General features: G+C 45.0%; 32 protein-coding genes and 12 pseudogenes. 33 read left to right on the forward strand and 11 right to left on the reverse strand.

Translation table 11 applies throughout. The features are described from left to right. Nucleotides 1–332: 332 nt before the first annotated feature. A pseudogene (locus tag SU60_RS02175) lies at nt 333–1,564 on the forward strand (tyrosine-type recombinase/integrase). Nucleotides 1,565–1,648: 84 nt separating this feature from the next. Beyond that, nucleotides 1,649–1,840, forward strand: coding sequence for a helix-turn-helix transcriptional regulator (locus SU60_RS02180; RefSeq protein WP_025586925.1), 192 nt, complete (start codon nt 1,649–1,651; stop codon nt 1,838–1,840). 115 nt (nt 1,841–1,955) lie between these two features. Here the strand turns inward: SU60_RS02180 and SU60_RS02185 are convergent, their stop codons facing one another. Beyond that, a complete protein-coding gene (locus tag SU60_RS02185; protein ID WP_041154127.1) occupies nt 1,956–2,228 on the reverse strand; it encodes a hypothetical protein in 273 nt (90 codons plus the stop codon). Between the two features lie 2 nt (nt 2,229–2,230). Further along, nucleotides 2,231–3,205 (reverse strand): ParM/StbA family protein, encoded by a 975-nt coding sequence (locus tag SU60_RS02190; RefSeq protein WP_001963822.1) that lies wholly within the window; start codon nt 3,203–3,205, stop codon nt 2,231–2,233. Between the two features lie 464 nt (nt 3,206–3,669). On the opposite strand from SU60_RS02190, the gene mobI reads away from it, so the two are divergent. Continuing rightward, a complete protein-coding gene (gene mobI / locus SU60_RS02195) occupies nt 3,670–4,113 on the forward strand; it encodes a conjugative transfer protein MobI(A/C) (RefSeq protein WP_000348525.1) in 444 nt (147 codons plus the stop codon). A gap of 10 nt (nt 4,114–4,123) precedes the next feature. Here mobI and umuC read toward each other — a convergent pair whose 3' ends face one another. Beyond that, on the reverse strand, nt 4,124–5,431 hold the full coding sequence (umuC, locus tag SU60_RS02200; RefSeq protein ID WP_280806686.1) for a translesion error-prone DNA polymerase V subunit UmuC: 1,308 nt from the start codon (nt 5,429–5,431) through the stop codon (nt 4,124–4,126). Beyond that, the gene (gene umuD / locus SU60_RS02205) at nt 5,400–5,849 is read right to left on the reverse strand and encodes a translesion error-prone DNA polymerase V autoproteolytic subunit (protein ID WP_041154129.1); all 450 of its coding nucleotides are present in this window, start codon (nt 5,847–5,849) and stop codon (nt 5,400–5,402) included. Before umuD ends, umuC begins: the two co-directional genes overlap by 32 nt. 638 nt (nt 5,850–6,487) lie before the next feature. On the opposite strand from umuD, the gene SU60_RS02210 reads away from it, so the two are divergent. Beyond that, complete coding sequence (locus SU60_RS02210; protein WP_041154130.1) at nt 6,488–7,393, forward strand: 3'-5' exonuclease; 906 nt, start codon at nt 6,488–6,490, stop codon at nt 7,391–7,393. 234 nt (nt 7,394–7,627) lie between these two features. Continuing rightward, nucleotides 7,628–9,019 (forward strand): RNA-guided endonuclease InsQ/TnpB family protein, encoded by a 1,392-nt coding sequence (locus SU60_RS02215; protein WP_245228338.1) that lies wholly within the window; start codon nt 7,628–7,630, stop codon nt 9,017–9,019. Here SU60_RS02215 and SU60_RS22550 read toward each other — a convergent pair. Next, a complete protein-coding gene (locus SU60_RS22550; RefSeq protein ID WP_280806687.1) occupies nt 9,016–9,147 on the reverse strand; it encodes a hypothetical protein in 132 nt (43 codons plus the stop codon). The two genes, SU60_RS02215 and SU60_RS22550, sit on opposite strands and share 4 nt — an antisense overlap. Here SU60_RS22550 and SU60_RS21135 point away from each other — a divergent pair. The 15 genes and pseudogenes from SU60_RS21135 to SU60_RS02285 all read left to right on the forward strand — a co-directional run bounded on the left by SU60_RS21135 (nt 9,094) and on the right by SU60_RS02285 (nt 32,048). Further along, nucleotides 9,094–9,338: pseudogene (locus SU60_RS21135) on the forward strand (hypothetical protein). The gene SU60_RS22550 and the pseudogene SU60_RS21135 sit on opposite strands and share 54 nt — an antisense overlap. Nucleotides 9,339–9,669: 331 nt before the next feature. After that, nucleotides 9,670–10,589: pseudogene (locus SU60_RS02220) on the forward strand (WYL domain-containing protein). A gap of 17 nt (nt 10,590–10,606) precedes the next feature. After that, nucleotides 10,607–11,407, forward strand: coding sequence for a BrxA family protein (locus tag SU60_RS02225; RefSeq protein WP_041154132.1), 801 nt, complete (start codon nt 10,607–10,609; stop codon nt 11,405–11,407). Next, nucleotides 11,391–11,939, forward strand: coding sequence for a hypothetical protein (locus SU60_RS02230; protein ID WP_041154133.1), 549 nt, complete (start codon nt 11,391–11,393; stop codon nt 11,937–11,939). The genes SU60_RS02225 and SU60_RS02230 overlap by 17 nt, the downstream gene beginning before the upstream one ends. Before the next feature lie 12 nt (nt 11,940–11,951). Next, the gene (gene brxC / locus SU60_RS02235; protein WP_041154134.1) at nt 11,952–15,635 is read left to right on the forward strand and encodes a BREX system P-loop protein BrxC; all 3,684 of its coding nucleotides are present in this window, start codon (nt 11,952–11,954) and stop codon (nt 15,633–15,635) included. A 4-nt stretch (nt 15,636–15,639) separates the two neighbouring features. After that, a complete protein-coding gene (pglX, locus tag SU60_RS02240; protein WP_041154135.1) occupies nt 15,640–19,407 on the forward strand; it encodes a BREX-1 system adenine-specific DNA-methyltransferase PglX in 3,768 nt (1,255 codons plus the stop codon). Nucleotides 19,408–19,419: 12 nt separating this feature from the next. Next, nucleotides 19,420–21,722 (forward strand): annotated as a pseudogene (locus SU60_RS02245) (PglZ domain-containing protein). Between the two features lie 38 nt (nt 21,723–21,760). After that, nucleotides 21,761–23,811: pseudogene (brxL, locus tag SU60_RS02250) on the forward strand (protease Lon-related BREX system protein BrxL). A gap of 26 nt (nt 23,812–23,837) precedes the next feature. Next, a complete protein-coding gene (locus SU60_RS02255; protein WP_041154136.1) occupies nt 23,838–24,608 on the forward strand; it encodes a hypothetical protein in 771 nt (256 codons plus the stop codon). Nucleotides 24,609–24,641: 33 nt separating this feature from the next. Further along, entirely contained in the window at nt 24,642–25,457 is an 816-nt protein-coding gene (locus SU60_RS02260) for an abortive infection family protein (protein ID WP_041154137.1), read from the forward strand. Nucleotides 25,458–25,578: 121 nt separating this feature from the next. Next, on the forward strand, nt 25,579–27,729 hold the full coding sequence (gene mobH / locus SU60_RS02265; RefSeq protein WP_041154138.1) for a MobH family relaxase: 2,151 nt from the start codon (nt 25,579–25,581) through the stop codon (nt 27,727–27,729). A 48-nt stretch (nt 27,730–27,777) separates the two neighbouring features. Beyond that, nucleotides 27,778–29,597, forward strand: a pseudogene (traD, locus tag SU60_RS02270) (conjugative transfer system coupling protein TraD). 9 nt (nt 29,598–29,606) lie between these two features. Next, a complete protein-coding gene (locus SU60_RS02275; RefSeq protein WP_041154139.1) occupies nt 29,607–30,167 on the forward strand; it encodes a hypothetical protein in 561 nt (186 codons plus the stop codon). Next, nucleotides 30,154–30,789, forward strand: a complete 636-nt coding sequence (locus tag SU60_RS02280) for an IncC plasmid conjugative DNA transfer DtrJ family protein (protein ID WP_011788471.1) — start codon at nt 30,154–30,156, stop codon at nt 30,787–30,789. Before SU60_RS02275 ends, SU60_RS02280 begins: the two co-directional genes overlap by 14 nt. A 153-nt stretch (nt 30,790–30,942) precedes the next feature. Further along, a pseudogene (locus SU60_RS02285) lies at nt 30,943–32,048 on the forward strand (Fic family protein). A gap of 201 nt (nt 32,049–32,249) precedes the next feature. On the opposite strand, the gene SU60_RS02290 reads toward SU60_RS02285, so the two are convergent. Continuing rightward, on the reverse strand, nt 32,250–32,540 hold the full coding sequence (locus SU60_RS02290) for a HigA family addiction module antitoxin (RefSeq protein ID WP_041154140.1): 291 nt from the start codon (nt 32,538–32,540) through the stop codon (nt 32,250–32,252). Between the two features lie 232 nt (nt 32,541–32,772). Between SU60_RS02290 and traL the strand changes: the two are divergent. The 6 genes and pseudogenes from traL (at nt 32,773) to traA (ending at nt 36,876) form a co-directional block, all read left to right on the forward strand. After that, nucleotides 32,773–33,053, forward strand: a pseudogene (traL, locus tag SU60_RS21145) (type IV conjugative transfer system protein TraL). Beyond that, nucleotides 33,050–33,676 carry a TraE/TraK family type IV conjugative transfer system protein gene (locus tag SU60_RS02295; RefSeq protein ID WP_041154141.1) on the forward strand — a complete coding sequence of 209 codons (627 nt, stop codon included), beginning with the start codon at nt 33,050–33,052 and terminating at the stop codon, nt 33,674–33,676. Before traL ends, SU60_RS02295 begins: the two are co-directional and overlap by 4 nt. After that, nucleotides 33,660–34,559, forward strand: coding sequence for a TraK domain-containing protein (locus tag SU60_RS02300; protein ID WP_041154150.1), 900 nt, complete (start codon nt 33,660–33,662; stop codon nt 34,557–34,559). Before SU60_RS02295 ends, SU60_RS02300 begins: the two co-directional genes overlap by 17 nt. Then, nucleotides 34,559–35,847, forward strand: a pseudogene (locus SU60_RS02305) (TraB/VirB10 family protein). The gene SU60_RS02300 and the pseudogene SU60_RS02305 overlap by 1 nt, the downstream one beginning before the upstream one ends. A gap of 74 nt (nt 35,848–35,921) precedes the next feature. After that, a complete protein-coding gene (gene traV / locus SU60_RS02310; protein WP_164833022.1) occupies nt 35,922–36,494 on the forward strand; it encodes a type IV conjugative transfer system lipoprotein TraV in 573 nt (190 codons plus the stop codon). Further along, nucleotides 36,491–36,876 (forward strand): annotated as a pseudogene (gene traA / locus SU60_RS02315) (TraA family conjugative transfer protein). The gene traV and the pseudogene traA overlap by 4 nt, the downstream one beginning before the upstream one ends. Before the next feature lie 40 nt (nt 36,877–36,916). On the opposite strand, the pseudogene SU60_RS02320 reads toward traA, so the two are convergent. Further along, nucleotides 36,917–37,421 (reverse strand): annotated as a pseudogene (locus SU60_RS02320) (GNAT family N-acetyltransferase). After that, nucleotides 37,412–37,678, reverse strand: a complete 267-nt coding sequence (locus SU60_RS02325) for a type II toxin-antitoxin system TacA family antitoxin (protein ID WP_000212004.1) — start codon at nt 37,676–37,678, stop codon at nt 37,412–37,414. The pseudogene SU60_RS02320 and the gene SU60_RS02325 overlap by 10 nt, the downstream one beginning before the upstream one ends. Before the next feature lie 368 nt (nt 37,679–38,046). On the opposite strand from SU60_RS02325, the gene SU60_RS02330 reads away from it, so the two are divergent. The 7 genes from SU60_RS02330 to traN are packed head-to-tail and all read left to right on the forward strand — an operon-like array spanning nt 38,047 to nt 47,830. Continuing rightward, complete coding sequence (locus SU60_RS02330; RefSeq protein ID WP_041154143.1) at nt 38,047–38,739, forward strand: DsbC family protein; 693 nt, start codon at nt 38,047–38,049, stop codon at nt 38,737–38,739. After that, nucleotides 38,739–41,138, forward strand: coding sequence for a type IV secretion system protein TraC (gene traC / locus SU60_RS02335; protein ID WP_041154144.1), 2,400 nt, complete (start codon nt 38,739–38,741; stop codon nt 41,136–41,138). Before SU60_RS02330 ends, traC begins: the two co-directional genes overlap by 1 nt. 57 nt (nt 41,139–41,195) lie before the next feature. Then, nucleotides 41,196–41,477 carry a hypothetical protein gene (locus SU60_RS02340; RefSeq protein ID WP_002037109.1) on the forward strand — a complete coding sequence of 94 codons (282 nt, stop codon included), beginning with the start codon at nt 41,196–41,198 and terminating at the stop codon, nt 41,475–41,477. Continuing rightward, nucleotides 41,461–41,973, forward strand: coding sequence for a S26 family signal peptidase (locus SU60_RS02345; protein ID WP_209419659.1), 513 nt, complete (start codon nt 41,461–41,463; stop codon nt 41,971–41,973). Before SU60_RS02340 ends, SU60_RS02345 begins: the two co-directional genes overlap by 17 nt. Nucleotides 41,974–41,983: 10 nt before the next feature. Continuing rightward, nucleotides 41,984–43,123, forward strand: coding sequence for a TrbC family F-type conjugative pilus assembly protein (locus SU60_RS02350; protein WP_041154145.1), 1,140 nt, complete (start codon nt 41,984–41,986; stop codon nt 43,121–43,123). Next, nucleotides 43,107–44,135, forward strand: coding sequence for a TraU family protein (locus tag SU60_RS02355; protein ID WP_041154146.1), 1,029 nt, complete (start codon nt 43,107–43,109; stop codon nt 44,133–44,135). Before SU60_RS02350 ends, SU60_RS02355 begins: the two co-directional genes overlap by 17 nt. A gap of 2 nt (nt 44,136–44,137) precedes the next feature. Beyond that, nucleotides 44,138–47,830 (forward strand): conjugal transfer protein TraN, encoded by a 3,693-nt coding sequence (traN, locus tag SU60_RS02360; protein WP_041154147.1) that lies wholly within the window; start codon nt 44,138–44,140, stop codon nt 47,828–47,830. 241 nt (nt 47,831–48,071) lie between these two features. On the opposite strand, the gene ltrA (SU60_RS02365) is transcribed toward traN, so the two are convergent. The 3 genes and pseudogenes from ltrA (SU60_RS02365) to SU60_RS21900 form a co-directional block, all read right to left on the reverse strand. Beyond that, nucleotides 48,072–49,544 (reverse strand): group II intron reverse transcriptase/maturase, encoded by a 1,473-nt coding sequence (gene ltrA, locus SU60_RS02365; protein WP_041154148.1) that lies wholly within the window; start codon nt 49,542–49,544, stop codon nt 48,072–48,074. 460 nt (nt 49,545–50,004) lie between these two features. Then, nucleotides 50,005–51,477 (reverse strand): annotated as a pseudogene (ltrA, locus tag SU60_RS02370) (group II intron reverse transcriptase/maturase). A 975-nt stretch (nt 51,478–52,452) separates the two neighbouring features. After that, a partial coding sequence (locus SU60_RS21900) for a hypothetical protein (protein WP_164833024.1) occupies nt 52,453–54,310 on the reverse strand: 1,858 nt, incomplete at its 5' end.

Raw genomic sequence — 54,310 nt, forward strand, 5'->3', positions numbered from 1 at the left:
TTTCTTAAAAAAAGACGTCTTAGAGCGTCTTTTTTTACGCCTCTAGATATTACAAATCAATAAGTTACGTCCAAAGATGTCTAGTGTTGCTCTACACCATATATATTTTGGGTGTAGGTTAGATAGTACGCAGATTTTTTCATCTATCTAACCACCTACACTTTGCATCTTATTTTACCCTAAAAGTCGCATTCATTTACGGTTGTTTTTCAATGTTTAAAAGTTACTTAAAGCATTGAAAATCATAATTATAAAACCGAAAAGTGTAGGTGGATTTTTTTGACGAGATTCGACCACTTAATCCACCTACATTTTCGACTAAGGAGGTGCTCGTGGCGAACTTAAATAAGTTGACTGCAAAGCAAGTTCAAACTCTTAAAGCGGATAACAATAAGCAGGTTCGATTTTCGGACGGCGGGGGATTATACCTTTGCATTAGACCATCAGGCTCACGATATTGGGAGTTTAGGTACACACGCCCAGTTTCAGGAAAGAACACCTTTATGGGGATTGGGCCTTACCCAGACATAACTCTTGCTAAGGCGAGAGAAAAAGCTCAAGAAATGCGTCGGCTTCTGCTTGACGGAATTGACCCTCAGATAGATAAAATTGAGAAAAAGGCGCAAGTGAAACTGACACAATTGCAAACCTTGTGCCAAGTTGCCTTAGAATGCGAGATTTTAAATCTAGCCAACTGAAGCAAAAAACACTGCACGATAACTGGCGTAAACTCGAGATTCATGCGTTCCCCAAGCTGGGAAATATACCCCTAAAGTCGATTAAAGCTCCAATGGTGATTGAAGCTTTAAGAAGTCTAGAGAGCAAAGGTAAGCTCGAAACAGTAAAGCGAACGGCGCAATTGCTCAATGAGGTGATGAACTTTGCGGTAAACAGCGGTTATATCGAACATAACCCATTGAGTGGAATTCGTGATGTTTTTAAAAAGCCAATTGTTGAGCACATGAAGGCGCTTAGCCCTGACGAAATTTCCGATTTAATGAGAGCGCTTGGTCACGCGAATTTATATATAACAACACGCTGCCTTATCGAGTGGCAACTTCACACGATGACAAGGCCATCAGAGGCTGCGGGTGCTCGCTGGGATGAGATCGATTTCAATACCAACACATGGATAATCCCAAGTACTCGGATGAAAATGAAGCGCGAGCATCGAGTGCCGCTGACAACAGAGACCTTATCGATACTGGAAAACATAAGGCCGTTATCGTCAAACAGCCCATATATTTTTCCGTCCAATCGCAGTTTAAGCCGTCATATCGATTCTGAATCAATCAACAAAGCTCTGGGACGAATTGGCTTTAAAAATCGAACAACTGCGCACGGATTTCGTTCACTAGCAAGTACCACGTTGAATGAGTGGGGGGAAGATCCAGATTTAATTGAAGTCGCTTTAGCACACGTCGGTCGAGATAGAATTCGAAATGCCTACAACCGGACAGACTACTTGGAACGTCGCCGAGAAATGATGCAGAAGTGGAGTTCTTATATTTCAGAGAATTCGGTGGGTTCGTTCTCGGTCTTAAACGTTATGCAAGTCAGATAAGTGTGAAAATTGTTCATCTAAATGGTCTTCAGACAAAACTGTGCTTTGTAGACTATTAATGAGTCTAAATAAGGAGATGATTATATGACGGTACGAATTATAAGAATGCCTGAGCTGAGTGAGAAAACTGGCTGCGCTCGTAGTACGATCTACGCTTTTATCTCAAGAGGTGAATTTCCTAAACCGATCCCGCTAGGTATGAGAGCGGTGGGCTGGAAAGAGAGTGAAGTTGATGAGTGGATAGATAAACGGCAGTCTTTGCGAGATAGTCAATAATCACGTGGTATCGCGTAAAATGAAATTTTTTGATGATAATTTTGACCCTATGGCTCTTTGCTCTAGGGTCATTTTTTTCGCTGATAAGGTAGAGGATACAGGCCAAGTTTTACGATTATTGAAGGCCCAGCCCTAGTTTTGATTTTAATGATTGTTTACGTGATTCTGCTTTGGGTTCTGGCGCTGTACTCATAGAAGTAACGTCACCATCCGGTGCAAGGCCATCCACCGGTACAGATGTCGTGGATAGATTGGCTTGGCTCATTTGAATTAAGCCAAAGGTGGCCAGCATCCGCAGGCGCTCAGCGCGTTCCCGTGGCGGCGTCTTTTCCAATTCTTTGAGCAGTTCAGGGTGGCTCCCTGGGGGAATGTTGACCACAACTCTCATAATCATGCCCCATAAAACCAGAAGCCTCGGACGTTCGCCAAAACAGATTGTTCCGGCACGATGATCTTGCTTCGTGAAAAAATCTCCTTGGCCGCTTCCTTATAAGCCATGGCTCCACCTCCGGCGATCAATACCAAGTCCGCATTGATGCTTTCGTCACGCATGGATTGGCGCATGGCTGTAAGAGCAACAGGCGCTACCTTTTTCATGGCAGCATTCAGATAAGGTGAAATATCGACCTTTTCTCCAAATAGCAGCACCTGCAAGTCGCCGGTTCTCATGGCTTTCTCAAGTCGATCCATACCCACTTTGGCGCCATGATCTTCTGAAATCAGCTTATCAATGGTTTCCAGTAGCACGGACATTGCCTGAAGACTGGTTCCTGATGAGCTGTAGCGAATTTCTCCGGCTTCAAGGGCAACCCAGTCAACAGAAAAGAAGCCGGGATCGATGACGACGACACGACCTTCTTCAATTAAGCCCAAATCACCACCTGTTTGAACCAGATCCATATAGGCACCGGCAGGCTGCGGCAGCACTTTGACGTCATGAACGGTGATGCTGCGCTTAGGCGTCACTTGATGGACACCTTTTAAACGCTGCACAAGATCAGACTTACGTTGTGGTTCATGAAACTGGGAAACCGGTAATCCAGTGACAACCAAATCGATGGACTCAGTTTCAGCCATTAACAAGGCGGCATGAAAAAGCGCCTTATAGGTTTTTGTGGTCGGATATTCCGGGTGAAGCTCTCGTTCCCAGCCTTGAAGGCGTCCAGCAGGAACACCAGCGGCCCAACGCTCATTATCGACTGACACATACAAACAAGTTTCATCATCGCCTCCACCGATACGCTCTGGCATACGATCCGCAGGACCGGCACCCGCAGGCAGAATAATGGTTTTCGGTTCACTGCCTGATTGGCCAATTGCCAGCTTCAGGTTCGAGTAACCGATATCTACACCTAGTACAAACATACTTATCTCCTGTGCACTCAAAGTGCTCTAACGGTTTTCAATCAACCGCACTGGCCATGCTTGGGCATTTCCAAGTGCTCTGGCGGTTCACTCAAATGTCATTATCAGGATTTGGTGCACTGGCGGTGGGCAGAAAGGTGACAAATCCTTTCATCTATCTGCCTATTGCATTTTCGAAAAAGTATGAGAATAGGCTCTGTTTGGCGGCGGATGAATGAGCCAAAAAAATCGAGACGCCAAACGTCGTTTGCATTCTGGCCTGAACTCGCCAAACGGTTTGTATCTTCATGACGATACGTCTTTTTAGGCGTTTTTAAGTGAAATCGGGCTGTATCCCTTGTCAGATATGGGATTGCGCGAGTCGATTTATATCGAGACGCCAAACAGTGATTGCTACGGCAGTTTTACGTTTGGCGTTTCGATCCAAAAGCCAAACGGATAGTGGTTTTGGCTTTTGGGGTTAATTGGATGGGGAAATTGGTTTGGTAGAAATCGTCAATGAACAATGGAAAGCAGAGGTATCAGATTTACTTCAGCAAGAAACAGACAGGCTAAAAGCGCTGGCACGAGCTGAAGTTGATGACTTTTGGGTTACCCATTACAAGGTTCGCGAAAATGCGCCCTTTAAAGATTGGGGGCTGCTTGGTGTCCGTATCAGAGACTTTAAGTATGGCTTTGGCATCGAGTGGTACATCAACAGTTTTCACGGTCAACGAGGCAAACGCGTGGTATTTAGCAAGGGGCTGCGTATCTCAAAGACGAAGCTGAGATACGCATTTTTGGACTGCCAAGGTTTGGCCAAAGAATGGGAGTTAGCGCTGGCCATGGAGAAAGAAGAATTCTTCAGTGATATTCGACGCCAAGTTGATAAGCTCAACATGCTGCGTCGCAGAGTGAATGCCTATTGAGTTAACTGCGCTACTTCACTCGCGGCAACTGGTCCCAGCGTGTTGTGTAGGCGGGAGACAAATGCTCTCGCTTCATCGACCAATCTTTCTTCGTACCTTGTCCAGCAAAGAAAACCTTTCCGGCACCACTTTGGTTAATGGTGTCCAATACAGACATTAACTGTTGGCTATTAGAGCGGGTCGATACGTCATCGAATAGTCCTGGTTGAAACATGCCAGGATCGTAAAAGTCAGACAGCATGACGCCCGCTTTGGCATAACGAAAACCATCCTTCCAAATCCGCTTGAGTAAGTGATTGGCCAGCTCGATAAAATCACGCGTATCGCAACTGGGGATCAACAACTCGCCCGATGCGGAATTGCTGTACTGCGGCTCGTTGTCCTTAAAGGGGCTGGTTCGTATGAACACGGTCATCACTTTGGCTTGCTGCTGTTCTTTGCGAAGCTTCTCAGTGGCGCGGGTTGCGTATTCGCATATGGCTTCACGTAACAATTCAAAGTGCGTCACTTTTACGCCAAATGAACGGCTACAGACGATTTGCTTCTTAGTTGGCGGGATCTCTTCAAGTTCAATGCACGACTCACCATTGAGCTCTCTGACGGTTCTCTCTAAAACCACTGAAAACTGGTCTCTGATAGCTCTAGGAGAGGCATTGGCGAGGTCTAAGGCTGTGGTGATACCCAACGCATTTAAACGCTTAGAAAGCCGTCTACCAACGCCCCAAACATCATCAACCGGGACTAATGCGAGCAATCGACGTTGCCGATCTGGATTGGTCAGGTCTACAACCCCCTGAGTGGCCGGATATTTTTTTGCGGCATGGTTAGCCAGCTTGGCGAGTGTTTTAGTCGGTGCAATGCCTACACAGACGGTGATCCCAATCCAGTGACCTATCCGCTCTCGCACTTGTTGTCCGAACTCGACAAGGGATATGGCAGACTCAATACCGGTTAAGTCCAAAAAAGCTTCGTCAATGGAGTAAACCTCTACTCGTGGTGCCATCTCTTCCAAAGTGCGCATCACTCGACTGCTCAAATCTGCGTACAGCGCGTAATTGGACGAGAATGCCAAAATGCCATGGCGCTGCATTTCAGATTTGATCTGAAAGACGGGTACGCCCATTTTAATACCGAGTAACTTAGCTTCACGCGAGCGTGCAACCACGCAGCCGTCATTATTAGACAGCACCACAACCGGCGTATCTTTTAAATCAGGACGAAACAGCTTCTCACAACTGGCGTAAAAATTGTTGCAGTCCACCAAGGCAAATACAGGCATGGGATAGTCACGACCTGCGGCGCATGTTTCGCACCACATTGGTGACCACACCAAATATCTCCAACTCTGTCCCTTCAGGAATATGGATGGGCTCATACGCTTGGTTTCTTGGGATCAGCTTGACGCACGGCCTTAGTTGAAGCTCCTTTACCGTGAGTTCACCATGGATACCCGCGATGACAATGTCACCGTGTTCGGCTTGGACAGAGCGATCAACCACCAAAATATCATCTGGGTGAATCCCGGCATCAATCATTGAATCACCTTCAACACGCACAAAGAAGGTTGCAGCCGGTCGCTTGATGCACAGCTCGTTGAGGTCGAGCGTTTGCTCAACATAATCCTGCGCTGGGGAGGGAAAACCAGCAGAAACACGTTCCATAAACAATGGAATACGAAGGCGCTTGGCTTTGATGAAGGCAAGCGCGCCGCTACGGCCTATCAGCGAGACACTCATGACGAACCTCGAAAAATCACAATTTACACTGTTTGTTTATACAGTATCTAATGCTATGCTGATTTCCACAAGTAAAATTGTAGGTAAAACTGTAGTTGTTCGAGTAAGACGTTGTGTCGTGGGTGAATTCTTTTTTGTGTTGAAAAGCTTGATGTGGGTTTGCTCGCCCTCGTCAAAGCCTGCAAGGCTTGGACAATACTGCTTCTGCCTACTGCTCTTGTTTCTGTTACTGATCCTGTTACTGCTACTGGTTAACGCATGGGTCGAGTAACCGTCAGACAAGGCTTGTTGAACCCTTTACAAAGGGTTTTAAAACAGTTAGTAAAATTCTGCTTCGTATTGAATTTACAGGCTTAAAGCGAAGTCAGGAGCACCATTAAAATGCTCAGTAGAACTCGGTTCAAGCCTTTTGCAACCGTTTGAAAAGGGGTTGGCTAAGCCATACGTAAAGGGTATCGGTAAGGGTTACCTAAACGGTTTAGCTAAGACTTTCTGAAAGGCTTAGTCAAAGCCTTCATACATGGGTTCACCCAGTAGAAAGATTAAAAAAACGCTGAGGTATCCAAGGTGCATTTAGAAAAACCTGTGGCACAGTGAAATAACCCAAAGCGAACAATAGAAGTGAAGAGGAACCATCAATGACAAGAGCCCCTGCGCCATTTCCGCTAGAGCGCCTCGCGGATATCCCAGAAAGACCAGAAGATTTTAGATTGCTGGAGCGTATTCCATTAACGCGTGAGCCGCGGTCCTGGCCACTTGAACTTTCTCCTGTGGTCGGTGATGAACAGCCAATGGTGCTGCTCGATACAGAGACAACCGGACTGTCTGCCGATGACGAGTCCATTATTGAGCTTGGTATGGTTAAGGTGCTTTACAGCCCATCAGCTAAGCGGATTGTGTCGATTGTTGATGTGATCAGCTTGTATGAAGATCCCGGCAAGCCAATCCCCGAGCTGATTACCGACTTAACCGGTATCACCGATGATATGGTGCAAGGCCAGCACATTGATGATTCACTGGTAGCGAGTTGGTTATCCGATGATCCGTTGGTGGTTGCACACAATGCACAGTTTGATCGTCCTTTCTTTGAAAAGCGGTTTGCTGCATTAGGCCATCTAGCTTGGGCCTGTTCAGCCAGTGGCATAGATTGGAAGGCTCTGGGTTTTGAAAGTCGAAAACTTGAGTACCTGCTGCTTCGATTAGGTTGGTTCTATGAAGGACACCGAGCTGCAACCGATTGTTTGGCGATGGCCTGGTTGTTCTATTTGTTGCCCGAGTCTGTTGCAAACTTGTTGTCTGAAGCAGACAGGCGAACTGTGTTAGTTCGTGCGTTTGGTGCGCCGTTTGACGTAAAGGACTATTTAAAAGAGCGTGGTTACCGCTGGCATGACGGTGTTAAAGGTGCCAACAAACATTGGTGGCGCGAAATCAGCGAAGACGAGTTGCCGCAGGAACAAACTTACCTGGATGATTTGTATCATCGTGGCTCAGAACATGCCCACTATGACTACAAAGATGCCCGCAATAGATTTAAAGCTTTGTAGCTCTCTACAAGGTAAGCCTTGCATATTTGAAAACCTCTGGAAAATGGAAAGTGAACTCATGGTTTAACCAATAAGAGGAATCTTTCCATGTACCAAGACACCTACATTGAACATTATGCTTGCGCAATCTCGCCCTTTAAAGGGCGAGTCAAGCAAGAGGTAACTAGCTGCAAGGCAGCAACTTGCAAACGTCAAGAAGTATGATAAAATACTGTATATCCATACAGGTCATTGATGGGGTACTCTTTGCTCACTGGTATCAAGCTCCGCGCTAACCCTACATCCAATCAAAAACTGGTATTAAGCCAGTGGATGGGCTGTGCGCGTAGCATTTGGAATGCCAAAGTGGATGAGGAAAGGTATTACCGCACTTTTGCAAGGAAGTATTACCCGATTGGTACTTACGCGCCGCTTGATCAAAAGACATCGCAGTTTAAATCGAAAGAACTATCTCCTTGGCTATACCAGTGTCCTAGCCAAATACTCCGCAATAGTGCTGTTAACTGGTATCAAACCTATCAAAAGTTCATGAAAGGCGCATGTGGACGGCCAAAGCGCAAGCCAAAAACCGACAAGGGAAGCATTTATCTTACCCGTGAAGTATTCCATTTCGACCGTTGTGAAGATGGTAATTTACGCCTGTTTATTGGCACTAAGACTAATAATATTGGTTATTTATCGTTTAAAGCGCATCGTAAGTTTGAGATCCCTAATTCGCTGTATGTGCGTAAAGAGCGCGGTCAATACACGGTGTCTTTCTGTTATGAGAATGGAAAGAATGAAGTTGAGCTATCGAGCAATGCTGAACACTTGGCGTTTCTGCAAGGCTCAACAAAAGAGTATCTGGAAGAAAGCGTTATCAGTGTAGACCGTGGTGTTGCCATCCCTGCTCATGCTGGCTCAATGACGTTCGACTTCTGTGACAATCAGAAAAAGAAGATGACCAAAGTTGATCGCTACATTAAGCGACTACAACGCAAGTTGGCGCGTCAAACTAAAGGCTCAAACCGCAGGAACAAAACTAAGCACCGTATTGCTACGCATCACGCTAAAAAGGCGAACATACGTAATGACTTTGCGCATAAAACAAGTCGTTCATTAGTCGATAGTCAAGCTAAGGTTATTGTGTTCGAGGCGCTAAGTACCTCACGCATGACGCGCAAGCCAAAGGCAAAACAAAACGAGCAAGGCCGATATGTGTCAAATAAAGCCAAACAAAAGGCAGGGCTAAACAAGTCTATTCTGAACGTTGGTTGGCACATCATAGAAACCTACACCAAATACAAGGCTTACCAAGCGGGTAAAGCCGTATTCAAAATCCCTGCTCCGTATACCAGTCAGGAGTGCGCTCAGTGCGATCACACTCACCCCGACAACCGAAAATCACAAGAACTCTTTGTGTGCGGCAATTGTGGCAATACTGACAATGCAGACAACAACGCATCATTGGTCATTAAGAAACGGGCAATTAATCTAATATTAGACACTGGAACGGTGTTGTCTGACGATGGAGTTCTAAGAACTCAGTCAGATAGTGGACGTGGAGGCAATCGTAAGACTAGCCGAGCCAAAAGCTCGACTAGCGGTGTCCTACGAAGCGTCAAAAAAGAAAAGCTAGCGGCTTAGGCGGTTATCTTGGAAGCTCGCTGCTTTAGCTGCGAGTAGTTCACTACTGGGGCGAAATCTTCGTCTCTGCCCGCATCATTGAATTTGGCATCACGTTTGAGCGCTTTCTTAAAGATCCATGGAAGCACTTGATGTCCTGTGGCCAAGAGTCTTCACCGGACGCAATTGCTGAAGGGGTGCTGCCATTGCTACCAGCTCAGGCAGAAGTTGCCAGGTGCATTCGGGAGAGTGAGCAACGAGCCTGATGTCTACAGGGTCCGACAAAGGGGTATCGCATCGCGGTAACATCGTGGTGCCATTGGTTCGGGTAGCGCATTGATAGCGGCTATCAGCAATGGCATGAAACAGTGTCTTCACTCCCATACCTGAGCGGCAATTGCAATCCAGATCAAAAAGTTGCCGCTTAGTCTTCCCTACAAAATAATTTGTGATAGGATGATACCTAATAAAATTAATTAGGTTGAAGCCTATTCAGTGTTTTATGGCCATCTGTCCAGCTTCAACCAGTAGAGATTGATTAGTCATTGCGGATAAAGAGCTGCGTTGAGCGTCGCTCTTCAATGTGATTACGCGATGTCGGACCTTACTTGATAAACAGAGCTTTATAAACAGAGTTTTAAGAATCTGGTTGAATTGGATAAACAAGACGCATGACAAATGATGGTCTGAAACAAACGGTAGTGGCGAAGCAGATAGGCTTTCGCAGATAGCGCAGTTGCCACAAGCAACCAGGGATCGCATTGCCCATATCGATTTCACCTTATTGTTTAAGGGAGAAGCGGTACGGGCAGACTTAGTAGATCGGTTCAGCATAGCTGCTGCACAAGCAACGAAAGACTTCACAATGTACCGAGAGCTTGCGCCAGGCAACATTGAGTATGACCAAAAGCTCAAGTTGCATAAGCGCGGTGAAGCTTTTGAACCCTTGTTCGACTATGACGTTGTGAGAACGCTTGCGACCATTAGCCAAGGGTACGGTGATGGCTTTACAGGAAAGGTAAAACCACCGTTGGCTTGTGAAGCGCCTTATCACCTTAACAAACCGAGTTTATCGATAGTGGCGAAAGTTACCGAGGCCATCCACAAAGGCAAAGCCTTGAGTATCACCTATGTGTCGTTATCGAGTGGTGAAACAACGCGTGAAATTGTGCCGCATACACTGGTGGACAATGGCTTGCGCTGGCACGTTCGTGGTTTTGACCGCAAGCATAGTGAATTTCGTGACTTTGTCCTGACCCGAATTAAAGCAGCTGTTGTGCTTGAAGACTCTACGTTATCTGAGGCTGAACTTGAAGCACAAGACCGGCAATGGAACAGATTTGTTGAACTTGAGTTAGTGCCGCACCCACGTATTGAGCACAGCGAAGCGATTGAGCTGGATTATGGCATGACGGGGGGCGTTCTAAAGGTTGAGATTAGAGCAGCAACCGCTGGGTATTTGCTTCGTCAATGGCATGTGGATTGTTCTAAAAAGTCCGAATTAGAGCCAAGAGATTTTCAACTAGCGCTTAAAAATCTAGGTGCCTTATATGGTGTGGGAAATTTAAAAATAGCACCTGGTTATGAATAATAAATAAGATATTACAAATGAAAGATTTAATAGAGAAAATGAGTGTGCAAGATTATAACACTGCAATTAAAGATATTGCGGGCCTGAAAGACTATACGCTTGTTTTCAATATAATTAGCGCCTATTTTTGTGAGCCTAACTTGACTGACTCGAAGATAACTGATGAAAATGAGTTTGACATTAGAACTTCAAAAACTCGCAATAAAGTAAGCTGGGCAATTAATAAGGCGATTCTAAAGTTTATAAATCAAGACCATGAGCTTTTAATTAAACAAATTTATCTTTCAGATGCGCCTTTAATAGATAAGAAGTTTTGCTTTTTATGGCACCTATGTCTAAATAATCGGTTGTTCAGAGAAGTCACAACACAAGTGTTCAGTAAAGTGTATTTCACAGGAAGAGCACAGATTTCGCAGGACGACATCATTGCCTTTCTAAAAGATAAAATGTCTTCAGCGGGCCCTGATTTTCCGCAATGGTCAGAAGATACTTTATATAGGGTTGCTACAAAGTACCTCAGTTTAATGACCAAATTTGACTTTGTGACAGCTGGTCGGGTGAAGTCCTTTAACCACATTCGCCCAACGCCAGAAGCATTAGTGCTTTTCGTATATTTCTCTAATTTATTCTCACCTGAGATGAAAAATATTTTTGAGCATGAATTGCTCCCTGCAAGTTTTATAGCCAAAGAAGATATTCAAGACCGATTCAAAAAGCTTTCAATGAAAGGCTTCTTTGACATGAGTTTCAATGGTGTAGCGCTCAATGTCGAATTAACTCATACCTATAAGGATATATGCGATGCCCTTTATAGCTGATCACAAACAAAAGTTTGCTGACCTAGACTTTAATATTGAAAACCAAGATCAGCTTCGTCGGCAAGCCAATGGTGGTAACAGTATATTGTTTTCCTATTGTCCAGGTGAGGAAAATTTATACATTGACAAAGCTAGAGGTATTTATGAAGAGAAAGCGGAATTCATAGATATCAGCCAATTACTTGTCAGATTTATAGATTCCGATGGATGGGATGCTTTCTCCGAGTACTACAGAGATTTCATTAACACTCCGCATGTTGTTTTTAAATCTGACGATCCAGAACAAGACCTTTTTGACATGATTATTTCAGCCATTAAACAGGCTTGTGAAAAGGATAAGATTCCGTTTCTTATTCGAAGTGGTTGCTTGTATGGCACGGGTATAGAGAATGTAAACATAATGGAGCACAAATATGTTATGCAGCTAAAGCATCCACTTGTCATTTTCTATCCATCGAAAATATTAGAAGACAACATTTTATTCTTGAATTTTAGACCAGCATCAAAGTATCGCTGTACGTTAGTGAAATAGGGACTAATTTAAATGACAATCATAAATGACATACTAACGTTAGATCTTAAAGAAGATATTAAAAACGTTATTGACCTTGAAGACCGTTCAGAGACAGAAATTCAACACGAAATCGAGTCATACATCGTTACCGAAGGTATTGGTCGACACCTCTATGAATTTACAAACCAATTCACCTCAAATATTAAAGAGACTGGTGTCTGGCTATCAGGTTTTTATGGTTCTGGTAAGTCATATTTCGGGAAGATGCTGGGTTATATAATAGATAACCAGATTATAAATGGCACCCCTGCACGTGAGCGTTTTATACCGCGTTTAAAAGGTGTAAGTGATGCAGGTCTTATTGAAAACGCCCTACGCAATCTTGACGCAATTAACAGCCGTGTAGTGTTCCTAGATGTTGCAAAGCAAAATACTGAACGTGGATTGGCGTTCACCTTGTTTGCAAATCTACTTAAAAACCTTGGTTTTCGTGATGATATTTACGGTTATATGGAGTTTGATCTGCTCCTAGATGGTAAATACGACGAGTTTAAATCTATTGTCCAAAAACTAGAGTCGAAGGATTGGGATGAGCTAAAGAAAAGTAATCGGCATGTCGCTAGAGTTATGCGAAAGGTCTTTTCAGAAATGGGCTACAGCGAGTCAGATTATGAAGATACCAAAAGCGTCTACAGTGCTTCGATAGAGGATTTTTCTTCCAGTAAATTTAAGACGGAACTGGAAAAATACCTTAAGTTTAATTCAGAAGAAACACTAGTCTTTGTTTTCGACGAGGCGAGTGAGGCTATTAGCCAAAAGAAATTTACACTTTTAGATTTAGAAGGGATTAGTGAATCGCTATCGAGTATTAGTAATAAAGTTTGGACTATAGCGATTGCTCAAGAAAAGCTCGACGACGTAATTAATAATGCTAACGTCAGTCGCAGTAGTTTGACCAAGGTTACCGATCGTTTTAAAACCAAGATTCACCTTGAGTCTACAGAAGTGGACGTAATCATTCGTAGCCGATTACTTCAAAAAACAGAACAGGCAAAACAAGATTTAGTTGCTTATTACCAAAAGAATGAAGGCCTAATCAGCGACGCCACCAACCTGAAATCATCGTTCCCTACGAAAACGGAAACAGCTGAAGATTTTGCGGTGTATTATCCTTTCCACAAATATCAATTCGATATTTTGCAAAAGTTCTTGTTTAGCTCAAACGCTTTAGTTGCTACCCAAATTGCAGCTCGAGGCATGATTATCACAACATTTGATGTGCTACGTAAGCAAATGCGTGACAAAGAGTTGTATAGCTTTACGCCAGGGTTCGCGATATGTGATGAAGCCCAAACCGCGCCGCCAGTTGGATTGGTCAACAAATACGATACAAGCCGAAAAATATTAAAGGAAAATGGCAGCAGCATTGACGGCGAGAAACTGCTCAAAACCATGCATCTATTAGCCGACTCTGAAGTAGTAGCGCCAACGGTTGAAAATATAACCAAAAGCTATATTACGGACATTACGTCTTACTATGAAGTAAAACCAGCAATTGAAGATGCGCTTAAGCTACTGCTTGAAGCTAAAGTACTACTACTATCAAACAACAACTACAAAATCACATCAGATCTTGAAGGCAAAATGCTCGAAGAAATGAAAGATTTTGATGTCGAACTTTTCAGCAAGAAGCGTGAGTTAATTAAGTATCTGAAGGACTACAAAACCTTTAACGCAGTTGCATCCTACAATGATGGCAGTGATGCATTCAAATTTAGCGTGCTGTCGGACCAAGACGATGAGTTAGCACCTGTAGGAAGCAAACACTTAAAGATCACAGCCTATAGCTTGTTCAATATCAGTGATGATCGTCAGGGTTTTATTGAACAACTGAAGCTTGATACTCAGTATCAGAAAGAGCTTATTACCTTGGTGCCAGATACTTCAGAGTTCTCCCAGATTGATAAATTGATAGGCGAAGTTATGCGCTACGCCTACATGGAGGAAAAATACTCGAATGAAAAAGATGCCGATAAGCGTCAAATTATTCGTGAATTTGAAGTTATACGAGAAGAGAAGCAACGAACTTTAAGAGGGCTAATTCAAGACGCATATCACAATGCATCCCTGATCTACATGTTCGACGAGCATCTGTTGAACGTTGATACATTTAAGGGAACCATTGCCGACAACCAGCGAAAAATGGTGAAAAACATTTACACCAAGCGTTTATCAAGTCAACTTTCTGATAGCCTGGTCTCGAAGATTTTCAGCACACATAAAGAAAGCCTGAATAAGTTATTTACCTCTAATGATTTTGCATTCTTCGACGGTCACGGCAACTTTACTGGCGAACACCTTAAAATTGTTGAAGAAATCAACGCTAAGATAAAGTCGCGCTATATGGATGGTAAATCTCTAGAAGCTGACTTGTCAGGTGCTCCATGGGGCTATAGCTACGGAACATTAGTAACGACTCTTGCAGTACTATTCCGTGCCGGTCGACTATCGGTTAAGTTTAACGGCGACACCTATTTTTCTCATGAGCAAAAAGCGGTCCACGATGCCTTTACGAATACCACCAAGTTTAAATCTGCGTCGTTCAAATCGATTACTGCAACGCTAACCGCTGTGCAGAAGAACCAGGCAGTACAACTACTGATGGAACTCGAAACACAGGATCATATCGGCAAAAAGGTAGATTGGAATACAAACGATTTTGACTTGGCTGACAGTATTCGTTTGATGGCTGAACATTTTATCAGTGCCATTACCAACCTGAGTGATACTGTTCAAAATTTTGAAGAACTATTTCCCAAAGTGGCGGGTTTAAAACAAGACTTGCAAGGTTTTGCGGGTAAAGTTACCGAGAGTAACTATATCGAAAAGGTTGAGTATCTACTTAATAACAGCGATACGTTCAGCAATTCGGTTCAAGCCATATTAAAAGCTCAGAAATTCATTAAAAAGAACTTTCCTAAAGTTAAAGAATTTAAGCGCTTTATTGACGATGTTCGAAGCGAGCTGATAAAAGCTGATCGCAGTGACAATAACATTGATGAAGCCTATGAAGAATTCGAGCGCTTATTCAAACTGGATATGGTGAAAAACTTTGCTAATCTCCAGCAACAAGTACAAGTTGTAAAAGATGCTTATTACAAGTTAGTTAAGACAGCATCTATAGGTATGAGTCACGAGTACAAGGTCCTGAGCGGTAAAATTGAGGCTGCTTTTCGTGAACTTAAGAACTACCCCGCGGCGCCGAACCGATTAAATCAGCAAAAGCTTGATGCCTTAAAAGCCTACGCAGAAAAACGAGTAGTTGGTGAACCAGTACTTGCGTTCAGCATTAGTTGCTCAAATAGTGGTTTTTCTCTCTCCGATATTTTGAATTACACAGCTCAAGCACCGCTAAAAGATAGCGAGCTGCTTATCGTGCAAAGTAGTTTTATAACAGAAGAGCCGCAGCCCGAGCCTGTACCGCAGCCTACACCTAATCGTGGTCCCTATGGTGGCGAGCCTGCACCGGACCAGACTCCAGTTCCAACACCAGCACCGAAACAACCCCGCAAAGTTGCGTTTAAAGTTTCTAGTAAGGTGATGACAGTTCAAGAGTATAAAACCCTGCTGACTACTCAGCTAACGGCGCTTGCTGCGGCCAAGCCCGATGAAGAAATCGAACTAACTATAGATATTAATAGCGAAGGACTGTAAGCCCATGAAATTAGCTGACCATGTAGACCATTTAAGAGAGCTGATTGAAGCCGCCTTCGATAAGCAATTTGCTAGACTGGGTTTTAGTAAGACCAAGCAAATGGACGCCACCCAGGTAGAAAAGCTACCAGAGGAAGTTAAAACCAAGCGCGAGCGCTTCGCCGTGATGCTGGAGAACCATATCGGTGAAACCGGTGGCTATGAAAGTGCCCGAGAAAAGCTACTGGATGAATTAACGTTTACGTTATTCAACCGCCTTGCCGCCATAAAGGTGATGGAGGCAGCCAGCTTATTTCCGCCCATCTTAACAAAGCAAAAAGAGCATGGTGATCGTTCATTTGGCCATAAAGCCTGGTTAGAAATGAATCCGCACATGCGTGATGAAGAGCTGGAAGGTATTCGCGAATATTTGAAATCAGCGTTTGATGAACTTGGTCAAACGTTGCCGTTGTATAGCAAAACTTACCCTTATGCGCTTTTACCTGATGCCATAAGCTTAAACGATATTATTGACGCCTTTAATGTGGTTGATACTGACGCGCAAGCTAACGAATCATCAGAAGAGACCATCTGGCAAAGTGATGATGTTCTCGGTTGGATGTACGAAAGCTACAATAACGCCAAGAAAAAGGCCCACAAAGACAGCGGTGATAAAACCGAATATAACAAGGTATCACTGCAATCACAGGTGTATACCCCGCGTTGGGTGGTACAATTCTTGGTCGAAAACTCTCTGGGTAAAATGTATCTCGAGATGTACCCGCACTCTGAGATAAAACAGCGCTATAAGATTGCCAATGTACCAACAACGCAAATACGATCACCGAAGTCTTTACATGAAGTGCGCACTATTGATCCAGCTTGCGGTTCGGGCAACTTTTTATTGTATGCCTTTGACTTCTATTACGAGCTTTATCTAGACCAAATCGAAAACTATGGTGCAGACTATGATGAAAAAGACATCCCTAAACTCATCATTGAAAATAACCTGCATGGCATAGACTTAGACGATCGTGCTATCCAGTTAGCACAGCTTGGCTTATTTATCAAAGCCAAGAAAAAGCGTCGTACAGTCGGCGAGTTGCATTTCAAAGTGGTATCCTCCGATTTCTATCTGCCTGAGTATGCAGAAGTAAAGCACATCTTCGAACAGGGCAATTTGGTGTCGGCTCAGCAACAAGAGTTTATAGAGAAGGTATGGGCTGATCTCATGCAAGCCTATAAGTTTGGCTCACTGATTCATATTGATAAAGAGTTAAGAGAACAGCTATCTCAAGTTAAAGAACGCGCGCTTGGTGAAACGTTTGATTCAACACAAAAGTTAAAAAAGAAAATTGTTGAAGGAGATCTCTTCGCAGCTGCAGACTATGCCGAGCAACAAGAATTCGCAGAAAATTTTTTTGCAAACTTATTTGCCGCGGTGGAGCAGTATGCTCGAACAGAACGCAATACTTTCTTAAGCGGAAAAACGCGAGATGCGATTACATTCTTAGAGCTGTTAACCACTGAATATGATGTGGCGACTGCTAATCCGCCATACACTGACGACAGAGATTTTGGTCCTGAACTAAAAAGTTACTTAGATGAAAACTATCAGTTTCCGTATAAGTTCAATACAAATCTATATGCCAGTTTCATAAAGCGTTCAGTTGAATTTGTAAGTGAGCGAGGCCTTGTGGCCATGGTTCACCCCCCTACATTCATGTATATAAAATCATTTTCAGATGCACGAAAGTTTATATTAGACAACACAAACATTAGCCTTTTTGTTGAATGGGGTTACTTGGGCATGTTCAATCCATCTGCCCGTGTTGATAGTGCCCTCTATGTTCTGGAAAAAGGACGAAATATAGAAACAGAAGCCTCTTTTATAAAGCTGAATCATCTATACGAAACAAAGCGTCTCGGGGCATTGTTTGAGGCTTTTGAAAAGTGTTGTGCAGGTGAAGAGCATGAACTGCTATATGCGACGAAACAATCTAAACTAAAAACGATTAAGAACTTTCCGTTTATATACTGGATTTCTGACGATTTTCGAGAAAAGTTCACACTTCCTTCGGTTTCTGACCACTTTGACGTTTGTAACGGAATATCGTCTGGTGGAAATAATGAGCGCTTTTATCGCTATTGGTGGGAAGTATCGAAAAACGAAATACTTAACTCTGAAAATATAGACACTTATAAATGGGCAACTATTAATAAAGGTGGTGATTATCAAAAGTGGTATGGAAATTTATGGCTAGTTTTCAAATGGGAAAAAGAAGGGCAAGAGCTAAAATCACTAAAGAAAAAATGCCCATCCATAAGATATTCGTATGACCATTATTATTTTAAGGAAGGATTGGCGTTTAGTGGCTCCACATCTAAAGGTTTATCCGTAAGGTACCAACCGCCTTATTGTATTTTCGAAAGATCTGGAAAATCCATATTCGGTAAGAACAGAGATGATTACTACTATCTTTTAGGTTTGTTAAATTCAAAGATTGTCTATTACATCTCAGACTGCCTCAATCCAACTGTAAGTATTCAGTCTGGCGACATTGAGCGAATACCTTTTCTTGATCCTGCCCCAAAATTAAAAACAGAAATCGAAAGACTTTCTAAAACTAACGTTGCAATCACGCAGAACCTTGCCTCACAAAGAATATATGAGCCCAATTTTTCTGGTGATTTAATTAAAAGTATTGGTACAGACATCAAACAGTCCTTTAAAGAGCTAATTAATGACAGTAACTACAAATCTACGCAATGCTTAATTAATGAAGCGATAATCAATGAGAGGATATATGAAGCGTATGCATTGACCGATCACGACAAAGCAATGGTAATTGCCAAGCAAGGAGAAAGTATCGGCGGCCTCCCAGTATTACAAGAGGCTAGAAGAGCCTTCTTAGCAGAAGACAATGTTTCAAAGACATTTCCCATTGAAAATATTCGTGAATTCATAGAAAGCCTCCCAACGACTCAATTCAGTGAAGAAGAGCAGGATAATATCGAGAAAGCATTATCTTCAATCTATCAAAGCAATAATGAATACGAAGCTTTCTGCACTAATCACCAAGTAAACCCAATTAACGTTTGGTACTGGTTTAAGAAGGGAAGCATTTCTCCTAAACAACATATGAAAACGATGGCTATGGAATTACTATCTAACATAGTCCGCGAAATACTGATGGAAGATGAAGATGGGATTATCCCCATAGTGCCCAATGCCGGTGAAAAGATACTACTAGACCGGATTGAAGAGAAGTTTCTAGAAAAGGACTTTAGCTTGGCTCAATACTCAAGCTTTGATTCAGTACTTGGCCGACCTATCAATGAATACTTGAATGCAAATTTTTTTGCTGACTTATCCAACCATCTGAATATGTTCCCCAACCTTCCAAAAACCCCATTCATCTGGCATCTAACCAGCGGTCCAGAGCAAGGCTTTGACTGCTATATCATCATTTATAAGTGGAGCCGCGATAACTTACTGCGCTTGCGCTCTGTATATATCGAAAACCGTGAACGCGCTTTGCAAAACTGCCAGAGCGATATTGCCGGTAATGAAAGCGCAGAAGCGCAAAACGAGAAAGAACGCATCTTTAAGCAATTGAAGGAAATCGACGCCTTTAAAAAGAAAATCGACGAGCTGTTAGCGGAAGGCTATAACCCGATTCTCGATGATGGTGTAGGCAAGAACATTGCGCCTTTACAGAAAAAGAAAATGCTGGCTTATGACGTGTTGAATGCGGGGCAGCTGAAAAAATACTTGAACGCCGATTGGTAAGGATGCCCGACTATGATTGATACCTGGTTTAAACAAGATTTAGCGCGCATCCTAGAGCAGCACCCTGTCGCCGTATTTATTGATGAAAGCGGTGAGGCGGAGTTTCTATTAAAGATCCTAAAACGAGATTGTGATGTGTATCGCACCAATGGAGAACTCGACGAGTTGGAAGCGAAATATCGCGTTGAAAAGGCCTTACAAGAGCATCCTAAATCTGAGCACAAGTACGTTATCTATACGCAACTCAGCAAAGAAGACTTAACCTTCGTACGCGAGTACTGCGAGACCAATGGTTGCATCGAAATTCGTTATTTGCAGAACTACATCAAAGATAAAGTTCACCGGACCTTAAACTTAAATATTAACTTGCCGAAAGACGAGTTGATCGCAGCTGCAAAAGTGAGTGTGGGTAAAGATCGTACCTATTGGATGGACTTAAGCCACAAAGGGGCCTCTGAAATCTTTGATTTAGACAAGGAACTGCTGCCCTTTGTTCATGATCCCGAAAACTATGTCACTGAAAAATACGACGCACAGTTACGTGAAACCTTTTACCGAAAGGTTAATGATCTGCTAGGCCAAGAATATATCGATAAACCTGCATCTACCCTTGCGTCTGAGGTTGTCTCTGCGATGTTAAAGGGCTTGGCGGATAATGACTGTGATAAGACGTTGTTATCAGTTTACAACAGTTGGCTTGATTCGGTGAGTTATCGCAATTCATTTGGCTCATACCTCACCAAACATAAGTTGGATTCAGCGTTTATTAACAGCAGTGCTATCTGGCAGGTCAATCCTGACCACCCATTTAGGCAGGTGGATGAAGCTTGGTTAAAGGAATTAGGCAATAAACTGGCTAATAAATCTTTGTCTAAAGTAGAGTCAGCACAACTAGTTGCTAGGCTGAAACAACGCCATCAAAGCAAACAGGCACAAGCGCTGGGCATTGTGTTTTGGAACGACATTATTACTTTGCTCGACTTTGATCCGAAGGATATGGCCTATTTAAGCAGCTTTGCTGAATGTGTTGAGTTTTACAAAAAACATTTCTGCCCGCTTGATACTGCCATACGTAATTTGTACACCGAATTTATGCAACAACGTGACAGCCTTGAGCCTCTCCAAGAGCTTTACAAAGAGTACGTTACGCTGTTTTTAGATAAGTGGTTCCAGTATTTCAGTCAGTACCGGGAAGATCAAACTGGCATTTTACAAGCCATTATTGACCGCGATATCCAAATTGATCACCCAGGAAAGAACAGCAAAATAGCCGTGATTGTAGGCGATGGCGTAGCTATGAGATTGCAGAGCAGGTTGCTATCAAGGTTAAGCAGCTTGGTAACCATAGTACACTTACTCGCCGTCATATTTTGGCTGATTGTCCATCCGAAACTGAAAACAACATGAGTCATATTTACATGGCAAATGGTGTGGTTGAGGCCGTACAAAATAAGCGAGAAAAGTATCTTTCAGCCCAAAATTCACACATTGATATCGATTACATTCGTCTTGATGAGGTAAGTGATAAGCCTCTATCGGGTCAGGTGCTAATTTGTACCTATAAAGATATTGATGACATGGGTGATAAGCTCAATCATAAGGCGCTGAAATACTTCCCAGAATCTATCGATTTTTTTGCTGAAAAGATTAATCAGTTGCTCAATATCGGCTACACCAAAGTGTATTTAATTACCGACCATGGTTTCGTGTTGACTGGCTTGCTAAGCGAAGCCGATAAGATAGTGGTTAAGCCTTCAGGGCAAAACTACATTGACGAGCGCTTTATCTGGACCAGTGACAAGCAAGAAAGTTTAATCCCTCAGTTTATTGAAGTCGCAAAGGCCTACAAAGATTACAACTTTCTTTACTTCGCCCGTAGCATGAACCCATTCAAAACCCCAGGCACCTATGGCTTTGCGCATGGTGGTTTAGCGCCTCAGGAGTTGGTGACTCCCTATTTTTGTTGGGAGCAAGAAAGTGATGTTATGGGAGAGCTGCCTGTAACCATTGCGAACAAGCATGACTTGGTCAGTGTAACTGGAGAGCTGTACCAGCTAAAACTGCGGGCTGAATCGGGTGAAGGAAATATGTTCACGCTTGACCGTAAAGTGATGTTGTTGTTCTTTGCTAACAAAAGCCAAGTGAACAAGAGCGATGTTATTACCGTGCAGAGTAATGGTCTCGTTACTAAAGAGTACACCTTTGATGGCCATGAAGAGTTAGAAGTGCAACTGGTAGACGCGATGACAAAACAGCAGCTTGATCGTGTTCTTATTAAAAAGAATAACGACCGCGACCTTGGCGGATTATTTTAAGGCCAGTTATGTTAAAGAATGCGATAGAGGAATAGACGATGGCCGTTTTGAACGATTTAGATCACAAGCTGTTAGAGCACTTTCGAGGCTATGTGGTAAAGAAAGATTTAGTGCGTATGGTAAAAGTTGGTGCCAACGTACCGGTATTTGTATTGGAGTATTTAATTGCTAATTCTTGCTCTACTGATGATGAAGAGAAAATTAAAGTAGGCATGGAAAACGTTAAGAAAATTCTTAGTGAGCACTACGTTAACCCAGAAGAAAGCTCTTTGATTCACTCTAAAATCAGAGAAAAAGGTCGATTTAAAATAATCGATAAAATATCTGTTAAGTTAGATTCGAAAAAGGATATCTATTGGGCTCAGCTTCAAAACAGCAACATTATCAATGGTAATATCCGTGATGGTCTTGTGAAAGAGCATGAGAAGATGCTGATGGGCGGTATCTGGGCCATTATTGACGTCGAATATGACCCCGACATAAGAATCGGTCAAAACATATATCCGTTTGTAGTGACAAATATAAAGCCTATTCAACTGTCGACTTTTGATAACAGTAAGATTATCCAGAAAAGGAATGAGTTTTCGAGAGATGAATGGCTGAATGTATTACTACGTAGCTGTGGATATGAGCCTGATGCTGAAGGGATGACAACCCGCGTAAAAATGCTGTTACTTGCACGTCTGCTGCCAATGGTCGAGAGTAATTTTAACTTTGTAGAGTTAGGTCCGCGGTCAACAGGTAAGTCGTTCGTTTTTAAAGAGCTTACACCTTATGCCGTACTTATATCTGGTGGGCAAGGGACAGTTGCCAAGCTCTTTGTTCACGGTTCTACTGGCAAAGTTGGTGCCGTTGGTCAATGGGATGCGATATGTTTTGATGAGGCAACGGACAAGATCTTCAAAGAAAAGGACGCTGTTCCTTTAATGAAGGACTATATGGAGTCTGGCTCGTTTTCGCGAGCTGGTGCAGGAGGTGAAATTACTGGTGTTGCTTCAATAATCTTAAACGGCAATATAAATCAACCAGTTGAGACGGTATTACAAACATCTCACTTATTTAGTCCTCTTTCTGATGAAGTGAATAACGATACTGCATTCCTTGATCGTATTCATTTTTATCTACCTGGGTGGGAAATGATCAAGTTTGCTCCTAAGCACTTCACATCTAATTTTGGTTTCAGTACAGACTACTTCTCAGAAGCATTGAAGTCGTTTCGTCGCGTTACATACACTGATGCTATCGAAAACTTTTTTCACTAGGTTCACACTTGAAACAACGTGATACCAAGCCCGTGAAAAAAACGGTATCGGGTCTGATTAAACTGCTTCACCCGAATGGTGAATACACCAAAGAAGATGTCCGTGAATACCTCGAGATAGCGCTTGAAATGCGACGTCGCGTGAAAGAACAGTTAAAGCGAATCGGTGGAATGGAGTTTTGGGATACGAATTTTTCTTACATAGATAAAGAAACGCAGGAAGAGCACTTTGTTGGCTTGCCTGAGGAAAAGGGATCTCACTTAATCGAAAATACGCCACTGCCGCCTGGTGTTTGTTACACCAGTACTAGTGATAGTGATAATGTCGCGCTCGTGCGTATTGAAGCTGTAACTACCTCGGGTTCTGGAAAACTCAATATTTCTGGTGTGAGTAACACCGGAGTAAAAGAAAATATCAAGAATACCTACCAGTATATTAAAGCTAATGAAAAAACAATTTTAAGTGAACAGCATTCGCTTAAAAATTACGATATCACTATCCAAGTAACCAATATGCTAGGGGCTTCAATATCAACGGGAATTGGCTCGGCGGTTTATATCGCAATCGTGTCTGCTCTGTACAAAAAGAACCTAAAGGCTGGCCTTGCAGTGTTGGGTAATATATCCGTTGGCGGTGCGATTGAAAGGTCAATTAACTTTGCTGACAAAATAACAATGTTGTCTGAGAATGGCGCGAAGACGGTTGTTGTTCCAATGGATAATCTAGTTGAGCTAACAAATGTACCACCAACAGTTCTTGGAAATACAGATGTTCCGTTTTATCAGAATAATCAGATGCTTATGCAAAAAAGCATACTACTTGACTGATTTTAAACATTGTAGGGGTAAGATAATTGACTATCGTTAATAGCAAAGAATTCATTCGAGAGGTAAAGCGCACACCTCAGAATTTCTACATTATTCACTATTCTTGCCAAAGCTTGAATGATGATAACGATGGCTTATCTCCTCGAATTACCTCGATTGCTGTACTGCATCTATCTACAGATCAGACAGTAAGTTTTTCTATTCATGCTATTGCTGAAGAACTTGGTATCAGTCGAGACGAAATCCATCAACGTCTCGATGATATTGAGCTTGCGTTACTAAGTAAATTCAATGAATTTGTCCGTGATCGTCGAGATAGATACTGGATTCACTGGAATATGCGTAATCTGACTTACGGTTTCGAACATTTAGAGCATCGATACCGAGTGCTTGGTAAAACCGATATGGCAGTAATTCCTGTTGAACGACGAATCAATCTCAATGATATTTTGTCTGACCGTTATGGCAGTGGTTATGTTGCAGATCCTCGCTTAAAGTCATTGATGAATTTGAATGGTGGTATCCATAGGCACTTTTTAACTGGTGCGGAAGAAGTAGAAGCGTTCAAGAGCAATGAGTTCATCAAAATGCACAACTCTACGCTGTGTAAGACCGGTTTTTATAAGAAAGTAATCGATAAGCTAGCTCAGGGAAAACTTAAAACGAACGCAAAGGGCATGGGCGTTCTTATTGATAGGCTTTTTGAAAGCCGGTTGGCTAAGACAATTGCATTGGCTAGTGCATTAATTTCGGTACCCATCTCTGTTTATCAAGGCTTTATTTGGCTAACAACATGACGGGCAGCGTTTTATGGTCAGAGAGGATTGCTCATGCCAAAACTAAAAGGTTCTGAGATTAGAACGATAGATAAAATTTTCGAAATGACAGATGGCTACCTGTTAGATTTTTCAGATAGGACAATGGCTGAGTATTTTGAAGATGAGTTGAGCATTGATATTACCCAAGAGAAGTACCAGATTAATGGGGGCTCAAAGGCTAAACGTTTAAGATCTTTTATTGAGCTAGAGGATGGTTACTTGGTTGGCCAAGTACTCAGAAAACTTTGGCAGTATAAATGTGATTACAAACCCGAAGACCCGCAGGAAAAGGCAAAACTGTTTGAAATTTTAGCTAAAATTGAAACAGGTGTTAGTGCTTCAGTGTTAGCAACGCTTTCAACCAAAGCCGAAGTTTTGAATATGGATACGGTATCTAGGGACCTTGATAGAGCCCTGGAAAGCGCCTTTCGTGATCCGGAAAGTGCAGTCACATCGGCTTGTTCTACGTTAGAGAGTGTGTGCCGTTCGATCATAATTGAACTTGGCTTTGAACTTCCTAAGAAGAAAGATATTAAGGGATTGTTTGACTCAGTAAAGCGACCACTAGGGTTGTCTCCTGGTGAAATTAATGTAAATCCAGAAATTGCTGATGACGTAAGAAAGGTCCTATCTGGATTGGCAACCATTGTTGAAGGTATCGGAGCTCTGCGAACACATGGTGGTGATGCTCATGGTCGAGAGCGGGGTTACACCCGACTAGATGCCCGTATAGCCAAGTTAGCTATTCACTCAGCAAGTACCGCAGCGTTATTTCTAATTGAAACATGGCAACTAAAGTATCCATCAAAAGACCTCGTAAAACATTGATAGCAGGCTGTTAGCCTCTTGGTGGCCTGAAAATGACATGGCAGTTTGATGCAAGATTCTTGAAGCTATCGAACTAAACAACTCTGTTTGAACCTTCACACTATCGTGTCGGAGGTTCACTATGTTCAAAAACCTATTTTTTCAAACCAAAGCACTACCAGAGCTTTCATCGCAACCGGATGCGGAAATTCCACGCTACCCGCCATTCCTTAAGGGGTTGCCAGCTGCGTCACCCGAGGATTTGCAGTCCACACAAGACGAGCTAATTGCCAAACTGCGCCAGGTACTTGGCTTTAACCTGCGTGATTTTCAAAGGCTGATTCAGCCCTGCATTGATCATCTGGCTGCTTATGTTCATTTGTTGCCAGCTTCTGAGCATCATCATCACAGTGGCGCTGGTGGTTTATTACGTCATTCGTTGGAAGTTGCTTTCTGGGCTGCACAAGCTGCTGAAGGGATCATCTTTGTTGCCAGTGGCACACCGGTTGAGAAAAAAGAGCTAGAGCCAAGGTGGCGTGTTGCAGCGGCTCTTGGCGGTTTGTTCCATGATATTGGTAAGCCAGTTTCAGACTTGTCCATCACAGACGAAGATGGACGCTATCAGTGGAACCCTTTTTTAGAAACCTTATCCCAGTGGACCACAAATAACAGCATTGAACGCTATTTCATTCGCTGGCGCGACGGACGGTGCAAGCGGCACGAGCAATTTTCAATTCTGGTTTTAAACCGGGTGATGACACCTGAGCTGCTCGCCTGGTTAACCCAGCCGGGCCCTGAGATTTTGCAAGCCATGCTGGAGGCAATTGGCAATACCGATCCCGAGCATGTTCTTTCTAGATTGGTCATTGAAGCCGACCAAACCAGTGTCCAGCGAGACCTGAAAGCTCAACGAATTTCCGTTGACGACAATGCCCTTGGTGTCCCTGTCGAACGCTATCTGCTTGATGCTATGAGGCGATTGCTTGCCAGTTCCCAGTGGTTAGTCAATCAGCGAGACGCCAGAGTCTGGGTACGAAAATCGAATCAGTCAACCCATCTTTACCTGGTTTGGAAAAGCGCGGCTAAAGACATCATTGATCTATTGGCCAAAGACAAGATACCTGGCATCCCAAGAGATCCCGATACCCTTGCGGACATCCTCATTGAGCGAGGATTGGCCACTAAATCCGTCTCAAATGAGCGATATGAAAGCCTTGCCCCAGAAGTGCTGATCAAAGACGGCAAGCCAATCTGGCTACCCATGCTGCATATATCTGAGGCCGATTTATTGTTCAGCTCGAATGTACCAAGTAGCGTGAGACTGTTTAGCAAATCTGAGTGGGAAGCAACACAGCAAACACAAGCAGAACCTCAGAGTCGTTCCAGTGAGCATCCAGACTTGCCTGAAGCGTCATCATCAATCGAACATAGCAATTCGGCTAAGTCGCCATCGACAAAACCGTCCGAACAAGATGATGAACTTCGTCTTGCTAGTGATGTTAATAACCCCCAGGCAACTGAAAATGCTCCAGGTGATGAATGCGAAAAGCCTAACGATTCAAACGATGCTGCAATCGCGAATAACGCAAACCAGCACGATGCAGATTCATTGAATCTCCCTGAATCATTGGCGTGGCTCCCAGGGGCCAGCAGCGCGTTGGTTGTGGTTGGTGAACAGATACTGATCCGCTATCCCGATGCCGTAAGACATTGGTGTGCTCCTCGAAAACTGCTTGCTGAACTCAGTCAATTAGATTGGCTTGAACTAGATCCTGCAAACCCGACACGTAAGGCCAGAACTGTGACTACGAATGATGGCGTTCAGGAGCAAGGATTACTGCTGAAAGTATCGATTTCTAAAGGGCTTACTGTACTGATAGACCTTTCTAAACAAGACGAAGAACCGGCGGCAGCAATTCAGAACGAAGAGGCTTCACAGCGTACGAGTCGAACTAAGACAACCAATGCCCAAGCAAAAGAGCCTGCCACAAGAGCGGAGCGTAAGCAAAAGCCGATTGTGGCCAATGCGAACTCAAGTACAGACCCCAAACACGCGCAGCGGCAACAGATGGTTAGTTTTGTGAAAGATTTGCCCATCTTACTGACCGATGGCGATTACCCAGACGTGGATCATAGTGCCGATGGTATTCGCGTCACGATTCAAACCTTACGCCAAGTCGCCAATGCACATGGCATTCCAGCCGGACAGCTGCTTCGGGGGATCTCGGCCAGTGACCAATGCCAGTTTGATGAGGGGGAAACGGTTCTGTTTACCGCTCATGCTAAACGTTAATCCATTTGAAGTTGAGCGGATTGAAAACGGTTATTTTGCGGAGCATGAATGAAAGAAAACGCATACGAGATGCCTTGGCGCACGAACTATGAAGCCATGGCAGCAGCAGGTTGGCTGGTTGGGGCAACTGGGGCAATTGCCGCAGAAATGCTGACTGAGCTACCACCTGAGCCATTTTGGTGGATGACAGGGATTTCCTCGGGCATGGCGTTGTATCGCCTGCCTGAGGCTTACCGTCTTTATAAGTTGCAGAAGGGGCTAAAAGGCAAACCTTTGGCTTTTATGGCGCTTTCGCATTTGCAAAAAGTGATGGCAAAACATCCTGATGAATTGTGGTTAGGGTATGGCTTTGAGTGGGACCAACGTCATGCCCAACGCGCTTATGAAATCCTAAAGCGGGATAAGCAAACCTTGCTTAACCAAGGTCACGGCAAACAAATGGGTTCGACCTGGATTCATGGTGTCGAGCCCAAAGAAGAAGATGTGTACCAGCCAGTTGGTCACACCGAGGGGCATACCTTAATTGTCGGAACGACCGGTGCGGGAAAAACCCGATGCTTTGATGCGATGATCACTCAGGCCATTTTGCGTAATGAAGCCGTGATTATTATTGACCCTAAGGGAGACAAGGAACTTAAGGATAATGCGCAGCGAGCCTGTATTGCCGCCGGTAGTCCTGAGCGCTTTGTGTATTTTCATCCGGGTTTTCCAGAGCATTCAGTACGTCTTAATCCTCTTAGAAACTTTAACCGGGGCACTGAAATTGCCAGCCGAATTGCGGCATTAATCCCATCTGAAACCGGTGCTGATCCATTTAAAGCCTTTGGCCAAATGGCGCTGAATAACATCGTGCAAGGTTTGTTGCTTACGTCACAACGTCCTGATCTGAAAACACTGAGGCGATTCTTGGAAGGTGGCCCAGAAGGCTTGGTAGTAAAAGCCGTCACAGCCTGGGGGGAGCAGGTGTATCCGAACTTTAGTGTGGAGATCAAGCGCTTTACCGAAAAGGCCAATACCTTGCTAAACAAGCCATGGCGATGCTACTTTTTTACTACGAACGCATTCAGCCCGTTGCCGCCAATACCGATTTGGAAGGGCTATTGAGTATGTTTGAGCATGACAGAACCCACTATTCCAAGATGGTGGCTTCACTGATGCCGGTGCTCAATATGCTCACATCAAGTGAATTAGGCCCACTGTTATCACCGATTGCAAACGATGTGGATGACAGCCGGTTAATTACGGATTCTGGCCGTATTATCAACAATGCTCAAGTGGCCTATATCGGGTTGGATTCATTGACCGACGCCATGGTTGGCAGCGCCATTGGTTCGTTGCTTTTATCCGATCTCACCGCCGTGGCCGGTGACCGCTATAACTATGGTGTTGAAAATCGTCCCGTAAATATCTTCATCGATGAGGCGGCTGAAGTCGTCAACGATCCCTTCATTCAACTGCTCAACAAAGGCCGTGGCGCAAAAATGCGTTGTGTGATTGCTACTCAGACCTTTGCTGACTTTGCAGCTCGTACAGGCAGCGAAGCTAAGGCACGCCAGGTGTTAGGTAACATCAACAACCTGATAGCTCTTCGGGTGATGGATGCCGAAACGCAGCAGTACATTACTGACAATCTGCCTAAGACTCGGTTGCAGTACATCATGCAAACTCAAGGTATGTCGTCCAACTCGGACAGCCCGGCGTTGTTTACCGGAAATCATGGCGAACGCTTGATGGAGGAAGAAGGCGATATGTTTCCACCGCAGTTATTAGGCCAGCTCCCTAACCTTGAGTACATCGCCAAGCTTTCAGGTGGCCGTGTGATCAAAGGTCGCATTCCTATTTTAACCAGCTCTACACAGGCAGCATAAGGAGTCTGTATGCATCATTCTGTCTGTCTGAAAATGACAACAATTACCAGTAAAGACATGCTCGCTCAGTGGCAGCAACATAACCCCCAGTTCAAGGAAATCTTAAGGCTGCTTGAAACCGACTGGCCCCATGCTTTGGCCTCGGTGTATTGCTTGGCGGACTACTTAACGGATGCGTTCACGTTAGATGGCCATTCCATCTTTGATTTGTGTCTGTGCAATGGCTTGGGTAGTTATGAAGAAGTCAGTTGTGATGATGACAGTGTACGCCTGTGGCATTTCATTGAGGCACTGACCTGGACTGCCGCCAGTGCTTTAACGGGAATTCGCCTGCGTGTTCCTGACCATTTCGAGTGGGCCGCCGTGGATGGTGTGTATTTCCACACCTGGATTCGTAATCGTCCAAATCGGATGGGGTATCTGGCTGAAGGGCGCATCGAAGTGCGATATGTCAGCGGTCATACGACGACAAAGCGGCTTCAACAAGTGATTAAAGCCCGGATTATGACGCCAACCGTTGCAGCCATGCTGGCCCGAGTAGAAGAGGATGTTTGGCATGAGCAAGCATAAGTCGGTTTGGCTGCTGTGTCTGGCACTGATGCTGGAGATTATTGCCATTGGCGTATTAGTGCCCGGTGATTGGACTGGCCGGGTTATTAGTAAAGAGAAGCAGATGATCCAAAATCAATTGGGCGCACAAACAAGCTATTGGATTGGTCAAACTAGCCATCGCTGGTATCAGTCATGGATTGTAGATACGCAGATGGAGCAATCTGTGCGAGATTTTCTAATCCCCACTGAAGAACAGCGACTTCGTTCTAAAGGGATGGAGAACATGGGAGGCTTTTGGTTTGTCTGGGTAGAAGACCGCATTCAGGCATTTTTTGATGTGTTGTACCAAGTGTTCACTCGATTTGCTTTGCTGATGGTCTGGTTGCCCTTTGCGCTTATTCTCATGTTACCGGCGCTGTGGGATGGCTTGATGACCTGGAAGATTAAGAAGACAACCTTTGATTTTTCGAGCCCTATCATTCACCGCTACAGCATGATTATCCTGGGCTCAGGTGTCATTTTGCTGTTTATGGGATTGTTCGCCCCGCTGGCCATTCCTCCAGTGGTGTTACCGTCGCTGATCATCGGTTTAGCATTAATGGCGGGGTTGGCGTTAAGTCACTTGCAGAAGAAGATATGAGGCCTAGGTTAATGGTGCCGAAGGCAGGATGATAACATCGAAAGATGATGTGAATATCTGTATTAATCATATCATAATTAGATATGATTGTGGGTTTTATTCGAATCATGATATGATTTGAATATGCTGTTATTTAAATCAAAAGGCGACAAGATGTGGATCTGGCAACAAGCTGACTGGCCGAACTTTATCTGGGATGAAAAAGTCATTGAACCCAAGTTACGCGACATTCGCTTTCACCAAGGAGTGTTGTTGGGCAAGATGTCGAGCCAACCTAAAGACCAAAAACAAAGTATGTTAGACACGCTACTGGCGAACATTATTCATTCGAGTGCCATTGAAGGTGAGAAGCTCAACGCTTTTTCTGTTCGCTCGTCGTTGGCTAATAAACTTGGTCTTTCTGAAGAAAAACCATTTCCAACCACTGAACGTACGGATGGCCTCGCAGAAATAATGCTAGATGCGGTAGATAATTTAGACTCGCCTCTCTCACTTGAAAGAATATTACAGTGGCATAAACGACTGTTTCCTGAGGGTTACACCATGTTTAATCCTGTGATAGGAGGGCAGTTACGTGGGGATGAGCCTATGCAGGTTGTATCGGGTAGAATAGATAAACCCACTGTGCATTTTGAAGCGCCGAGCCGAGATGTGCTTGAGTCCGAACTAGACGTGTTTATTCGCTGGTTTAATGACTCTCGTGAGGACCCTGCTTTAGATCCATTGCTTAGAGCGGCGATAACACATCTTTGGTTTGTGACGCTCCATCCTTTAGATGACGGCAATGGCAGGATCACCCGCTTACTCACTGATTTGGCGCTTGCCCAGGCTGAGCGCCAATCTGTCCGTTTCTATGCGATGTCAGTGGCGATTTTAGCAACCGTAAAAGCTACTACGAAATATTAGAACAATCCCAGAAAGGTGAGCTCGATATTACTGCGTGGCTAATTTGGTTTTTAAATACCTTAGGTGAAACATTCACCAATGTGCTCGAAGAAATCGACCAAACAATTTTTAAAACAAACTTCTGGCGAAATATCGATCAAACGCAACTGTCCTCAGAGCAAGTAAAAGTGCTCAATCGAATGCTTGATGGAGATTTTGACCAAGGCATTAATACGTCGCAGTATCATAAAGTGGCGAAAGTGAGTAAGCCAACCGCTTCTCGTCATTTAGCGGCTTTGGTCGAGCTTGGTTGCTTGGTTAAAAGTGAAGCCGGGGGGCGGAGCACTCGGTATAAACTGGCGCACGTGAGTTAAAAATACGAACATTGAGAGAATACGCCAATATAACTAGCGACAGTTTTCAGCTAGCTTAAGGTTTGCGTGTTCGAGCGATTTTGCGTGTAAGTTTCCGTTCGATGAAAGCAAATTCGCGATTTAGTTTATGATATTCCCGTACAACACTAGGATTTTTAAGTGCTTTTTCTTTCAATGTTTTTAGAGACATCAATTTTACCCCTAAGCTAGTTCATGAGATTGGACTTTCAGCGTAGTCTTTTGATTTCTGAGAGCTGATAGATCATAAGCATTTTGCAGGCGTAACCAGTGCTCAGCAGAGGGCTTAGCAAAAGCCAACTCCAAGCGTACAGCCATTTCCGGAGTGATTGCACCTAGTCCGTTCAATACCTTGGATAGGGTCTTACGGCTTACATTCAAGTGTGCTGCAACATCGGTAATCGTCAACTCCAACGGCTCGATGACCATCTCTTTTAATATCTCACCAGGGTGAGCAGGGTTATGCATTGTCATTAGTGATAATCCTCGTAGTTAACAATTTCCGCATCTCGTCCATTGAATCTGAATGTAACGTGCCAATTACCGTGAACTAATTTTAACCCTTAAGGTGCGATATCAATCTGATTGTAGGTACAGAATCACTAAGCCACCTCAAAACCTTCAAGAATTCGGCATCTAGCTGACCACTGAAGCTGCCAATCCCAAGGCATCCTTCATTTCTCAATTCAAACAACGAGGAGTGATTATGGAACCTGTGAGTATTCCATCCTATATCGATGACCCGCCGCACTTCCTGCTTTGGAGCGCCGATGAGATGGCTCCCATTCTGTTGGGGCTAGTGATCGGCATTTTTACCGGTAATGCCTTGGTTTTATGCCTGTTGGGGTTGGTGACAACCAAGCTCTATCGGCGATTTCGTGATGGTCGCCTGATGGTTTTATTCTTCACGCCATCTACTGGGCTGGACTGTTGCCAACCAAAGCCAAGACGATCCCTAACCCATTTATCAGGAGCTATCTGCCGTGAAGTTCGACGTGTTTTTAAAATCATGGCAAGGCACGCAATTAGAGAACCGATGGCAGCGGTTCCTGATTGCAGTGCTGGTGCTATCTAATTTGCTGCTTGCGGTAGCGGCATTTTCTCGCAATACCGTGGTAGCTATTCAACCACCAACCTTGTCTGAAACGGCTGAAGTGTCACGAAACCAAGCCACTCAACCTTACCTTGAATCCTGGGGGCTCTACCTGGCTGAGCTTATGGGCAACGTGACGCCGGGTAATGTGTCCTTTATCCGGGTTGCCATTGAGCCGCTACTTTATCCAGCGGTGTACCAGCAAGTGGTCGATGCACTGGAAATTCAGGCAAGGCAAATCCGAGAAGACCGAGTCACGCTCAAATTCCAACCCAGACAAGTGGAGTATGAGTATGAAACCGGCCATGTCTTTGTGACCGGTTATTCCTTGGTTTCTGGACCATCTGGAGATGAACAGCGCCAAACTCGCACCTATGAGTTTGACATCGATATTGAGCAATACCGTCCAAAGCTCAGTTGGATGGATACGTATGAGGGGCAAGCCAGAACGAAGCGCGTTCGTGAAAAGTTGACCCAAGAGCAAAACCGGAGGGTGAATGATGCGAACCAAAATTAGTCGATGGATGACGCCAAGCTTAATCGCAATGAGCTTGAGTGGCGTCCTGTTATCTCAAGCGTCGTATGCAGACGTGGAATTGCCGATTGTGCCAGCTAGTGTGATGAAGCAGCCCGCTACAGCAAATTCACCGGTTCAAAGCAATACGGTGTCAACGGATGCGCCAACAACGCTGCTGATGACACCGGGGGTTAATGAACTTATCCCTGTAGCACTTGGCCATCTGAACCGGATTGTGACGCCGTTTGAATCGCCTCAGGTGAGAACAACCAGTGATGCTCAGACGCAAATCAAGGGGAATGTTGTATATGTGGCCACGGACAAAGAATCACCGGTTTCACTTTACATCACACCGCCTGGTCAGGAAGCGCTCGCATTATCAGTCACCTTAGTACCTCGTCGTATTCCACCGCGTGAAATCACCTTAGCTATTGATGGTCAGCAGTGGCCTATTAAGGGCGTCGTGAACCGAAAAGCCGCCACTTGGGAAACGGCTCAGCCATACGTCGATAGCTTACGTGACTTACTCAGAAGCCTTGCATTAAATGAGTTACCACAAGGCTATGACATCCGTTTAGCTGGCCAAACTGACACAAGCCCGAAATGTTTTCAGCCGGGCTTAAAGTTTGGTTTTAAGCAGGGGCAAATTGTGACGGGACATTACTTCACCGTCTATGTAGGACTGGTTGAAAGCTTTGCCGATGAGCCGATAGAAGCCAGTGAAATAGCCTGTTATGCACCAGATATAGTGGCAAGCGCTTACTGGCCTCGCAATATCTTGTTGCTGGGTGAAAAGACTGAGTTGTATGTGGTTGTTCGCAATCATCGTGAAGAAGCGGTGGAAAGTCAGCGACCTTCGCTTCTTGTGGGAGGTGAGTTTTGATGAAAGCACAATGGGAACAAATGAGTCCGAACATGAAGCGGGGTCTATCGGTTGCTGGTATTGCTGGTGGTCTCATTCTTATGGTGATGGTGTTTTCACCTAATCCTGACGATGGCGCAAGCAGTCGGAACCGGAAGGAAACGATCCGGCACATTCTTACGGATACCAATACTCGTGATGTTGGGGTCGATAGTTTGGCTGCGAACGTAAAACTACTCAGTGAGCGCAATGAACAGTTACGTCGTGAAGTTGAGCGCTTGCGTCGCGACGTCGATTCAGGACGGCTAAGCCAGGTTCGCCTTCTATACCCAGTGAGGTCAATGCGGAGCTGGCCCGCCTTAGAGCGGAACTTGATGATGTTCGCGCAGGAGGTGATGCAGCAGTTGAAGGCACAAATAGCCGTTTTGAAGTGCCTTTATCTGCCATGGAATTGCCTAAAGACGAAAAGCCACTGCCGTCTAACCCAGACGACTATTTTGCCAATGCGCCGCTGCCTGATCCGCTCTATCAGCAGCCAGCCAATGGCCAAGGTACACGAGCACGGGATGTTCCATTGCCGCCAATCACGATTCGTATGATTGAGCCTGAAGTGGTTGCTGAACCAGAGGTTGTTGTGCAACAAGCGCCGCCTTTGTATCTACCGGCGGGCAGCATCATCTCAGGTACTTTGATCACCGGTTTGGATGCACCTACTCACGAGTCAGCAAGACGCGAGCCTTTTCCTGCATTGCTGAGGATTCAAAAGGAAGCCATTTTACCCAACCGATTTAGAGCGGATATCAAAGAGTGTTTCTTGATCGCCGCAGGTTACGGTGATTTGAGCTCTGAGCGTGCTTATTTGCGAGGCGAGACCATTTCATGTGTGAGAGAAGATGGTGGCGTCATTGAAACACGACTGGATTCTTATGCCGTAGGTGAAGACGGCAAAGCCGGTATTCGTGGCCGATTAGTGTCGAAACAAGGCCAGCTGGTGGCCAAATCGATGATGGCCGGATTCCTTCAGGGCTTGGCAGGCGCATTTGATGTGAATCCTGTACCGACGATTCAGACAGGTAATGCCGGTGATACTCAGCTGTACCAGCAAGTCATGAGCCAAGAAGCATTACAAGGCGCTGCGATTAAAGGCACTGGTAAAGCATTGGATCGAGTGGCCAAGTTCTATTTGGACATGGCTGAAAATATGTTCCCAGTCATAGAGGTAGACGCTGCAAGGAAAATTGAAGTCATAGTCACTCGTGGGGCCTCGTTGTCATTGGCCACTTCACAAGGGGTAGGTGCAAGAAGATGAAAAAATCCTGCATGTTGCTAACCGATCGAAGTCCGTTTCAGACAATAAGATGTGTATCCAGAGGAAAGTTAACCATGACGACATCAATGCAGAATAACCCAAAGCACCAGTCAAAACAGTGGTCTAAAGCTGGATTACTTTTATTGGCAGTCGGCTCAACCTTATTGTCTGGCTGTAGTTCATTGGGTCTTGGGAGTAGTGAATATGGATGCCCAGGGATGCCTGGCGGTGTGCGCTGTTTATCCGCTCGTGAAGTCTATGAGCTTACCAGTAATGGCGCTGCACCCAAGACGATTGATGCTGTGGCGACTCGAATTGGTTCTCCCTCTGGGTATTCACAATCTGATTTAGAGACAGGACTGCTGAGCCATCCAGCATTACCTGAGACGCAGCAATCTGCACCTATTCGCATTCCTTCAAGGGTGATGCGAATTTGGATTGCGCCTTGGGAGGATGACCGTGGAGATCTGAATTTATCCAGCTACGTGTTTACCGAAATTGAACCGCGCCGGTGGGATATTGGGGTGTCAGCACCTCGAACGGTTTCGCCTGTGCTACGTCCACTTCAGACTCAGAGTGATTCAACCTCAGCGGGAGCTGATGGTAAGCGCGATAACTTGAGTATCTACGGAGAAACTAACGAATGACAAATGCAGTTCGCAGCATTCAAACTCAGCGCCTAATGACCATTGGTGCGTTTGGTTTGATGGCGTTAATGATTTCGGAGCCCTCATTTGCGGGCACCGGTGGTGATGCTTTCACCGATGTGTGGGATACCCTAAAAGATTGGACCAAGGTACTTTGGGACGGATCGTAGCGGGAGCCATGGTTCTGGTGGGTATTGTGGGCGGTATCGCTCGCCAAAGCTTGATGGCTTTTGCCTTGGGCATTGGTGGCGGTATGGGTCTCTACAACACGCCAACAGTCGTTGAAAGTGTTATGTCTGCAACCTTACCAGTTGTTGCCAGCACTCAAGAAGTTATTGGCACAACTGTTCCAGCAATCAGCGCCGTTTTACTGGGCACCTGATAAAATTGACGGCTTCTCGTGTGATAGGGGAGCCGTCATCTCACTCTGTGGACAATGATTTTTCGATATCGCAGATCCGTGCCATGAGTACTAAAGGGTCAAACGTCGATTCTTTGAAGCCAAATTTCTTGTAGAACGTTTGCGCAGTGTCATCAATAGCATGGACTAAGATTCCTGCTCCACCGACAGCGTTCATTGCTTGTACTGAGCGAATGATGCAATCTTTTAAAAGACCGGCCGCAATGCCTTGACCTTGATAGGCATTATCAACCCCAAGCCTGGCTAGAATCACCATGGGAATGGGATCTGGACTATTCCTTCTTAATGAACTGAAAGCTTGTTCTCTGGAAACTGATCCCATGGCAATGGCATAGTACCCGACCACTTGATGGGCGTCAGTGTCATTGACCACATACACTCTCGCGGTTCCCCGCTTTTGACTCTTTAACGCCTGTTTTCTTAACCAAGTATCGAGTTCTTCGATGCCACATTGAAAGGTGTTAATCTCGTGCTCATCAGTGAGTAGTTGGTGCACTTATTCCCAAGGCGCTTTCCTTTTAAACAGATCTTTCATACCTTCAAGAGTCTGTGGCTCTGCACGAAGTTCGTTATCAAACGCTTCAAAAGCTTTTGCTTCAAGAACAAAATCCCGCTGTTCTGCCAGTATACTATGCGCTTCATTGAGCGCTGCCTGCTGAATGAATACAGTTCTATCGACTTTTTTTAAACTTGCTGCGGCATCAATAATGTCTCTTACCGATGGCAGTACTCGCATGTTGATTGGCGCTGTCTTTGTAGCCATGGCACTGTCCTCTGTATATCTACTTAATACACAGTTTAAATGACTTTTTCGTGTAGTCAATAGATATACGAGTTGTTGGGCGTGAAACTTTGAGCGTAGGTCAGTTTGATTTCGAGGGTATGTAACTCTTTTTGGTTTAAAACATTGTAAAAATTAACACCAGGGGTGTGAAAAAAATGAATCAGCCAAACCAGATGGCTGGAGGGGAAGCCTGTAAGGCTGCCAGAATGAACGCTAAACCTGAACAAATAGTGCGTAACAACAAGTGGCACCCTAGCAAGGCATCCAATTCTTCAATCTATCTAACCGAGTCCACATAGGACAACTGCATAGACTGGAGCCTCGATTTACATTAACGAGGACTCCTCATGCGAAAACTATCTCCAATTATTCTGGCGCTTACGCTATCTCCATTGGTTCAAGCTGAACCTGTGTCTGAAGTGTCGCCAGTTGGCAAAATTGACGGCATGGTTTCTTTGCCGGTCACGGGTATGAAAGCGGTCGAAAGCAATGGCCGTATTGTTTTCATGTCAGACAGTGGCCGGTTCGTCATTGATGGCACGCTCTATGATGCCTGGTCCAAAAAGCCGCTTACCAGCCTTGAAGAAATTCGTGAAGCGGGGAACACGCTGGACTTAAGTCGTCTTGGCTTAAAAATGGATGATTTGAACCCACTGACGCTGGGCGAAGGCAAAAAGAAAGTGGTGGTCTTTGTTGACCCACGATGCCCGCACTGCCATGAGCTTTTGAAACAAGCCCTACCGTTAACCAAAGAATACACCTTCCAAATACTCCCTGTGCCAGTGCTTGGTCCTGATTCAGAGCGTCAGGTTCGCCAGCTTGGCTGTGCGCGTGACAAGAAAGCAGCCACCGATGCATTGCTCAATGGCCGGATTGGTAACCTAGAACAGGATGATGCCTGCAACTTAGAGCCAATGCAGCGTACCTTGGTGACGGCTCAAATCCTGGGCATTCAAGGTGTGCCTTTCATTGTCGCCAATGATGGTCGCATCAGCCGAGGCCGTCCTTATGATCTTTCTGCTTGGTTGGAGGGGCGTTAATGAAAGCCTCTCTGTATTCAGGGCAACGCGCTTCAGAGCTGTTGCCAGTATTGGCCTATTCCGACGATGAGCAACTGTTTTTCATGGAAGACCAAAGTGTTGGCTTTGGTTTTCTATGTGACCCATTGCCCGGTGGTGATGAGTCTGTTGCAGACAGGGTTAATGTTCTACTCAACAACGACTGGCCAAAAGATACTTTGCTGCAATTTGGCCTGTACGCCTCGCCTGATATTCAAACCGACCTTCAGCGCATGATGGGCTTACGGCATCGTCAATCCGATCCATTGCTCAGGGCGTCGATTCGCAAACGTGCCGATTTCCTCGATGGGGGCACGGTTCAACCGATAGAAGAATCGACCCAGACTCAGGTACGCAACTTTCAACTGATCGTCACCTGCAAATTGCCTTTGGAAAGTCCTATACCGACGGAGCGTGAGTTGAGTCGAGCATCCGCGCTTCGAGCTTCTTTCTCTCAGGCGTTGGCAACGGTTGGTTTTCGCGTCACTGAGATGACTGACCGAAATTGGCTCGCGGCATTAAGTGCGCAACTTAACTGGGGAAAAGATGCTTCTTGGCGTAATCCATCTCCAATCCGCAGTGAGGCAGATAAACCACTTCGAGAGCAAGTGTTGGATTATGACCGATCTATCAAGGTGGATAGCCAAGGTCTGATGCTGGGTGATTACCGAGTTAAAACCTTATCGTTTAAGCGCTTGCCTGAGCGGATCTGGTTTGGTCATGCCGCAAGTTTTGCGGGCGATATGATGACGGGTAGTCGCGGTTTACGCGGAAGCTTTTTGCTGAATGTCACCATTCACTTTCCTTCAGCTGAGGCGATGCGATCTCGTCTAGAGACGAAGCGTCAATGGGCGGTCAATCAGGCCTATGGCCCGATGCTCAAGTTTGTGCCGGTGCTTGCAGCCAAGAAAAAGGGATTTGATGTTCTTTTTGAAGCTTTGCAAGAAGGTGATCGTCCTATTCGGGCCAATATGACTTTGACGCTGTTTTCACCAACGGAAGAAGCGTCCATCAGCTCTGTTTCAAATGCTCGAACTTATTTCAAAGAACTCGGATTTGAGCTGATGGAAGACAAGTATTTCTGTTTGCCCATTTTCCTGAATGCCTTGCCATTTGGTGCTGACCGCCAGGCGATGAACGACTTGTTTCGATTCAAGACCATGGCGACACGGCATGTGATCCCTCTGTTGCCTTTGTTTGCAGATTGGAAAGGCACGGGCACGCCAGTGATTAACTTTGTTTCCCGTAATGGCCAGGTTATGAGTGTATCCCTTTATGACTCGGGCAGTAATTACAATTGTTGCATCGCGGCGCAATCGGGGTCGGGTAAGTCATTCCTGGTGAACGAAATCATCTCCTCCTACTTATCAGAAGGCGGGCAATGCTGGGTGATTGATGTTGGCCGCTCTTATGAAAAACTGTGTGAAGTCTATGACGGTGAGTTCTTACAGTTCGGGCGGAACAGTGGTATCTGCTTAAATCCGTTTGAAATCGTTGAGGACTATGACGAAGAAGCGGATGTACTGGTTGGGTTATTGGCCGCGATGGCCGCACCCACGCAGTCATTAACCGATTTTCAGATGGCCAACCTAAAGCGTCAGACCCGTGAACTGTGGGAGAAAAAAGGTCGTGCCATGTTAGTTGATGATGTGGCAGAGGCCTTGAAAAATCACGAAGACCGACGTGTGCAGGATGTGGGTGAGCAGCTCTATCCGTTTACGACACAGGGTGAATATGGTCGCTTCTTTAATGGCCACAACAATATTCGCTTCAAAAACCGTTTCACTGTTTTGGAGTTAGAAGAGCTCAAGGGGCGCAAGCACCTACAACAAGTGGTGTTGCTTCAGCTTATCTACCAAATCCAACAAGAGATGTACTTAGGTGAGCGTGATCGTCGCAAGATTGTGTTCATTGACGAAGCCTGGGATCTGCTGACTCAAGGTGATGTCGGTAAGTTCATCGAGACGGGTTACCGGCGATTTCGAAAATATGGCGGCAGTGCTGTAACGGTAACGCAGTCGGTCAACGATTTGTATGACAGCCCTACAGGTAAAGCCATCGCTGAAAACTCGGCCAATATGTACCTGCTTGGCCAAAAAGCTGAAACCATCAACGCGCTCAAAAAAGAAGGCCGCTTACCACTAAGTGAAGGCGGCTACGAATACCTGAAAACGGTTCATACCGTCACGGGTGTCTATTCCGAAATTTTCTTTATTACCGAAATGGGCACCGGGATTGGCCGCCTCATCGTCGATCCGTTTCACAAGCTGTTGTACTCGTCCCGTGCAGAAGATGTAAACGCGATTAAACAGTTAACGCGCAAAGGCCTTTCTGTTGCTGATGCCATCTCCCAGTTGTTAAAGGAGCGAGGCTATGAATAAGTCCACGCTTTGGCCATTTATGGCTCTATTACTTTGTCTATTGCTGGTAGCGGTTTAATGACCAGCTGGCTCTTAATGAAAACACTCGAACCCATCCACAGCCAGTTGGCGTTAAGTACGCCCATTGCGGTCGTGGATTTTGGGGAGGCGGTATTATCACTGGGCCCTAATGCCAGCGAACAAGACATCGAATCCAGGTTGCTTCAAACCAATCAGCAAATTGAAAAGTTAAAAGCAGCCGGTTTTATCGTGCTGGATGCCCAAGCGGTGGTGGGTGCTGATGATTCCGTATTTGTGCCAGTAGGCTCAAAGGAGGTGTCTCATGCAGATACTCCGTAAAAGAATGCCTTGGCGGCCATATCTCATTCGGTTGACCGTTCTTGCGTTAATCATGGCCTTGGTAGGCACCTACGCCATGATGCGCTACCGAATAGGTATCGATACCCAGCAAGAGCGCTGCCTGCCTGATACCACGGTGTATCTGATTGACCTATGGAATAAAGAGCCCGTTAAGGATGGTTTGTATGCCTTCCACTCAAAAGGACTTGCTCCGTTATATAACGACGGTACTCGGATGCTGAAACGCCTGACAGGGATGCCTGGGGATGAAGTCAATGTGACGCCTGAGCATGTGCTGGTGAACGGTGCTGAAGTCTCTACCGGCATGGCATTAGCCCAGCGTCTTGGTGTGGCGGGATCACAATTTAGCCGCTCATTGACGCTGCAAGAAAACGAATACTGGTTTTCCGGTGAGGCTGCAACGAGTTTCGACTCCCGCTATTGGAATGCCGTTAAGCGCGAGCAGATTGTCGGTCGCGCTTGGCCGCTTTGGTAGGAGGTAGATGATGCAAAGACTATGTCTCTTATTTTTGTTGGTTGCGCCATTGTTTTGGAAGCAATTGTCTTGGGCGAAAGTGCCTGACTCACAAGAGCCTTTTCTGTTGTCTGACGAAGACAAAAAGATCGTTGAAATGAGCCGCAGCATTTTACAAAGTGCTGTGGATGGTTCATCTGAATACATCGAGCCTTTTTCACCGATTGAACAACCTGCGTCGCTCAAACACAACGATGAATGGTTGATTTTTGCGTCGTCTTCACTGGGGGATTCGTCACTGAAGCAGCTATTTAATGAGGCCAGTGCTACCGGCGCTATTGTGTTGTTTCGGGGAATTCCTGAAGGAAAGACCTTGGGGGCGGCTATCCGTGATTGGCATACGCTGATGACGGGGCTTGATCCTGTTCCTCAGGTTCTAATCGATCCGAAAGCCTTTGTGCACTGGCGGGTGACTAGCGTGCCTGCCATTTTCCGCATAGAAGATGACAAGGTGACTGCAAGTGCACTAGGGGTTTACAGCAAGGACTGGTTGCAGCGTCAAATTGAAACAGGCAATACCGGTTCATTGGGTCAACGCGGTCCTATTCATTCGATTTTAGAACCGGATTTGATGCAAGTGGCGATGCAGCGTTTACAGTCGCTTGACCTGGGCGCGTTAAAGAAAAAAGCCATTGAGCGTTTCTGGTCTCGCCAAACTTTCACTGACTTACCCAAAGCCACGCAGTATCGGATAAGAACGGTTGATCCAACCATCGTCATGCAGCGGCCACTATTGGATGCCAATGGCCGAACATTGATCCCAGCAGGAACGCGTATTAACCCGCTTAAAGCCTTGCCGTTTACTCAGCAGCTTGTGGTGTTTAATGCGTCGAACGCTGAAGAAGTGGACGCAGTTGCGCATTGGCTTGAGACGCAAGATAGGACACTGCGCCGCATTACGCTTATCACCACGCAGCTCGACCGTGCCCAAGGCTGGAATCGCCTCAATGCGCTCGAAAAGACATTGGATAGTCCGGTTTACCTTCTCAATGCCTCGCTAAAGCAGCGCTTTGATTTGCAAGTCACCCCATCGTTTGTTCAAGCAAAGGGGCTCGCGTTTGAAATAGAAGAAATTCCAGCAAAGGAGCTTGTTCATGAAAAAGCTCAATAATACGTATCGTCTGTTGCGGACTCTCCTTGTCATGCTTGTCCTGGGCGCATCTATTCCTGCTAAAGCCGAACTTACCTGCCCAGACGCGGGTTTATTGTCGGGTAAGTTGCTGACGGATGTTTGCTGGTCATGCATTTTTCCTATCCGGGTTGCAGGGCTTCCGCTTGGCTCTGGCAGTGTCCCAAGCGGCGCATCAAATAAGTCATTTTGCTTATGTGAAGACAACTTAGGCGTGCCAAGGCCAGGTATTGTTACCAGTATGTGGGAGCCAGCGCGTCTGATTGAATTGGTCAGAACGCCGGGTTGTTCGCCTTCCCTGGGAGGGATTCGTTTACCGTTAGGTGATAGACGACTGCAAGGTGGTCATGGTGAAGGTGAATACGATACCGGTGATCTTGCGTTCTACCATTACCATTATTACGCCTTTCCGCTTTTGGTCATGCTCGATTTGTTCATGGATGGCAATTGCAATGCCGATGGTTACATGGACTTTGACTTGATGTATTTGTCGGAATTGGACCCAACATGGCTGAACGATGAACTGGCCTTTTTTACTCAGCCTGAAGCGGCTGCCGTTGCCAATCCATTGGCTATATCTGCTTGTACCGCTGACGCTGCTTCATCAACGCTTGGTAAACCCATTGACCAGTTGTTTTGGTGTGCTGGCAGTTGGGGACATCTCTATCCCTTATCTGGCCACACCTTAGCCTTTGGCTCATTAGCAGAAAACACCAGCCATTTAGCAGCGCGAGCAATCGCGGCTCAACACAGGCGTGGTCTTGCAAGGCGAACAATGGGGAACAGTGCGCTATGCCGACCTGTTATCGAACCCATGCTGCCGAAATCCCAATACAAGATGAGCATGTTCTTCCCTGTACCAGAAACTGAAAGTGCGCATGTCATCGGTGAAAGCACCATGAAATGGGGAGAGTGGCGAACAATCCCAGGTGCCGGTGAAGATGCGCTCTATATTTTGTGGCGCTGGCAAGACTGCTGTAACTCGGGAGGTTAACCATGAAACCAACACTTTTTACCCGAGTTTTAGCGGGTGTTTTATCAATCACTATGGCGTGCTTGCCCTTACATGGTGTGGCCGCTGATGTGCAGCGCCAATCCGGCCTAAGCGGACAACAAGAAGGTAAGCAATTGCTGCAAAACTGGACGATGCCCGCACTCAATGGCAATACATTGTCGGTGCCGAATGGCAGTGGTAATGAGTCCATTAACTTGCAAGAGCTTTTCCCTGGTATGGATCAGGGCTCATTGGATGTATTAACGGGCGTTTATGGCTCTGATGCCAGCATGAATCAATTGGGGACACAGCGCCAAGAGAGCATGGCATCCGAAAATGGCGCTACGGGTGAAGCATTTCGTTCGCTACAGCAAATCAAAGACAGGTCTCGGCCAGATATGGTCAATGATCCGCTTTGGGCATTAACTGATGCGGTTCAAACTGACCCCAATCTATTAACGCAAAGCTTCCCAGGCTGTGAGTCTCAAGGTGAAGGCAGCCCAAACTATCAGCAATGTGACAGGCTCAATACAGCGGTGAACAGCTGCACTATTACTCACGATTACACGGCAGGTATTATTGAGCATGTTTCAGGACCGATGAACCTTCGCTCTTGTGGTGAGGGATGTCTTGAAGTTTGGATAGGTCGAATTGGCGACAACTACTGGAGTGGCCGTTGTAAAGTGTTTGAACAGGCCATCACACTCAAAGTCGTGAACCCCGATGCGATTACCTCAGCCGTTCTTGAGTACGCCAAATGGGATGACTACATGCAAGTGTGGCTTGGCGATCAGAAAGTCTGGTCTGGGCCGAACAATAACTTTCCACCAGAAACGGCTGGCCGCTGCGAGCTCAGTACCAGTTGGGAGCGCAATCCAAATACCGATCTCACTGCCAAGCTAAAAGCGGTAGAGCCCGGTTTAGAAATGCCGGTAAAAATTCGCGTATCGGTTACGGGTAGTGGTGAGGGGTACGCACGCATCAAGGTGCGCTTTGATCCAACCAAGGTGGTGATGAATGATAGTTGGTCGCCACAATCCTGTATCGAACAAGCAGCGGATATCCCGGCTAAGTTTTCAGACTACAGCATTCAATGCACGGATCAGCCGTCTTCAACCAACGGATGTACGGTGGTCAATGGTGTTTCAGTTTGTGAATCCTACTTTGCCCTAAGCCCAGTGGCTGGCATATCGCCTTTGTGTCGGCGTGTACAAGTCAGTGTGGATGACGAAAGCTATAAGGGGATTGAAAATCAGGCCTGCCAAGTGTTTGAAGCGAACCCTTCCTGTGGCTTCATGTCGTCAGAATGTGCCGAGACCAATGATAAAGGTGAATGCATTCGTTTTACCGATACTTATGACTGTGGATTACAAACCAGCAATCCAAAGTGTGTGGTATCTAACCTTATGCCAAGTAGTTTTGAGGCCTGTGAGCCTACTCAGACGATTACGCCATTTACGGAAACCAAGCATGTACCGGATTACCAGGTGTGCGAGAAGATCAGCACGCTTACTCAGTGTCAGATAGAGCGACGTGTATCCGCTGAAACCCATCAACAAAGCTGGTCCATTGAGCGCGGTTGCTTTAGCTCTGAAACGCTCAGCTTTGTTCCACAGCACAGCAGTACTATGCAAACTGGGAACGCGACGCTGAGAGTTTTTGATAATCAAAATACTGAGATAAAAATCACCGAGTCGCCGTCCAAGGCAAATGGTTGGAAAACGACACTCTCACTGACGGGCAATAAAGAAGCGGTCACAGAGACGAAACCGTCCATTAAGTACCCTGAAATGACCTGTCCAAAAGGAACCTTGGTTGGCTCATTGTGCAAGGTCGTTAATGGGGCGATTATTTCGTGGCATGAACCTCAGAAAATCACTCGTTCCAGATGCGAGTCCGGCTGGAACAAAGTCGATTTCGATACTTGCAGCCGAGAAGTTCAGAAGTGTTTGGCTCCTGCGAAACTGAGCGCTTCATTGACCTTCTCTGGCAAGTACTTAGAGCAGGAGGTAGTTCATCAATCAAGTGATCCAGGCATAGACCAATGCTTGATGCAAACGGATCAGTTTACTGCGGTGCAGTGGCAGTGTTTGGATACGGGCACAAAACGAATCGACGAGTTAACGGTTGGTAGTGGCGAGTTGGCCAATCTTGGAAGCCTTTATCCGGCGGTAGTTTCGTCTCCTGCTCATTTAACCAGTCGCGGCAGTTCTGATGGACTGGGGCTCTCATGCTGGAGGGCAAGAGCGACCTACAATGCTTCGACTGCTCATCCAGAGTTCAACATGGGCAGCTCAGATAGCTGGGTAGATGCCAATGGTAATACACAAACCATCGTCAATAACGGACAAAACACGACCACCAATACGTGTGCCGCGCTAGAGCAAAACCCTGCCTGCCAGTATGTCAGAACCGAATGCACTGAAGGCGGGGCTGGTCATGAAGGCTTCTGTTATATCCAAAGTTTGGTGTATGACTGCGGACAAAGCGTTGAAGTGCAAAATGCTCGAATGGAAACTCAATACAACTGTGAGGGGCCAGTTCGCTGTATGGGCACAGATTGTTTAGAGCCAGAGTCAATCAAGCAGGCTAACTTTGCAGAAGCAGCTGCGATGCTTAATGCGGCGCAGTTTATGACCAATGATATGTCATGCACGGGAGCTGATGGCCAAGATAACGTCGAGTGTACGGTCTTTAAAGGTAATGCTGGCCAGTGCAAAAAAGCCGTTGGAGGTATAGTGGATTGCTGTGAAAAGCCAAGTGGCGTGTCGTTATCGGATTACATCACGATGATAGTAGCGGTTAACAAGCTTGATACGGCAGTCATGGCCATGAATCCGTCTTCGGCAATCTATGGATCGTGGAATACGCTCAGGGAACCAATCACCAGTACTTGGAGTGCGGTCAAAGAGCCCTTTGTGTCTGCATGGGACTCTCTAATGGGGGCTGGGCCATCAACGGCTGCTGGCGCGGGAGCGGAGCAAGCTGCGACTGGCTTCATGCAGGTGTTGACCAACAAAACGGCTGAATGGGTAGGTACGACCTTTGGTTCGGGGGCGCAATCGGCACTGTTTAGTAACGTTGGTGGCGCGGTTGGAGCCGATGGTGTCGTATCGGGTGGTAACTTTGCGCTGGGTGGCGCTGCGGGCGCGGTTCTGAGTACGGTTATGACGGCCTACATGATTTATTCAGTCACTATGATCCTCATTCAGCTTATCTGGAAATGTGAGCAGAGTGAGTTTGAGATGAACGCTAAGCGGGTATTGAAGAGTTGCCACTACGTAGGCTCTTACTGCAAGTCTAAGTTCTTAGGTGCCTGTGTTGAGAAACGGCAATCATATTGCTGCTTTACTTCGCCGCTTTCACGGATCATTCAAGAACAAGTACGTCCTCAATTGGGCCTTGGTTGGGGCAGTGCCAAGTCACCAAACTGTGAAGGTTTGACCGCGAGTCAGTTAAACCAGGTGGATTGGAGCCAAGTCAATCTGGATGAATGGATAGGTATCTTATCGATAACAGGCAACCTACCCGAAGTACCGTCACTGGATCTGGAACGACTCACAGGCTCAGGAAGTACGCTAAACGTGGATGGAAACCGTCAAAGTGCCGCAGACCGAGCCATTGAACGGCTAAACGGAATGGATGCCCAGAAACTGCGTCAGGAGGCGATGGAAGAAATTTCGGGGAATAATTGAGCACGTCCTTCTAAAATAGCTGCGCCAATAATGTTCCATATTGGTTACTTTAATGCGTTTTTCCGCTTTAAAGTAACCATTTTTGCACGTTGTGATCACAGATCGAACATATTTCAGCTAACGCGCTTTTGTCGAGTAGACGACACCTGTTACCAAGTGTCGTCCCTCTAAGAACCCAGCGTGCAACTTTCACCGCACTAGGCTCAAGCCTTCACGAAGGCACCGATTGGCACCCAGCAACTTATAAAGCAGTGAGAGCAGGCTCATGCCAAGAGTTACGACATTGCCTCTTTGACTTTCTCTTTGCCAAGTATTCTTGGTATTGAGGGTCAAAAGGTGTAGCGGCACTCCTGATTTTCACATGTCTCTCTATTGGCACCTTGGCTATTTGAAACAGATTGAACTGACAATCCATATCCATGATCTTCTGCCAACCGTGAAATTGCCATTGACCTTGACGGTTGATGAAGTATTTAAGCGCGATCCAAGTTCTGGATTTTGTTGGATGACGCCTTTTAGCCCAATGCCATAACGTATGGAATAGCTTGTGACCTACATATCCGAATACCTGTTTAGCCACGCAGTGCCGATAGTAATTCGACCAGCCCCTGAGTTTCGGATTTATCAACTTGATTAAATCGTTAACAGGGGTGGTTGCGTGCTTCTTGATGAGTTCACGCAAGTTACTCAAGAACAGTAGCGTGTTGGATTTGCTCGGTTTAATGAGCAATTTCCCTTTGTACTTCCTATGATTAAAACCTAGGAAGTCAAAACCACGGCTGATATGGGTAATGTGCGTTTTCTCTTCGGAGAGTGTTAAGCCTCTTTCTGCTAAGAAATCAGCAATCAACGGTTTGATATCGTTCTCCAGCACTTCCTTTGAAGCACAGGTGACGACGAAATCGTCGGCGTATCCGATAAAGTTGGCTCTGGCACCCTTTTTGAGTGCGGTAGACTTTATGCGTTGCTCAAGTCCTGCAAGAGTCATTAGCATCAAGGTCGGAGATATGACCCCACCTTGTGGTGTTCCCTCGTCAGTACGGTAGAACAGCCCTTTGTCCATAAAACCAGACTTTAACCATTGTTCCAACATGCGTTTATCTACGGCAATGTTATTCATAAGCCATTGATGCCCGATCTTGTCGAAACAGGCTTTGATGTCTCCCTCAAGAACCCATTGAGCTGATTTCTTTAATGCCAGACACTTGAAGCACTGTGCGACTGCATCGGCAGTGCTACGGTTTGGTCTAAATCCATAACTGTTAGGGTCGGCAAGTGTTTCTGATACTGGCTCCAGAGCAAGAAGATGAAGCGCTTGCTGCGCTCTATCGACCATGCAGGGGATACCCAGTGGTCTGAGCTTGCCGTTTTTCTTGGGGATGTAGATACGCTTGAGCGGTTTGGCTTGATAAGCTTTTCTGCTCAATAGATTGACTGCTTTCATACGGCGCGTATCTGTATTCCAGATAACGCCGTCAATTCCAGGCGTTTTACTGCCTTTATTTTGTGATACCCGCTTAACAGCAAGAAGTTTTGCTGAGCGTGAGTGAGTCAGTATCCACTGCAACGCTTTCGCTTTGCCGTGTTTACCTTCTCGTGTTGCCTTTGCAATACGCATCTGAAGCTTTAAAACATGGGATTCAACGGCTTTCCAGTTTATGGATTGCCATTGAGCACTGTCAGGAGAGGCACTAATCTCTTTTGAAATCATCATTTGCATTTCTCCTTGAATAAAGTTCTTCAAATTATCTTGCAACGGAAGACCAGTCGGAAGTCAGCCCACTTTCGTGCCAGACATTTGCCTGTATCTGCATCGTTACAATGCAGCCTTCGCTTTTTCCAACATCCTCTACCTGCATCACTATCGGCCACAAAGGCTTTCCCAGAGGGAGTGATACAGGCTTACCGTGTTCCATATGTCGCGCAATGTCAGTTTAGATGCCCGCTATGGTGCGGAGAGTTCAACGATCACGAAAGAGCATGGGGCAATCTCTTTCCGACTCTCATGCCTTTTGGCTACAGCGTGTTAACCACTTCCGCTGTTTCATCACATAACGCACCTGTCGGGTGGACGACACTTGTTGCCAAGTGCCGTCTCCCTAAGAACCGTACGTGCAACTTTCACTGCATACGGCTCAAGCCTCCACAAAGGCGCCCAATTGGCACCCAGCAACTTATAAAGCAGTGAGAGTAGGTTCATGCCAAGAGTTTCGGTATTGCCTCTTTGACTTTCTCTTTGCCAAGTATTCTTGGAATTGAGGAGCAAAAGGTGTTGCATCACTCTTGATTTTCACATGTCTCTCAATCGGCATCTTGGCTATTTGAAACAGATTGAACTGACAATCCATATTCATGATCTTCTGCCAACCGTGAAATTGCCACTGACCTTTTCGGTTGATGAAGTACTTTTGGGTGACCCACCTTTTAGATTTAGTTGGGTGACGCCTAACAGCCCAGAGCCATAATGCTTGGAATAGTTGGTGTCCGACATATCCGAATACTCGTTTGGCAACACAATGGCGATAGTAATTCGCCCATCCCCGTATTTTAGGGTTTATCATTTTGATAAGGTTATTTACTGGGATTGTTGCGTGAGTTTTGATGAGATTGCGTAAGTTACTTAAGAATGACAGTACATTAGTTTTACTCGGCTTTATGAGTAGCTTCCCTCTGTATTTCCTGTGGTTAAACCCTAGAAAATCAAATCCGTTATCAATATGAATGATACGTGTTTTCTCTTCGGAGAGTGTTAGACCCCTTTCTATTAGGAAATCAGCAATCAATGGCTTGATATCGTTCTCTAATACATCCTTTGATGTACAAGTAACAACGAAGTCATCAGCGTATCCAATAAAGTTAGCTCTTGCTTTCTTTTTAAGAGCCATGGACTTTATTTGTTGTTCAAGCCCTGCGAGAGTCAATAACATCAATGTTGGAGATATTATTCCACCTTGCGGCGTGCCCTCGTCAGTACGATAAAACAACCCCTTGTCTATAAAACCAGACTTCAGCCATTGTTCCAACATGCGCTTGTCTACAGCGATGTTATTAAGAAGCCATTGATGTCCGATTTTGTCAAAACAAGATTTAATATCTCCTTCAAGAACCCATTTAGCCGATTTCTTTTGAGCCAAACATATAAAACACTGTGCTATTGCATCCGCAGTGCTGCGGTTTGGTCTAAAGCCTTAGCTATTGAGGTCTGAAGTTGTTTCAGAGATAGGCTCCAATGCAAGAAGATGGAGCGCTTGTTGTGCTCTATCAACCATACAAGGAATGCCAAGTGGTCGAAGTTTACCGTTCTTTTTCGGGATGTAGATCCGCCTGAGTGGTTTAGCTTGGTAGGCTTTCCGACTCAATTGATTCACTGCTTTCATGCGACGTGCATCTGTATTCCAGATCACGCCATCTATTCCAGGCGTTTTACTGCCTTTGTTTTGAGATACTCGCTTAATAGCAAAAAGTTTTGCTGAGCGAGAATGGGTTAGTATCCACTGTAAGGCTTTTGCTTTACCATGTTTTCCTTCTCTAGTTGCCTTTGCAATACGCATTTGAAGCTTTAAGACACGTGCCTCCACAGCCTTCCAGTTAATGGCTTGCCATTGTGCACTGTCAGAAGATGCACTAATTTCGTTCGAAATCATCATTTGCTTTTCTTCCTTAATAAAGTTCTTCAAACTCTCTCGCAACGAGAGACCAGTCGGAAGTAGGCTCACTTTCGTGATCAGGCATAAGCCTGTATCTGCATCATTACAATGCAGCGTTCGCTTTTTCCAACGTCCTCTACCTGCATCACTATCGGCCACATAGGCTTTCCCAGAGGGAGCGATACAGGCTTACCATGTTCCGTATGTCTCGCAATGTCAGGTTAGATGCCCACTATAATGCGGAGAGCATTTCGATCACGAAAGAATACGCGCAAACTTCTTTCCTACTCTCGGTGCTTGTTTAGCTACAGCGTTTAAACCACTTCCGCTGCTTGTGAAATTACGCATCTGACGTGGATTCACTTCTGTTCATCATACTAACTCCCTAGCACTTACCCGATTTATGTGGTTATCAGGAGGAGCTTCCTCTCACGATTCAGTTCCCGCCTATTTCGATAGACTTTGTTACATTGTCAGGCTCGCTTCTTTATTCAGAGCCATAGGGTCATTTGGTGATACAAATGGTTCGCTCTTTTCGTGGCGAACAACGATTCATACGACTTCATGTCGCACTGAGCGGATTCACGTATGTTCATCATACTGACTACCTAGCACTTACCCGATTCCGTGGTTATCAGGAGGATCGTTCTCTCACGATTTCAATCCCGATCGGTATATGACCAATCTTCGTTACATTGTCAGAGCCGCTGCTTTATTCAGGCTCCTAGGTTCATCTGGTGATACAGATGGTTCACTCGTTGAGCGGTGAACAGCGCTTCATACGACTTTACGTCGCACGTCCAGAGGTGTGCCAGCGCTGATCACGGTAAACACACCTTTGCCCCAAAACGTGTTATGAACCAAAGTACGAATACAGATTTTTAGTTAACTTTGACATACAAAAAGTAATACTTGTTAAAAAACAGTATCATACTCCGAAATTGATGGCACCATGACATCTACAAAATAAATGCATTAATTATGCATACTGAGCCATTCAAGCAACTTGTCATCGTTTCCGATAGACCCCAGGTTTGCATTAGGCTGACGCATTTGGTTTTCAATGTCTTTTCTTTTTTGTTCTTTTTTATTTCCGCTTAATAAGCTGGATGGGTCTAGATCACCAATTATCTCATTGTATTTATGTTGATAGCGATTAAATGCCTCTTCTGGAGATGATATACTATGAGCATCGTTCATCATGTAGATCATCGCATTTAATGTACCTCGAAGATAGTGTTCAAGATTTACAACTAACATTTCTAGTCTGTCTTGCACTGAGGCATTGTGAACAATCGCATTTCTGACTCGATAGAGCCTGTGAATTTGCAACTCTACGGTCTCAAGGTGACTTTGAATCTTCATCCCTACCTTATATGGGCAATTGCAGATAGAAATAAATTGTTTAAATCTAAAAAGTGCGTAAGGATATTCATCTAATCGATGATATATTTCGTTTCGGTGCTCTTCGATTTTAAGCGATTTGAATATTTCACCTAAATTAGCTGTTTTATAGTCAATTTCAACGTCATTGCTATTAATTGAGTCCCAATTTAAATGTCGAGCTACTCCCCGAAGTGCAAATAGCTGTTTTACGGTATAATCTAATCCAATACACGGCAATACAGACTTCATTACGTGTTGGTCATGGCTTAGTGATTCATCATAGACACCAAGAGTAAGAGCTTCTAACGCCGACCAAAAGGCAGTGTATTTACTTTCTATAACATGGTTAGCATTACCATTTTGATAAAATTTAAATGCGGCACTTATTTTACTAACTGTGCTTTCTTCGTTAATATCATGTAGCCGAGATATTGTTTTGATATATAAATTGAACTCATCCATACCTAAACGATCGGACGAACTATTTAAACCTTGCGAAAAATCATATAGTTCTTTTACAATCTGGACATCTTGGTCGTTTAATGTGGTAGCAGTATATTTTTTCTCAATAGAAACTTCTTCCCTGTTCATCATGTATGAAATAACAGCTAATGCATTATTTAGATATAGGGTAGCCTTGGCATGAGCAGCACTAAAAGAAATAGCCTCTACTGTAATATTAACAGCCACATTATTCTTTTTAGGATGATCAATTAGTACAAACTCACATTTTTGAAAGCGTACTGATTCGTCTGTATTCTCTATTAGAGAAAATAGTTTTTTGCTGACAAGCTTCATGGAAATCGTAATTTTCTTATTTCCTTGGCTTAATTTTTCAGTTAGCTTCTTATAGCTATTTTCAAATGAAATATTGGTGGAGAGGCCGTTAACTTCCTTTTGACGTTTCATTAGGTAGTTCTTGTATAACATATAACACTCAGATAGAGGCATGCCCATAGTTAATAAAGTACCTATTAACATATTTGTACAATAGTAAATTTCAGAGCATACATCTTCATTAAAATCATCTTGATTTATCAGTATGTTTGCCAGATTTTCGATTACAATGGACACATAATGTTTTTCCAAAAGAATTTTCAATTGGTTTAGAAAACTGAGTACGAGTGTTTTATTTTTCTCAAGTATTGAGAAATTTATGTTTCCTTTATCATTTTTAGGAAATAGGCCTATAATCTGGGTGGGTACATTCTCAAATTTATTGCTTTTAAGAGTGCTGTCTTTCTTTAATAGTTCGTATAATTCAATCGTGGCATGGATTCTTTTCTTATCTGCACTAAATTTATCCCCTAATGCATATATATCGATTAGTTCAGTTACAGAGCTCAATGGGTTATTATATGTAACTCTATCACTATCAATATTGTTACGACTTGTTAAACTAGACCAACACTCAATAAAGAAAAGCTGTTGCTGATTCAAATTTGCT

It is taken from the genome of Vibrio mytili, from assembly GCF_000830505.1.
Taxonomy (GTDB): domain Bacteria; phylum Pseudomonadota; class Gammaproteobacteria; order Enterobacterales; family Vibrionaceae; genus Vibrio; species Vibrio mytili.

Excerpts from the sequence above, each read along its gene's own strand:
- SU60_RS02180 (WP_025586925.1), top strand. The coding sequence starts at position 1,649 with ATGACGGTACGAATTATAAGAATGCCTGAGCTGAGTGAGAAAACTGGC.
- SU60_RS02185 (WP_041154127.1), bottom strand. The coding sequence starts at position 2,228 with ATGAGAGTTGTGGTCAACATTCCCCCAGGGAGCCACCCTGAACTGCTC.
- SU60_RS02190 (WP_001963822.1), bottom strand. The coding sequence starts at position 3,205 with ATGTTTGTACTAGGTGTAGATATCGGTTACTCGAACCTGAAGCTGGCA.
- umuC (WP_280806686.1), bottom strand. The coding sequence starts at position 5,431 with ATGTGGTGCGAAACATGCGCCGCAGGTCGTGACTATCCCATGCCTGTA.
- umuD (WP_041154129.1), bottom strand. The coding sequence starts at position 5,849 with ATGAGTGTCTCGCTGATAGGCCGTAGCGGCGCGCTTGCCTTCATCAAA.
- SU60_RS02210 (WP_041154130.1), top strand. The coding sequence starts at position 6,488 with ATGACAAGAGCCCCTGCGCCATTTCCGCTAGAGCGCCTCGCGGATATC.
- SU60_RS02215 (WP_245228338.1), top strand. The coding sequence starts at position 7,628 with ATGGGGTACTCTTTGCTCACTGGTATCAAGCTCCGCGCTAACCCTACA.
- SU60_RS02225 (WP_041154132.1), top strand. The coding sequence starts at position 10,607 with ATGAAAGATTTAATAGAGAAAATGAGTGTGCAAGATTATAACACTGCA.
- SU60_RS02230 (WP_041154133.1), top strand. The coding sequence starts at position 11,391 with ATGCCCTTTATAGCTGATCACAAACAAAAGTTTGCTGACCTAGACTTT.
- brxC (WP_041154134.1), top strand. The coding sequence starts at position 11,952 with ATGACAATCATAAATGACATACTAACGTTAGATCTTAAAGAAGATATT.
- pglX (WP_041154135.1), top strand. The coding sequence starts at position 15,640 with ATGAAATTAGCTGACCATGTAGACCATTTAAGAGAGCTGATTGAAGCC.
- SU60_RS02260 (WP_041154137.1), top strand. The coding sequence starts at position 24,642 with ATGCCAAAACTAAAAGGTTCTGAGATTAGAACGATAGATAAAATTTTC.
- mobH (WP_041154138.1), top strand. The coding sequence starts at position 25,579 with ATGTTCAAAAACCTATTTTTTCAAACCAAAGCACTACCAGAGCTTTCA.
- SU60_RS02275 (WP_041154139.1), top strand. The coding sequence starts at position 29,607 with ATGCATCATTCTGTCTGTCTGAAAATGACAACAATTACCAGTAAAGAC.
- SU60_RS02280 (WP_011788471.1), top strand. The coding sequence starts at position 30,154 with ATGAGCAAGCATAAGTCGGTTTGGCTGCTGTGTCTGGCACTGATGCTG.
- SU60_RS02290 (WP_041154140.1), bottom strand. The coding sequence starts at position 32,540 with ATGACAATGCATAACCCTGCTCACCCTGGTGAGATATTAAAAGAGATG.
- SU60_RS02300 (WP_041154150.1), top strand. The coding sequence starts at position 33,660 with ATGCGAACCAAAATTAGTCGATGGATGACGCCAAGCTTAATCGCAATG.
- traV (WP_164833022.1), top strand. The coding sequence starts at position 35,922 with ATGACGACATCAATGCAGAATAACCCAAAGCACCAGTCAAAACAGTGG.
- SU60_RS02325 (WP_000212004.1), bottom strand. The coding sequence starts at position 37,678 with ATGGCTACAAAGACAGCGCCAATCAACATGCGAGTACTGCCATCGGTA.
- SU60_RS02330 (WP_041154143.1), top strand. The coding sequence starts at position 38,047 with ATGCGAAAACTATCTCCAATTATTCTGGCGCTTACGCTATCTCCATTG.
- traC (WP_041154144.1), top strand. The coding sequence starts at position 38,739 with ATGAAAGCCTCTCTGTATTCAGGGCAACGCGCTTCAGAGCTGTTGCCA.
- SU60_RS02340 (WP_002037109.1), top strand. The coding sequence starts at position 41,196 with ATGACCAGCTGGCTCTTAATGAAAACACTCGAACCCATCCACAGCCAG.
- SU60_RS02345 (WP_209419659.1), top strand. The coding sequence starts at position 41,461 with ATGCAGATACTCCGTAAAAGAATGCCTTGGCGGCCATATCTCATTCGG.
- SU60_RS02350 (WP_041154145.1), top strand. The coding sequence starts at position 41,984 with ATGCAAAGACTATGTCTCTTATTTTTGTTGGTTGCGCCATTGTTTTGG.
- SU60_RS02355 (WP_041154146.1), top strand. The coding sequence starts at position 43,107 with ATGAAAAAGCTCAATAATACGTATCGTCTGTTGCGGACTCTCCTTGTC.
- traN (WP_041154147.1), top strand. The coding sequence starts at position 44,138 with ATGAAACCAACACTTTTTACCCGAGTTTTAGCGGGTGTTTTATCAATC.
- ltrA (WP_041154148.1), bottom strand. The coding sequence starts at position 49,544 with ATGATGATTTCAAAAGAGATTAGTGCCTCTCCTGACAGTGCTCAATGG.